The 55,189-nt window shown below is 68.2% G+C and carries 59 protein-coding genes and 1 pseudogene (1 of these 60 cut by a window edge); 11 read left to right on the plus strand and 49 right to left on the minus strand.

Going from position 1 to position 55,189, the window contains the following annotated elements:
- Positions 1-91: pseudogene (locus tag ACIQCS_RS11355) on the plus strand (IS5/IS1182 family transposase); the annotation flags it as partial.
- A 98-nt stretch (positions 92-189) separates the two neighbouring features.
- Here the strand turns inward: ACIQCS_RS11355 and ACIQCS_RS11360 are convergent.
- From ACIQCS_RS11360 to ACIQCS_RS11380, 5 genes are all read right to left on the minus strand, one after another.
- Entirely contained in the window at positions 190-573 is a 384-nt protein-coding gene (locus ACIQCS_RS11360) for a VOC family protein (RefSeq protein WP_345847427.1), read from the minus strand.
- 236 nt (positions 574-809) lie between these two features.
- Positions 810-2,000, minus strand: a complete 1,191-nt coding sequence (locus tag ACIQCS_RS11365) for a M23 family metallopeptidase (RefSeq protein WP_345847429.1) — start codon at positions 1,998-2,000, stop codon at positions 810-812.
- A 122-nt stretch (positions 2,001-2,122) separates the two neighbouring features.
- Complete coding sequence (locus ACIQCS_RS11370) at positions 2,123-2,887, minus strand: ferritin-like domain-containing protein (RefSeq protein WP_345847431.1); 765 nt, start codon at positions 2,885-2,887, stop codon at positions 2,123-2,125.
- A gap of 26 nt (positions 2,888-2,913) precedes the next feature.
- Positions 2,914-3,387, minus strand: a complete 474-nt coding sequence (locus ACIQCS_RS11375; protein ID WP_345847432.1) for a peroxiredoxin — start codon at positions 3,385-3,387, stop codon at positions 2,914-2,916.
- 10 nt (positions 3,388-3,397) lie between these two features.
- Positions 3,398-6,085, minus strand: coding sequence for a bifunctional [glutamine synthetase] adenylyltransferase/[glutamine synthetase]-adenylyl-L-tyrosine phosphorylase (locus ACIQCS_RS11380; RefSeq protein ID WP_345847433.1), 2,688 nt, complete (start codon positions 6,083-6,085; stop codon positions 3,398-3,400).
- 74 nt (positions 6,086-6,159) lie between these two features.
- Here ACIQCS_RS11380 and ACIQCS_RS11385 point away from each other — a divergent pair, with 74 nt between their 5' ends.
- Positions 6,160-6,333: a hypothetical protein gene (locus tag ACIQCS_RS11385; protein ID WP_345847434.1), complete on the plus strand. Its 174-nt coding sequence runs from the start codon at positions 6,160-6,162 to the stop codon at positions 6,331-6,333.
- 75 nt (positions 6,334-6,408) lie between these two features.
- On the opposite strand, the gene ACIQCS_RS11390 is transcribed toward ACIQCS_RS11385, so the two are convergent.
- The 3 genes from ACIQCS_RS11390 to ACIQCS_RS11400 all read right to left on the minus strand — a co-directional run bounded on the left by ACIQCS_RS11390 (position 6,409) and on the right by ACIQCS_RS11400 (position 8,172).
- Complete coding sequence (locus ACIQCS_RS11390) at positions 6,409-7,068, minus strand: sigma-70 family RNA polymerase sigma factor (protein ID WP_401530885.1); 660 nt, start codon at positions 7,066-7,068, stop codon at positions 6,409-6,411.
- 95 nt (positions 7,069-7,163) lie between these two features.
- Positions 7,164-7,301, minus strand: a complete 138-nt coding sequence (locus ACIQCS_RS11395) for a hypothetical protein (protein WP_280279648.1) — start codon at positions 7,299-7,301, stop codon at positions 7,164-7,166.
- Positions 7,302-7,374: 73 nt separating this feature from the next.
- On the minus strand, positions 7,375-8,172 hold the full coding sequence (locus ACIQCS_RS11400) for a response regulator (protein WP_280279649.1): 798 nt from the start codon (positions 8,170-8,172) through the stop codon (positions 7,375-7,377).
- Positions 8,173-8,475: 303 nt separating this feature from the next.
- Between ACIQCS_RS11400 and ACIQCS_RS11405 the strand changes: the two genes are divergently transcribed.
- From ACIQCS_RS11405 to ACIQCS_RS11415, 3 genes are all read left to right on the plus strand, one after another.
- A complete protein-coding gene (locus ACIQCS_RS11405; protein ID WP_167300909.1) occupies positions 8,476-8,622 on the plus strand; it encodes a NepR family anti-sigma factor in 147 nt (48 codons plus the stop codon).
- Positions 8,623-8,632: 10 nt separating this feature from the next.
- Positions 8,633-10,207 (plus strand): histidine kinase dimerization/phosphoacceptor domain -containing protein, encoded by a 1,575-nt coding sequence (locus ACIQCS_RS11410; protein ID WP_345847439.1) that lies wholly within the window; start codon positions 8,633-8,635, stop codon positions 10,205-10,207.
- Between the two features lie 294 nt (positions 10,208-10,501).
- Positions 10,502-10,636 carry an entericidin A/B family lipoprotein gene (locus tag ACIQCS_RS11415; RefSeq protein WP_280279651.1) on the plus strand — a complete coding sequence of 45 codons (135 nt, stop codon included), beginning with the start codon at positions 10,502-10,504 and terminating at the stop codon, positions 10,634-10,636.
- A gap of 52 nt (positions 10,637-10,688) precedes the next feature.
- On the opposite strand, the gene tatC is transcribed toward ACIQCS_RS11415, so the two are convergent.
- From tatC to argS, 9 genes are all read right to left on the minus strand, one after another.
- Positions 10,689-11,480 carry a twin-arginine translocase subunit TatC gene (gene tatC, locus ACIQCS_RS11420; RefSeq protein ID WP_345847440.1) on the minus strand — a complete coding sequence of 264 codons (792 nt, stop codon included), beginning with the start codon at positions 11,478-11,480 and terminating at the stop codon, positions 10,689-10,691.
- Positions 11,477-12,004, minus strand: coding sequence for a Sec-independent protein translocase protein TatB (gene tatB / locus ACIQCS_RS11425; RefSeq protein WP_345847442.1), 528 nt, complete (start codon positions 12,002-12,004; stop codon positions 11,477-11,479). The genes tatC and tatB overlap by 4 nt, the downstream gene beginning before the upstream one ends.
- Before the next feature lie 56 nt (positions 12,005-12,060).
- Complete coding sequence (locus ACIQCS_RS11430) at positions 12,061-12,294, minus strand: twin-arginine translocase TatA/TatE family subunit (RefSeq protein WP_280279654.1); 234 nt, start codon at positions 12,292-12,294, stop codon at positions 12,061-12,063.
- Positions 12,295-12,366: 72 nt separating this feature from the next.
- Positions 12,367-12,972, minus strand: a complete 606-nt coding sequence (gene scpB, locus ACIQCS_RS11435) for an SMC-Scp complex subunit ScpB (RefSeq protein WP_345847444.1) — start codon at positions 12,970-12,972, stop codon at positions 12,367-12,369.
- The gene (locus tag ACIQCS_RS11440) at positions 12,969-13,703 is read right to left on the minus strand and encodes a ScpA family protein (protein ID WP_086130381.1); all 735 of its coding nucleotides are present in this window, start codon (positions 13,701-13,703) and stop codon (positions 12,969-12,971) included. The genes scpB and ACIQCS_RS11440 overlap by 4 nt, the downstream gene beginning before the upstream one ends.
- A 130-nt stretch (positions 13,704-13,833) precedes the next feature.
- On the minus strand, positions 13,834-14,841 hold the full coding sequence (nagZ, locus tag ACIQCS_RS11445; protein WP_345847447.1) for a beta-N-acetylhexosaminidase: 1,008 nt from the start codon (positions 14,839-14,841) through the stop codon (positions 13,834-13,836).
- A gap of 97 nt (positions 14,842-14,938) precedes the next feature.
- Positions 14,939-15,085: a hypothetical protein gene (locus tag ACIQCS_RS11450; protein ID WP_345847450.1), complete on the minus strand. Its 147-nt coding sequence runs from the start codon at positions 15,083-15,085 to the stop codon at positions 14,939-14,941.
- On the minus strand, positions 15,085-15,813 hold the full coding sequence (locus tag ACIQCS_RS11455) for an SPOR domain-containing protein (RefSeq protein WP_345847451.1): 729 nt from the start codon (positions 15,811-15,813) through the stop codon (positions 15,085-15,087). The genes ACIQCS_RS11450 and ACIQCS_RS11455 overlap by 1 nt, the downstream gene beginning before the upstream one ends.
- A 3-nt stretch (positions 15,814-15,816) precedes the next feature.
- Entirely contained in the window at positions 15,817-17,538 is a 1,722-nt protein-coding gene (gene argS / locus ACIQCS_RS11460) for an arginine--tRNA ligase (protein WP_345847453.1), read from the minus strand.
- Between the two features lie 178 nt (positions 17,539-17,716).
- On the opposite strand from argS, the gene ACIQCS_RS11465 reads away from it, so the two are divergent.
- Positions 17,717-18,370, plus strand: coding sequence for a TetR/AcrR family transcriptional regulator (locus tag ACIQCS_RS11465; protein ID WP_345847455.1), 654 nt, complete (start codon positions 17,717-17,719; stop codon positions 18,368-18,370).
- A 4-nt stretch (positions 18,371-18,374) separates the two neighbouring features.
- On the opposite strand, the gene ACIQCS_RS11470 is transcribed toward ACIQCS_RS11465, so the two are convergent.
- From ACIQCS_RS11470 to ACIQCS_RS11495, 6 genes are all read right to left on the minus strand, one after another.
- A complete protein-coding gene (locus tag ACIQCS_RS11470) occupies positions 18,375-18,800 on the minus strand; it encodes a hypothetical protein (RefSeq protein WP_345847456.1) in 426 nt (141 codons plus the stop codon).
- 65 nt (positions 18,801-18,865) lie between these two features.
- Entirely contained in the window at positions 18,866-19,837 is a 972-nt protein-coding gene (locus ACIQCS_RS11475) for a hypothetical protein (RefSeq protein ID WP_345847458.1), read from the minus strand.
- 277 nt (positions 19,838-20,114) lie between these two features.
- Entirely contained in the window at positions 20,115-21,194 is a 1,080-nt protein-coding gene (locus tag ACIQCS_RS11480) for an acyltransferase family protein (protein WP_345847459.1), read from the minus strand.
- A gap of 166 nt (positions 21,195-21,360) precedes the next feature.
- Positions 21,361-22,083, minus strand: a complete 723-nt coding sequence (locus ACIQCS_RS11485) for a GDSL-type esterase/lipase family protein (protein WP_401530892.1) — start codon at positions 22,081-22,083, stop codon at positions 21,361-21,363.
- A gap of 91 nt (positions 22,084-22,174) precedes the next feature.
- On the minus strand, positions 22,175-23,332 hold the full coding sequence (locus ACIQCS_RS11490; protein WP_345847462.1) for a DUF1501 domain-containing protein: 1,158 nt from the start codon (positions 23,330-23,332) through the stop codon (positions 22,175-22,177).
- Between the two features lie 5 nt (positions 23,333-23,337).
- On the minus strand, positions 23,338-24,903 hold the full coding sequence (locus ACIQCS_RS11495) for a DUF1800 domain-containing protein (protein WP_345847463.1): 1,566 nt from the start codon (positions 24,901-24,903) through the stop codon (positions 23,338-23,340).
- Positions 24,904-25,129: 226 nt separating this feature from the next.
- Between ACIQCS_RS11495 and ACIQCS_RS11500 the strand changes: the two genes are divergently transcribed.
- Positions 25,130-25,405, plus strand: coding sequence for a hypothetical protein (locus ACIQCS_RS11500; protein ID WP_345847464.1), 276 nt, complete (start codon positions 25,130-25,132; stop codon positions 25,403-25,405).
- Positions 25,406-25,459: 54 nt separating this feature from the next.
- Here the strand turns inward: ACIQCS_RS11500 and ACIQCS_RS11505 are convergent, their stop codons facing one another.
- The 24 genes from ACIQCS_RS11505 to ACIQCS_RS11620 all read right to left on the minus strand — a co-directional run bounded on the left by ACIQCS_RS11505 (position 25,460) and on the right by ACIQCS_RS11620 (position 51,233).
- Positions 25,460-26,626 (minus strand): deoxyguanosinetriphosphate triphosphohydrolase, encoded by a 1,167-nt coding sequence (locus ACIQCS_RS11505; RefSeq protein WP_345847465.1) that lies wholly within the window; start codon positions 26,624-26,626, stop codon positions 25,460-25,462.
- Between the two features lie 174 nt (positions 26,627-26,800).
- Positions 26,801-28,717 (minus strand): SPOR domain-containing protein, encoded by a 1,917-nt coding sequence (locus tag ACIQCS_RS11510; protein WP_345847467.1) that lies wholly within the window; start codon positions 28,715-28,717, stop codon positions 26,801-26,803.
- A 90-nt stretch (positions 28,718-28,807) separates the two neighbouring features.
- Positions 28,808-30,325 (minus strand): cell division protein FtsZ, encoded by a 1,518-nt coding sequence (gene ftsZ, locus ACIQCS_RS11515; RefSeq protein WP_345847469.1) that lies wholly within the window; start codon positions 30,323-30,325, stop codon positions 28,808-28,810.
- Between the two features lie 114 nt (positions 30,326-30,439).
- The gene (ftsA, locus tag ACIQCS_RS11520; protein ID WP_280279672.1) at positions 30,440-31,699 is read right to left on the minus strand and encodes a cell division protein FtsA; all 1,260 of its coding nucleotides are present in this window, start codon (positions 31,697-31,699) and stop codon (positions 30,440-30,442) included.
- An 81-nt stretch (positions 31,700-31,780) separates the two neighbouring features.
- On the minus strand, positions 31,781-32,674 hold the full coding sequence (locus ACIQCS_RS11525; protein WP_345847470.1) for an FtsQ-type POTRA domain-containing protein: 894 nt from the start codon (positions 32,672-32,674) through the stop codon (positions 31,781-31,783).
- The gene (locus ACIQCS_RS11530; RefSeq protein WP_345847471.1) at positions 32,671-33,606 is read right to left on the minus strand and encodes a D-alanine--D-alanine ligase; all 936 of its coding nucleotides are present in this window, start codon (positions 33,604-33,606) and stop codon (positions 32,671-32,673) included. The genes ACIQCS_RS11525 and ACIQCS_RS11530 overlap by 4 nt, the downstream gene beginning before the upstream one ends.
- Positions 33,603-34,112, minus strand: a complete 510-nt coding sequence (locus ACIQCS_RS11535; RefSeq protein WP_345847472.1) for a DUF4262 domain-containing protein — start codon at positions 34,110-34,112, stop codon at positions 33,603-33,605. Before ACIQCS_RS11535 ends, ACIQCS_RS11530 begins: the two co-directional genes overlap by 4 nt.
- Entirely contained in the window at positions 34,109-35,050 is a 942-nt protein-coding gene (murB, locus tag ACIQCS_RS11540; protein WP_345847474.1) for a UDP-N-acetylmuramate dehydrogenase, read from the minus strand. The genes ACIQCS_RS11535 and murB overlap by 4 nt, the downstream gene beginning before the upstream one ends.
- Entirely contained in the window at positions 35,023-35,217 is a 195-nt protein-coding gene (locus ACIQCS_RS11545; protein ID WP_345847476.1) for a hypothetical protein, read from the minus strand. Before ACIQCS_RS11545 ends, murB begins: the two co-directional genes overlap by 28 nt.
- Complete coding sequence (gene murC, locus ACIQCS_RS11550; protein ID WP_345847478.1) at positions 35,214-36,626, minus strand: UDP-N-acetylmuramate--L-alanine ligase; 1,413 nt, start codon at positions 36,624-36,626, stop codon at positions 35,214-35,216. Before murC ends, ACIQCS_RS11545 begins: the two co-directional genes overlap by 4 nt.
- 13 nt (positions 36,627-36,639) lie before the next feature.
- Positions 36,640-37,791, minus strand: coding sequence for an undecaprenyldiphospho-muramoylpentapeptide beta-N-acetylglucosaminyltransferase (murG, locus tag ACIQCS_RS11555; RefSeq protein ID WP_345847480.1), 1,152 nt, complete (start codon positions 37,789-37,791; stop codon positions 36,640-36,642).
- Positions 37,788-39,020: an FtsW/RodA/SpoVE family cell cycle protein gene (locus ACIQCS_RS11560; protein ID WP_280279680.1), complete on the minus strand. Its 1,233-nt coding sequence runs from the start codon at positions 39,018-39,020 to the stop codon at positions 37,788-37,790. Before ACIQCS_RS11560 ends, murG begins: the two co-directional genes overlap by 4 nt.
- Positions 39,017-40,381, minus strand: a complete 1,365-nt coding sequence (murD, locus tag ACIQCS_RS11565) for a UDP-N-acetylmuramoyl-L-alanine--D-glutamate ligase (RefSeq protein ID WP_345847481.1) — start codon at positions 40,379-40,381, stop codon at positions 39,017-39,019. Before murD ends, ACIQCS_RS11560 begins: the two co-directional genes overlap by 4 nt.
- Positions 40,378-41,448, minus strand: coding sequence for a phospho-N-acetylmuramoyl-pentapeptide-transferase (gene mraY, locus ACIQCS_RS11570; RefSeq protein WP_345847482.1), 1,071 nt, complete (start codon positions 41,446-41,448; stop codon positions 40,378-40,380). The genes murD and mraY overlap by 4 nt, the downstream gene beginning before the upstream one ends.
- Entirely contained in the window at positions 41,448-42,821 is a 1,374-nt protein-coding gene (murF, locus tag ACIQCS_RS11575; RefSeq protein ID WP_345847483.1) for a UDP-N-acetylmuramoyl-tripeptide--D-alanyl-D-alanine ligase, read from the minus strand. The genes mraY and murF overlap by 1 nt, the downstream gene beginning before the upstream one ends.
- Positions 42,818-44,233, minus strand: a complete 1,416-nt coding sequence (locus ACIQCS_RS11580; protein WP_345847484.1) for a UDP-N-acetylmuramoyl-L-alanyl-D-glutamate--2,6-diaminopimelate ligase — start codon at positions 44,231-44,233, stop codon at positions 42,818-42,820. The genes murF and ACIQCS_RS11580 overlap by 4 nt, the downstream gene beginning before the upstream one ends.
- On the minus strand, positions 44,230-45,945 hold the full coding sequence (locus ACIQCS_RS11585; RefSeq protein WP_345847485.1) for a penicillin-binding protein 2: 1,716 nt from the start codon (positions 45,943-45,945) through the stop codon (positions 44,230-44,232). Before ACIQCS_RS11585 ends, ACIQCS_RS11580 begins: the two co-directional genes overlap by 4 nt.
- On the minus strand, positions 45,942-46,526 hold the full coding sequence (locus ACIQCS_RS11590) for a hypothetical protein (protein WP_345847486.1): 585 nt from the start codon (positions 46,524-46,526) through the stop codon (positions 45,942-45,944). Before ACIQCS_RS11590 ends, ACIQCS_RS11585 begins: the two co-directional genes overlap by 4 nt.
- 1 nt (position 46,527) lies before the next feature.
- Entirely contained in the window at positions 46,528-47,481 is a 954-nt protein-coding gene (rsmH, locus tag ACIQCS_RS11595) for a 16S rRNA (cytosine(1402)-N(4))-methyltransferase RsmH (protein ID WP_345847487.1), read from the minus strand.
- Positions 47,478-47,963, minus strand: coding sequence for a division/cell wall cluster transcriptional repressor MraZ (locus ACIQCS_RS11600; RefSeq protein WP_294050633.1), 486 nt, complete (start codon positions 47,961-47,963; stop codon positions 47,478-47,480). The genes rsmH and ACIQCS_RS11600 overlap by 4 nt, the downstream gene beginning before the upstream one ends.
- Before the next feature lie 571 nt (positions 47,964-48,534).
- Entirely contained in the window at positions 48,535-49,062 is a 528-nt protein-coding gene (locus ACIQCS_RS11605; RefSeq protein WP_345847488.1) for an N-acetyltransferase family protein, read from the minus strand.
- A 53-nt stretch (positions 49,063-49,115) separates the two neighbouring features.
- Positions 49,116-49,787: a helix-turn-helix domain-containing protein gene (locus ACIQCS_RS11610; RefSeq protein WP_401530901.1), complete on the minus strand. Its 672-nt coding sequence runs from the start codon at positions 49,785-49,787 to the stop codon at positions 49,116-49,118.
- A gap of 72 nt (positions 49,788-49,859) precedes the next feature.
- The gene (locus tag ACIQCS_RS11615) at positions 49,860-50,183 is read right to left on the minus strand and encodes a hypothetical protein (protein ID WP_280279689.1); all 324 of its coding nucleotides are present in this window, start codon (positions 50,181-50,183) and stop codon (positions 49,860-49,862) included.
- Positions 50,184-50,240: 57 nt separating this feature from the next.
- On the minus strand, positions 50,241-51,233 hold the full coding sequence (locus ACIQCS_RS11620) for a cysteine synthase A (protein WP_345847490.1): 993 nt from the start codon (positions 51,231-51,233) through the stop codon (positions 50,241-50,243).
- A gap of 168 nt (positions 51,234-51,401) precedes the next feature.
- Here ACIQCS_RS11620 and ACIQCS_RS11625 point away from each other — a divergent pair, with 168 nt between their 5' ends.
- Together ACIQCS_RS11625 and ACIQCS_RS11630 are read left to right on the plus strand one after the other, a co-directional pair.
- Positions 51,402-51,605, plus strand: a complete 204-nt coding sequence (locus tag ACIQCS_RS11625; protein WP_280279691.1) for a hypothetical protein — start codon at positions 51,402-51,404, stop codon at positions 51,603-51,605.
- A gap of 145 nt (positions 51,606-51,750) precedes the next feature.
- Entirely contained in the window at positions 51,751-52,218 is a 468-nt protein-coding gene (locus ACIQCS_RS11630) for a hypothetical protein (protein WP_345847492.1), read from the plus strand.
- On the opposite strand, the gene ACIQCS_RS11635 is transcribed toward ACIQCS_RS11630, so the two are convergent.
- Entirely contained in the window at positions 52,215-52,547 is a 333-nt protein-coding gene (locus ACIQCS_RS11635; RefSeq protein ID WP_345847494.1) for a DUF962 domain-containing protein, read from the minus strand. The two genes, ACIQCS_RS11630 and ACIQCS_RS11635, sit on opposite strands and share 4 nt — an antisense overlap.
- A 22-nt stretch (positions 52,548-52,569) precedes the next feature.
- Between ACIQCS_RS11635 and ACIQCS_RS11640 the strand changes: the two genes are divergently transcribed.
- Positions 52,570-53,067: a DNA-deoxyinosine glycosylase gene (locus ACIQCS_RS11640; protein WP_345847496.1), complete on the plus strand. Its 498-nt coding sequence runs from the start codon at positions 52,570-52,572 to the stop codon at positions 53,065-53,067.
- Positions 53,068-53,166: 99 nt separating this feature from the next.
- Positions 53,167-54,768, plus strand: coding sequence for a VWA domain-containing protein (locus ACIQCS_RS11645; protein WP_345847497.1), 1,602 nt, complete (start codon positions 53,167-53,169; stop codon positions 54,766-54,768).
- A gap of 287 nt (positions 54,769-55,055) precedes the next feature.
- On the opposite strand, the gene ACIQCS_RS11650 is transcribed toward ACIQCS_RS11645, so the two are convergent.
- Positions 55,056-55,189, minus strand: partial view of a hypothetical protein gene (locus ACIQCS_RS11650; protein ID WP_345847498.1) — the end only. The gene runs 388 nt beyond the window's last position; the window shows 134 of its 522 coding nt (coding positions 389-522); its start codon lies beyond the right edge, outside the window; the stop codon is at positions 55,056-55,058.

The raw sequence follows: 55,189 nt of genomic DNA on the forward strand, positions 1-55,189 counted from the left end.
GCGACGCATCGCTACCAGATACGACCGGCATGCCACAAACTACCTCGCTGCCATCGCTCTCGTAGCCCTTATCACCGCGTGGCTTAAATGAGTCCCCAACCTAGGTTGAGAACCCAAACAAGTATCAGATTTTCTGCCGTCACCCCGGCGCAAGGCCGGGATGACGAAGCAAGAATATGCGTTCCCAGCCTAACGCTCTTCCCAGGCGAAATCGTAGAAGACGCGGAAGCGGTTGCCGTCGGGATCCGCGGCGAAGAATTCGTAGAGCTTCCAGGGCTCGGCCCGGGGCGGAGCATCGATGGCGACACCCCGTTCCGACCATTCGGCATGGAGCGCATCGACTTCCGCCCGGCCGTTCAGATTGAGCCACAGGACCAGGGGCGGCGCATTGCCGAGATGCGCGCGATAGGCGGCGTTGCTCAGGAACATCCGGCTCGCCCCCCGCGACACGCCGGCAAGACCGAGCGCCTCGTCCGACCAGTCGATCGTGAAGGCCAGGCGCGTGCGATACCAGTCCAGCGCGGCGGCGAGATCGGAAACCGGAATCTCCGGGCAGGCGGCGGGGAAGCTCACCGGCCGCCGGCTTCTCGATAGGCGCGCGCGCCTGGAGCCGGCAACGATATGAGCAGGAATTCCGGCCGGCGCATATGCTCCCCCGATGACGATCCTGCCTGCAGCCTAGACGAAAACCCGCGCACCGTCCAAGCCCGTCCGATCCGCGAACGATTAGCATTAGCGACGGAGGCACATAGGAAAGGGGGCCGCCTACACGGGCAGCCCCTCTCCTCTCCTGACTCTGAAAGCCCGCGTTACTTGCTGGTGGCCGGACCGCCGACGCCGCCCGTCACGCGGTCCTGCACCGAAGCGAGATACTCGCCGGTCTGCAGGAACGGGATCGGGTTCACCGCCTTGCCATCGACGCGCACCTCATAATGGAGGTGGCTGCCGGTCGAACGGCCGGTCGAGCCCATCAGGCCGATCAGCTGGCCGCGCTTCACGCGGGTATTGTCGGCGACGAGGATCTTCGAGAGATGGCCGTAGCGGGTCTCGATGCCGCGGCCATGGTTGATCTGGACGAGATTGCCATAGCCGCCCTGCCGGCCGGCATGGCTGATGACGCCATCGGCCGTGGCATAGATCGGCGTGCCGAGCGCGCCGGGAATGTCGACGCCGGCGTGCATCGCGGCGGTGCCGCGGAACGGATCCGAGCGGACCCCGTAATTCGAAGTGAAGGTGAGCTTGTCGACCGGCTGCATCGACGGGATCGAGATCACCGTCTGCTCGAGCATGTCGAGCTTCTTCCAGGTGACGAACAGCGCGCGGAACTGGGCATCGGCCGCCTCGGCCGAGGCGTCGCTGCCGCTCGCATTGTCGTTGTCGACCGGCTCATAGGGGCCGCCCATCGCCGGCACCTTCACATAGCGCTCGGGCGAAAGGCCGAGGCGGCGAAGCTCGCCCGCGGTCTGCTGATACCGGGCCTCGCCGGCGGCGCGGGCCTTGCCGGCCAGCGCGATCTGGCGCGCCTCGACGCGCTTGAGCGGGGCGAGGACTTCATTGGCGACGGCGCTGGTGCGCTGCGAGGCGCCCGGCAGCGGCTGCTCGATCACCTTGCGATCGCCCTTGCCGGTGAGCGTCGCGCTGATCAGCGCCTGGTGCTGCTCGACGCGCGCGGCCTGGAGGCGCGCAGCCTCCTTGGCGGCGGTGACATCGGCCTGCATCTTCTCGACCTGCTCGCGCATCCGGGCGACCTGCGCCTCCGGCGAAGCGGGCGTGCCGGTCACGCCGCTGATCGCGATCGCGCCCACCGCGGCCTGGGCCACGCCATAGGCCGAGAACAGCACGGTGACAGTGGCGACACCGGCGAGCAGCGCCTGGGTGCGCCCGGCGACGCTGAAACGCTTCAGGTCGCGGCCGTCATGGAAAATAAAATCGCGGGTAGTGAAGAAAGCACGGAACCGCTGAGCTGCGGTAGCGGTTCTGGTGTTCGACGCCTTAGCCATGATTCCCCGGCAGTTTCATGGAAGCCAGCACCGAAACGCGACCCGGCCGCCGTACTTCGAATTATCCCGTGTCGCAGGAAGCAGCCCCTCCGCCTCTGGACGATGGCTTGTGGCCCGAGGAATCAGTCCACGGCAAGAGGTTGGTAATAATCGCGGGACAAACCGGCTGAGTCGCGCGCCGAGTCGTTGAACGGAGGCTTAAGCAAGCCGCGAAAGTGGCGGGTCACCAGCGCCTGCCAGGCCGTTTCGGGGACGAAACCCTTTTCGCGGCAGGCTGATTCGAACCATCGGGTTCCAGCGCGGACATGCCGCACCTCATCGTTCAGAATGCGTGTGAGGATGCGCGCCGTAACTGCATCATCCGCCGCCAGAAATCGCTCGATCGTGGCGGGCGTCACATCTAGTCCCCGCGCCTCCAGCACCATCGGCACCACCGCCAGCCGGGCAAGCGGATCATGCGCGGTCTCGGCTGCAGCATCCCACAACCCGTCATGCGCGGGCATCGCGCCGTAATGGCTGTCCAGCTTCCGCAGCCGCCGGTCGAGCAGGGCGAAATGCATCGCCTCGTCGGCGCCGACCTGCATCCAGTCATCGGTGAAACCGCGCGGGAACTGTCCGCCGAAGCGCCCGGCCGCATCGAAGGCCAGGTCGATCGCAGCGAATTCGATATGCGCGAGCGCATGGATCAGCGCGATCCGCCCGCGCTCGGAGCCGCCCTTGCCGCGCTTGGGCATGCGGTTGGGCGGCAGCAGCTCCGGCCTGTCGGGACGCGCGGGGCGATCGGGCATCGCCACGTCGAACGCAAAGGCCAGCCGCCCCAGCCGCCAGTCGCGCGCGGCGGCGCGGGCCGCCTTGATCTTGTCGGCCGGCGCCGCCGCGGCGAGCACCGCGCGGCAGGCCTCGGCAACGCTTCTCACCGCGCCTGCATTTCCTTGATCGATTCGAGGACGTCCACCGCATGGCCGGGCACGCGCACCCGGCGCCAGGCGCGGAACAGCCTGCCCTGATCGTCGAACAGGAAAGTCGATCGGTCGATGCCCATATAGCGCTTGCCGTAGAGCTGCTTCTCCACCCAGACGCCGAACGCTTCCATTGCCTTGCCCTCGGTATCGGTCGCGAGCGGCACGGTAAGGTCGTATTTGTTGATGAACTTCTGGTGCTTGATCGGCGGATCCTTGGAAACGCCCAGCACCTCGGCGCCCAGCGCCGCGAATTCCGGCAGCAATGCCGAGAAATCCTGCGCCTCGCGCGTGCAGCCCGACGTGTCGTCCTTGGGATAGAAATAGAGGACGAAGGGCTTCCCCGCCTTGTCCGCGAGCGCGATCACCTCTCCCTCGGTCCCGTCGAGATCGACCGCGGGGATCTTGTCGCCTTCCTCGATAGCCATCGTCTTCTCCTCAGGCAGGGCCGCGCACCGCCGCCCAGCAATCGCGGACCTCCTGCCGGGTCCGGTCGAGCTGCGCAACCACCTCGTCCCAGCTGCCGAGCTCGAGCGCACGGGCAATCAGCGCCTGGGTGGCAAAGCCCGGCGGCTGCGCGTCGGGCGCGACCAGCCGCATGGTGACGAGCAGCCGGGTGAGGAAATCATGCGCCGGGCGCATGGCGGGGGGCAACAGCCCCTGCCCCGCCAGCTGGTCGATCGCCGGCCCCAGCCGCGGCTCGAAGCCGGCATGGTGGACGAGCTGCGTCACATGCACCGCGAACTCCAGGTCGACCAGCCCGCCATCGAGCAGCTTGGCGTCGAGCGGCCCCTTGGGCGGCTTGTGCGCCGCCATGTCGGCCCGCATCCTGAGCGCCTCGGCCCGGATATCGCGCTCCGGCCGCGCGCCCTGGAGCACCGCGTCGATGATCGCCTGGACCCTGGCGCGCGCCGATGGCGAGCCGAAGACCGGGCGGGCCCGGGTGAGCGCCATATGCTCCCAGGTCCAGGCATCCTGGCGTTGATATTTCTCGAACCCGTCGAGCGACACGACCAGCGGCCCCTGCGCACCCGAGGGGCGCAGCCGCGTGTCGACTTCGTAGAGCGGCCCGGCGGGCGTCGGCACCGAGAGCGCGGCGGTGACGCGCTGGCCGAGCCGGTTGTAATACATCACCGCGCCGAGCGGCTTGGCGCCGTCGCTCTCCGCCGCATAATCGCCGGTGAAGAGATAGACCAGGTCGAGGTCCGAGGCATGGGTGAGCGCCTGCCCGCCCATCCGGCCGAGCGCGAGGATCACCAGCTCGCTATCGGGCACCACGCCGTGGTTGCGCGAGAATTCACTCACCGTCGCGCTGGCCAATGTCTCGATCGCCGCCTCGGCGACGCGAGCATAGCCCGTCGAGACCTCGAGCGGATCGCTCGCTCCGGCGACGATCTGCGCGCCGAGCGCGAAGCGCTTCTCGTTGACGAAGCGCCGGACGAACTCGAGCTGGAACTGATAGTCCGAGCCCGGCTCCCAGCGGCGCATGCCGGCGGCGAGCGTCTCGATATCGGGAACCGGCGCCAGCGCGGTCGCGTCGATCAGCCCGTCGAGCAGTTCGGCGCGCCGCCCCAGCTGCTCGGCCAGCGTGGGCGCCAGCGCCAGGATCGCGCCGAGCAGCTGGGCGAGCCCGGGCTGCGCTTCGAGCAGGCGGAAGAAATTGATCGCGCTGGGCAGGCGCGAGAGCATCGCGTCGAAGCGGGTGATCGCGTGCACCGTGTCGGGCGCGCGGGAAAAGGCGTCGATCAGGCCGGGCAGCACCGATTCCAGCGCCTCCCGGGCAGCGGGCGTGCGCAGCGCCGGATAGGTGCCCGCCCGCCAGCCCTGGACGATCCGCGCGGCACCGTCCGGCCGCTCGAACCCGGCTGCGCCGAGCTTCGCCTCGAGCGGCGCGCTCTCGCTCGGCAGCCGCTGCTCCTCCTCGCCCGCCAGGCCGTCATAGACCGCGCCGACGCGGGTGACGTGCGGCAGGAGCAGATCGGTGAGCGCGGCGCCGCCTGCCAGGCCGTGCAGCCGGGCGACATTGTCGAGCGAATCCGGGTTTTCGGGCAACTGGTGCGTCTGGCGATCGTCGACCATCTGGAGCCGGTGCTCGATCGTGCGCAGCGCGACATAGGCCCGAGTGAGATCCTGCGCCTCGTCGAGCCCGATCCGCCCCGCCTCGGCCAGCGCGGCGAGCGCGTCGCGCGTGGCGGGCGCGCGCAGCGACGGCTCGCGGCCGCCATGGATGAGCTGGTGGATCTGGGCGAAGAACTCGACCTCGCGGATGCCGCCCCGCCCCCGTTTCAGGTCATAGCCGGGGCCGAACGCCTGGGCCTGCGAATAATGATCGCGGATGCGGCGGCTGATGTCGCGGATCTCGCGGATCGTGCCATAGTCGAGCGCGCGGCGCCACACGAACGGACGGATCGCGTCGAGGAAACAGCCGCCGAGCGCCAGATCGCCGGCACAGGCCCGGGCGCGGATGAAGGCGGCGCGTTCCCAGGGCAGCGCCTGGCTCTCATAATAGGAGATCGCCGCCTCGACCGGCAGCACGATCGGCGTCACTTCTGGCGAGGGGCGCAGGCGCAGGTCGACGCGCAGCACATAGCCGTCGCCGTCGCGCGCCTGGAGCAGCTCGACCACGCGGCGGCCGATCCGCACCGCCGCTTCCTGCACGTCCTCGCGCGGGCGGCAGGGCAGCGTCTCGGGATCGAAAAGCAGGATCGGATCGATGTCCGACGAATAGTTCAGCTCGCGGCTGCCCTGCTTGCCGAGCGCGATCGCGGCGAATCCGCGCGGCTCGGCGTCGGGCGTGCGCTCGAGGATCGCCGCGCGGATCGCCCGGTCCAGCGCTTCGTCGGCGAAATCGGTGAGGAGATGGGTGACGCGCGTGAGGTCGAACCGGCCCGAGAGATCGCCCAGGGCGACGAGGAGCGCGAGCCGGCGGCGCTCGATGCGCAGCCGCGCGCCCTCGCCCATTTCGCCCACGCCGGCCCGTGCGGCCGCGCGGGGGTCCGCAAGGGCGGCGTCGAGATCGGCGACCAGCACAGCCTCGCGCGTGAGCAGGTTGTCGAGGAAGGGCGCATGGGCCCGAACACGTGCGACGGCGTCGGCGAGATCTGCGGGGAGAAGGATTTCAGTCACGGAATCAGCCACCTGCGAAACGGTGCATTGCAAAAAGTCAAGCAACAAAACGAGAATTGAATTGTTCTAGCAACATGAACCAGACGACTTCAGCCCCGGCCAGCGAAGCCCGGCAGCCCGCATATCGGGTCGAAGCGCCGCGCGCCAGCGACGCGATCGGCCTGGCACTGCGCGACGCCTATGCGCGGGACTCGGGGCTGCCGGACGACATGGCGGCGATGCTTCGCCTGCTCAACCGGCCCCGCTGAACCTCGAGCTTTCCCGGCATGGAAAAGGCCGCGCTCCTCCGAGAAGCGCGGCCTGAATTTTGCGTGGGTCCGGGCCTATTTGGCCGAGAGGTCGCCGCGATCGCGGCTGAGATCCTCCACTTCGCCCATGATCGTGTCGAGCGCCGTCTTGCCTTCGGCGGTGCCGGGCTCCAGCCGCCGCGAAGGCAGTTGCCCTTCGCTGAGCAGATGCTCGAGCGCGACTCGCCCGCGCGCCACGCGGCTCTTGATCGTGCCGACGGCGACCTGGCAGATCTCGGCCGCCTCCTCATAGGCGAAGCCCCCGGCCCCGACCAGGATCAGCGCCTCGCGCTGCGGCTGGGGAAGATGGAGCAGCGCGCGCTGCATGTCCGAGAGCTCGACATGCCGATCCTGGCTCGCCGGCGCGGCGAGCAGCCGGTCGGCAACCAGATCGTCCCATTCGCCCTTGAAGCGCGCGCGGCGCATCTGGCTGAGATACAGGTTGCGCAGGATGATGAAGGTCCAGGCGCGCATGTTGGTGCCGGCCTGAAAGCGCTTGCGCGCTGCCCAGGCCTTGAGCAGCGTCTCCTGCACCAGATCGTCGGCCAGGTCGCGGCTGCCCGAAAGCGAGCGGCCAAAGGCGCGCAGATGCGGGATGACCATCGCGAGCTGTTTCTTGAACTCGGGGTCGGAGAGCGAGACATGCTCCTGCGGCGCCTCGGTCCCCTTGTCCTCGGGCTGTTCGGACTGACTCATTCGATCCCGCTTTTTTGCGTGGGCCGCGTGGAAGCGGCCTGTTCCAGAGATAGGCTTGGTGGCCGCGATTGCCAGCATATTCATGCCGTGCGCGGTCAGAAGAGAAGGATCACGGCGAACGCGACGATGACCAGCACCAGGCCATAGCCCAGCACATAGCGCGTCATGTGCGGCGTAGCGCCGGCGCGGGCCCGCTCGCTGTCGATATGGATGGATTCGTCATTCTCAGCCATGCCATCTACAACCCGCGAAGACCGTTTTGGGTCCGTATCATGTGGAACCCGCGCCGGATTTTTCGCGAATGGCTCAGGCCGGGACGGTCGCCTGGTCGAAGAACAGCGCCTGGCTGATCGTCGTCTTCACGGTTTCCCGCTGGAACGGCTTGGTGATCAGGAACGTCGGCTCCGGCCGCTCGCCGGTGAGCAGCCGCTCGGGGAAGGCAGTGATGAAGATCACCGGCACCGAGAATTCGGCAAGGATGTCCTTCACCGCGTCGATGCCCGAGCTGTCGTCGGCGAGCTGGATGTCGGCGAGGACCAGCCCGGGCCGGTCCTCCATCGCCAGCGCGACCGCTTCGTCACGCGTGACGGCGACGCCGGTCACCTCATGGCCCAGGTCGCGCACGATCTGCTCCAGATCCATCGCGATGAGCGGCTCGTCCTCGATGATCATCACCCGCGTGCGCGTCTGGCGCTCGATCTCGGCCACGGCTTCGCCCACCAGCTTCTGCACCTGTCCCGCATCCTCCTCGATCAGATAGCCCGCATCCTCGATGCTGAAGCCCTCGACAGTGGTGAGCAGCAGCGCCTGACGCGACAATGGGGTAAGGCGCGCGAGCCGCTTGCGGGCGATCGCCTCATTCTCGTTGGCGGCATCCGCCACGACATCCTCTTCCTCGAGATGCGTCGACTGCCAGATCGCCTGGAAGGTGCGGTACAGGCCCAGCCGCGGATCGACCTCGCGGGGGAACTGGTCCGGCGCCGCGACGATCGCCTCGAGCGCCGCGCGCACATAACGATCGCCATCGGCCTGGCTGCCGGTGAGCGCGCGCGCATAGCGGCGGAGCAACGGAAGGTGCGGCGCGAGTTGCTGTCCAAGCGACATGGTCGAACTATTCTCCTACGAGTGCGGAACGGGTTGTTTCATCCCCGTTACGAGCTATTGCAATCCTCATTCGTGCCACCCGAAGGAGCCCCTCCCCGGATATTGCATCGCCTGTGGAACAAACGAGGCGCTATTTGGTTTCATGGCAGATGCTGCGTAGTGTTGCCGCTCAGCCGCCGGCCCCATGCGACCGGTGGCTTTCGTTCAATTCCGGAAGTTGCATCCGGAACAGGTCGCTTTTAGTCCGGGCCGTGGGTAACGCTACGGCGCAGGGGGGAATTGGTGCGTTCCGCGGATGAGAAAATGAAAAAGCCGCCCAAATCCGATGGCGGGAAGGAAACCGGTCGCCCCGGTCGCAATGTCGGCGTGGCGCTGCGCCAGGCCTATGACGAGGCCCTGGGCGAAGCCGTTCCCGACGATCTGCTCGACCTGCTGAAGAAGCTCGACTAGTCCGGAGTCCATGGACATCGCAGACGAAGAACCGCGCGCCAGGATCCGTCCGGCCGCGGCGCTGGTGCAATTGCCCACCGGCGCCAAGGTCTTCCTCTACCTGATTCTCTGCCTGCTGCCGCTGGCATTGATCGCCCTGTTCACCACGCTGCAGAGCACGCGAAACGCGGATACCGAAGCCCGCGCCCGGCTGGGCGCCGCCGCCGGCGAGAGCTCGGGCGTGCTGCGCGACATCCTCGTCAACCATGTGAGCCAGCTCGCCGACGCGCTGGCGGCGCTGGAAGCCAATCCACACGACGTTCCGGCCTGCACTCGCCTGGCGGGCACCTTCGCCACCACGGCGGGCGCGCGCTTCTCGATCGCCGACGGCGAGGGCCGCGTCATCTGCGGCCAGCGCTTCCGCGCGGAGGACAGGGCCAGGCTCCAGCACCGCCAGGTGCGGACCACGCTGGAGGCGGACGGCATGACGCTGCGCATCGGCGGCAGAACGGGCAGCACCGCGACCGCCTTCTACTCGAAGACCACGCTCGCCGCGCTGATCCAGCCGAGCGGCTTCGTTCCCGAATATGGCGCGGCGCTGATGCAGAATGGCGAGCGGCTGGTGCTGCGCAGGCTGGAGGGCGCGGGGCCGCTCGATCGCCGCGAGATCATTCCCAGCAATCTGGGCATCGACGGGCTCGAGCTCGAAATGTCGATGCTGGGCACGCCGATCACGTCGCCGATGATCATCAACACGGTGGTGCTGGTGCTGATGTGGCTCGCCGCCGCGGGCATCAGCTGGTTCGTCGTCGATATCCTCCTGATCCGGCCGCTGCGCCGCCTGCGCGCGAGCGTCGGCGCCTACAAGCCGGGCGAAGTGATCGACATCAAGCGCTTCGGCGACATGCCCGCCGCGGAGATCCGCGAACTGGGCGACACGTTCCGCGACATCAGCCGCACCGTGAAGGAACATGAGGCCGACCTGGCCGAGGGGCTGGTGCGCCAGACCAAGCTGACTCGCGAAGTTCATCACCGGGTGAAGAACAATCTTCAGGTGATCGCCAGCCTGATCAACTTCCACGCGCGCAGCGCCCGGAGCGAGGAAGCGAGCGAGGCCTATGCCTCGATCCAGCGCCGGGTGGACGCGCTCGCAGTGGTCCATCGCCACCATTATGCCGAACTGGAAGAGAATCGCGGGCTCGACCTCCGCTCGGTGATCGGCGAGCTTGCCGCCAATATCCGCGCCACCGCTCCCGAGCGCGCCCAGGGGCTGGGCGTGACGCTCGACATCTCGCCGGTGCTGGTCAACCAGGACGTGGCGATCGCCGTCGCCTTCCTGCTCACCGAGATCGTCGAGCTGGCGATGAACTGCAATCCGGCCGCGCAGATCCGCATCTCGATCAAGCCGATCGACGATGACGAGCACCGGGCGCTCCTGCGCGTCACCTCGCCTGCCCTGGTGGAGAGCCCCGCGCTCGAGACGCTGGTGGAGAATCGCTATGGCCGCGTGATCGGCGGCCTTGCCCGGCAATTGCGCACCAAGCTGCATCACGATCCGCTCAGCGGCGCCTATGAAGCCGCCATCGCGATCACCGGCCGCCCCTGAGCAATAACCTGGATAAAAAAAGTTCGAAAAAAATCGAGGGGCGTGGAACCCGGGATCGCATGGACCGTTTTGCTCTTCGGATAGTGACCTTTTGCCCCCCCGCTCTCGCTATCCAAGACATGGGCCCGGAAGCGTCAACCCTCCCCCCCCGGTGACGCTTCCGGGCCTAAAAATTTTCGGGCCCCTCGCACTTTCTTCAGCATTGGCAGGCACTTGCCGAGCAAACGGAACGTTTGCGCGAACCTGCGCATTGGTCCGGTGATCCCGACGGGATCCGGTACGTGGAGAGTGAATATGCGTAAGATCATCGCCTGCGCCGCGCTTGCCGGCGCGATGCTGGTCTCGGCCTGCAACACGATCGAAGGCATGGGCCGGGACGTGTCCTCGGCCGGCGACACGGTCGCCAAGACCGCGAACGACGCCAAATAGGCCAGGCGGAAAGGAAAGCCCCTCCCGCGCACACGGGAAGGGCTTTTTCGCGTCAGGCCTCGGCGGCCTCCGTCTCGTCCTCGTCCTCGGCGTCCTTCGCGGCCGGGCGACGGCGGCGCGTGAACCAGATCGCCGCCAGCGACAGGAAATAGAGGCCGACCAGCGGAATCGCGAGCAGCAGCTGCGAGCCGACGTCCGGCGGCGTCAGCACCGCGGCGATCGCGAAGGCGGCGACCACGGCATAGCGCCAGGCGCCCTTGAGCTGCTCATAGGTGACGATTCCCGCCCGCTCGAGCAGCATCAGCAGCACCGGCAGCAGGAAGGTGATGCCGAAGGCGAAGAGGAACTGCATCACGAAATCGAGATATTTCTCAGCATCGGGCATCGCCACCTGCTTGACGCCGCTGGTGCCGAGTTCGCCCTGATAGCCGAGCAGGAAATGCAGCGCCGTGGGGATGGCGATGAAATAGGCGAGCGAAGCGCCCGCGATGAACAGCACCGGAGTTGCCAGCAGGAAGGGCAGCAGCGCCTTCTTTTCCTGCCGGTAGAGCCCGGGCGCGACGAACTGCCAGAGCTGTGTCGCGATCACCGGGAAGGACAGCATCATCGCCGAGAAGAAGGCGACCTTGAGCTGGACGAAGAACGCCCCGAATATCTGCGTGAAGATCACCTGGTCCTGCCCGGCCACGGCGAGCGGATGGACGAGGAAACCGTAGATTTCCTTCGAGAAATAGAAGGAGGCAAAGAAAGTCACCAACAAGGCCGCCACGCAGTAGAGCAGGCGGCGGCGCAGTTCGATCAGATGCTCGAGCAGGGGCTGCTGGGTATCGTCGATGTCCCTCATTCCGCCGCCTCTGCAGGCGGCACGGCCTTCTTGCGGGTGCGCGGCTTGGCCGCCGGCTCGGCCGAGCTACCGGCTGCCTTGCGCGCGCGCGGCTTGGGCGCGGGCCTGGCGACGGGCTCGGCCACCGGCTCGGCGGCGACGGCGGCCGACTTGCGCGCCCGCTTCGGCTTGGGCGCCGGCGCGGACACGCCCGGCGTCTCGCCCAGGATCGCAGGCTGCTCGACCATCACGGGCGCCGCGTCCTCGCCGACATGGTGCACCTCCGCCTCCGGCGCGGGAAGCGCCGCGGGCGGATGCTCCGACATGATGCGCGCATTCTCGGCCGCCCATTGCTTCTCGAGCTCGGCAAGCTCCGCCTCGCGGACCATGCTGTCGAACCCGGAGCGGAACTGGCGCGCGACGGCGCGCGCCTTGCCGAACCACTTGCCCACGAAGCGCATCGCCTTGGGCAAATCCTTGGGCCCGATCACGATCAGCGCCACAATGGCGACGACCACGAATTCGGGCGCGTTGAAATCAAGCATCGATCAAATCGCCAGAAGCGGCCCCCGGCGCCCTGAGCCGGGAGCGGCGCGGAAGTTCAGAGCTTCTCTTCGCGCGCGGGCTCGGCCTCGCGCTGCACGGTCGGCTCCGGGGCCGCCTTGCCTTCGATGCGGGTCGCCGGCTTGTCCTCATCCTCCTCCGACATGCCCTTCTTGAACTGCTTGATACCCTTGGCGACGTCGCCCATCATGTTCGAGAAGCGACCGCCGCCGAGCAGGAGGATCGCAATCAAGCCCAGCACGAGCCAGTGCCAGATGCTGCCCATACCCATAACAAATCTCCTTGATTCAATCTCTATCTAGGCCTCGCGCGCAGCAGCGGCAATGGCCAACGCGGGAGCGCCCTATTCGTCGTCTGTGACAGTTTCGCTTTCGGGCGCCTCGGCCATGTCGCTTTCGCCCAGCGCCTCCATGGCGAGATCGACCGGATCGAGCAGGCCCGCGGCCTTGAGGTCGTCGATTCCCGGCAGGTCGCGGCGGCTGGAGAGGCCGAAATGCGTGAGGAAGCCGCCCGTGGTGGCATACATCAGCGGCCGCCCGGGCACTTCGCGGCGGCCGGCCGGACGCACCCAGCCGGCTTCCATCAGCACGTCGATCGTGCCCTTGGAGATCTGCACGCCCCGGATCGCTTCGATCTCGGCGCGGGTCACCGGCTCGTGATAGGCGATGATCGCCAGCGTCTCGATGCCCGCACGGCTGAGCTTGCGGCTCTCCTCCCGGTCGCGGCGCAGCAGGTGCGCCAGATCGGCGGCGGTCTGGAAGTGCCAGCGGTCGCCGCGGCGGACCAGCTCGATCCCGCGCCCCGCATACAGGGCCTCCAGCGCGGCCAGCGCGCCGCGCAGGTCGATCTCCGCGCCGACATGCGCGCGGATCTCGTCCAGCGTCATCGGGGCCTCGGAAGCGAACAGCACGGCCTCCACCGCGCGCGAAGCTGCATCTTCGGGAGTCATCCGGCCGCCTTGAGATAGAGCGGCGCGAAGGCCGATTTCTGCCGGAGCTCCACCCGGCCCTGCTTGGCCAGCTCGAGCGCGGCGACAAAGGACGAGGCGAGCGCCGACTTGGCATAGGGCCCGGTCGCGCCTTCGGGCAGGAAGGACTGGAGCGTGCTCCATTCGATCCGCGTGCCGATCAGGGCCGAGACGCGCTCGATCGCCGCCTCCAGCGTCATTACGTCGCGGTGCGCGACGACGTGCATCACCGGTCGGGTACGCGCGCTGATCCGGCCATAGGCGGCGATCAGGTCGTAGATCTCGGCCTCCCAGCGCGCCTTGCGCAGCACGCGGAGCCCCTCGGGCGCGCCGCGGAAGAAATTGTCGCGCCCGGTGCGGTCGCGCGCCATCAGCCGCGCGCCGGCATCGCGCATCGCGTTGAGCCGCTCGAGGCGCAGCTGCAGGCGGAGCGCCAGCTCCTCGGGGCTCGGCGTCTCCTCGGGATTGCGCGGGAGCAGCAGCGCCGACTTCAGATAGGCCAGCCAGGCGGCCATCACGAGATAGTCGGCGGCCAGTTCGAGCCTGAGTTCGCGCGCCTGGTTCACGAAATCGAGATACTGCTCGACCAGCTGGAGGATCGATATCTGCCGCAGGTCCACCTTCTGGTTGCGCGCGAGCGCGAGCAGCAGGTCGAGCGGCCCTTCCCAGCCGTCGATGTCGATCTTCAGCGTGTCGGGTGTCTCGACGTCCATGACCGGAGTTAAGCAGGTCGGAGAGCGACTGTCATCTCTCTCCCGCTCCCCTTTGGGGGAGGGGAAATGCGGTGCGCCATCGACAGGCCCCTCTGCCCGCCCCCTCCCCGCAAGCGGAGAGAGGGAGAACTCACGCCAGCGCCAGCAACGCGTCGCGCCTGGCGATCAGCTCCGCAAAGTCCGCATCGGGCTCGTCGGCGCCCGTCGTCGCCATCGCGCGGTCGAGCCGCTCGATGCATGCGGGCGTCGCGTCGGGCAGCAGGCCGGAGATCTCGATCATCTCCTCCATCCGCGCCCAGCAGTCGAGCACCACGTCGCAGCCCGCCGCCAGCGCCTGCATCGCCTTTTCGCCCGGCGTGCCGGAAAGGGCCTTCATGTCGATGTCATCGGTCATCAACAGGCCGTCAAAGCCGATGCGGCCGCGGATGATCTCGCCGATCACCCGGGGCGACAGCGTGGCGGGCCGCTCGGCGTCCCAGGCTTCGAACACCACATGGCAGGTCATGCCCATCGGCGCATGCCGGAGCGCGTGGAACGGCGCGATGTCCTGCTCCAGCGCCGCCGCATCGACCCGGACGCGCGGCAGCTCGAGATGGCTGTCGACCAGCGCGCGGCCGTGGCCGGGCATGTGCTTGACCACGCCGACCACGCCGCCCCGGCGCAGCCCCTCGACACAGGCCTGCCCCAGCGCCGCGACCCGCATCGGCTCGCCGCCAAAGGCGCGGTCGCCGATCGCCTGAGTCACCTCGGGCGTGACGACATCAAGCAGCGGCGCGCAATCGACGGTGACTCCCACATCGGCCAGCATCATGCCCAGCGCATGGTAATTGGCCCGTGCCGCCTCGATCGCCGAGACGGGCGCGACATCGTAGAGCCGGCCGAACACCTCGCCCGCCGGGAAGGCCGGCCATTCGGGCGGCACCATCCGGCTGACGCGGCCGCCTTCCTGGTCGATCAGGATCGGCAGATCGGCCCGGCCGCTCAATTCGCGCAGGCTCTCGGTGAGCGCGCGCATCTGGTCGCGGCTCTCGCAATTGCGCTTGAACAGGATGTAGCCGAGCGGATCGGCGTCCCGGAAGAAATCGCGCTCCTCGGCCGTGAGCGACAGGCCGGATACACCGAAGATTACAGGCTTCATGGGGGCGTCTTAGCCGAGCGGGAGGCGCCGGATAAGCCCCTCCCCCGATATCGGCCATGCCCGTGCGGCATGGCTTGCCGTCAGCCGGCCCGGCGGTTCAGCGCACGCACCGGCCATCCCGCCACGCACCGCCCGCATCGAGGCAGCGATCCCGCGCAATGAACGGGCCCGCCCATGTCACGGCCACCCCAAGGCCCATCACCAGGACGGCCAGCACGATCGCGAGGTTGCGGCGGCCGGCCATCAATTCGCCACGTAGCAGCTCTCGCCCGCCACCTTGAGCTTGCCGCACAGCTCCTTCGCCTGACCGTTCGAGCCCGCATTGACGCGCAGGCGGAACACCGACTTGCCGTCCTTCTCGCCGCGCTCGACCGACTTGCCGAGCGGCGCCAGATAGGAAAAGCGCTTCGAGAGGCGCGCCCAGGCGGCATTGGCGCCGCCTTCGTCCGGGAAGGCGCCGAGCTGGATCAGCGCACCCGAGCCCCCGGCCTGCGGGGCGATCACCGGCACGCGCCTGGGCTGGACCTCCGGTTTGGCGGCGGCGCTGGACGGGATCGCGACCTTGGCATTCTTCTCGCCCGTCAGCGACGGCGCCTTCTCCGCCACCTTCTTGCCGTCCACCGGCGCCTCGGGCAACGCGCTGGTGTCGATGCTCGAATTGCCGCTGTCGCCCTGGCTGGTGGCGAAGACGGTGTCTCCCTCGCCATCCACCTTCATCCCGCCCGGCTCGTCGGGCTTGACCTTGTAATCGCCTTCCGGCGCCGCGATCAGCTCGCCGTTGCCGGCCAGGCTCTTCTGCTTCTGGTACCAGTAATAGCCGAACGCTCCCGCGCCGAGCACCGCCAGGAGCAGGACGGCGAGCAGCAGTAGGCGACCGAAGGAAGGCCCCTCGCGATAATCGTCCTCCACCGTCTCCAGCCAGGGAAGGCGATCATCATCGCCGAATCCGGCCTCCCCCCCACGCATGTTCATTCCTCACATCTCCTGGACAGCCTCGACGCCCATGATGCGGAGGCCGTTACGTACAATCTGCCCAATCGAACGCGCCAAATAAAGCCGTGCGCATGTCAACGCCGCCTGATCGGGAATCAGGAAGCGGCGGCTCGCATCGTCCTTGCCCAGATTCCACAGGCTGTGGAGCTCAGCCGCCAAATCATAGAGATAAAAGGCAATTCGATGCGGCTCCCGTGCCGATGCCGCCGCTTCGACGATCCGCGGGAACTGTGCGGCGGCCTTAACCAGCCGGAGCTCCTGTGTATCAAGCAGAGACAGATCCACATCGGCGCAGGCGATCCCCGCCTCCGCGGTGCGTCGCTGGAGCGATGCGACGCGGGCATGCGCATATTGGACGTAGAAGACCGGATTGTCCTTCGACGCCTCGACCACCTTGGCGAAATCGAAATCCATCTGCGCGTCGGCCTTGCGAGTCAGCATGGTGAAGCGGACCACGTCCTTGCCCACTTCGTTCACCACGTCGGCCAGCGTAACGAATGTGCCGGCACGCTTCGACATCTTCACCGGATCGCCGTCGCGCAGCAGCCGGACCATCTGGACCAGCTTGACGTCGAACTTGGTCTCGCCGCCGGTCAGCGCCTGCACCGCGGCGACAATGCGCTTGACGGTGCCGGCATGATCGGCGCCCCAGATATCGATCAGCTGGTCCGCCGACTGCGCCTTCTGGAAATGATAGGCGAGATCGGCACCGAAATAGGTCCAGGCGCCGTTCGACTTCTTGATCGGGCGATCCTGATCATCCCCGAATTGCGTCGAGCGGAACAACGGCAGCTCGACCGGCTCCCAATCCTCGGGCGTCTCGCCCTTGGGTGCTTCGAGCACGCCGTCATAGACATAGCCGCGCTCGCGCAGCCACGCTTCGGCCTGCTCGGGCTTGCCGGCGGCCTGCAGCTCGGCCTCGGACGAGAACAGGTCGTGATGGATGCCGAGCAGCGCCAGGTCGGCCCGGATCATGTCCATCATCGCGGCGACGGCGGTCTTGCGGAACTGCACGAGCCATTCGCTCTCCGGCGCGGAGACGTACTTGTCGCCGAACTCCGCCGCGAGCTTCGCGCCGACCGGCTTCAGATACTCGCCCGGATAGAGCCCCTCGGGAATCTCGATCGTCTCGCCCAGCGCTTCCCGGTACCGAAGATGCGCCGAGCGCGCGAGCACGTCGACCTGGCCGCCCGCGTCGTTGACATAATATTCGCGGATCACCTTGTGGCCGGCGAATTCGAGCAGCGAGGCGAGCGCATCGCCCACCACCGCGCCGCGGCAATGGCCCATGTGCATCGGGCCCGTCGGGTTGGCCGAGACATATTCGACGTTCACGGTCGTGCCCGCGCCCATGGCGGAGCGGCCATAATCGTCGCCGGCATCGAGGATCGCCACCAGCTCGCCGCGCCAGGTCGCGTCGGTGAGCGTCAGGTTGATGAAGCCGGGGCCCGCGATCGAGACCGAGGCAACTTCGTCCAGCTTCTCCAGCTCCGCGCCGATCTTCTCGGCCAGTGCGCGCGGATTGGTCCCCGCCGGCTTGGCGAGCACCATCGCGGCGTTGGTGGCCAGGTCCCCGTGCGAGGCGTCGCGCGGCGGCTCGACGGTGACCGCACGTCGCTCCAGCCCCGCAGGCAGGTCACCGGCGAGGACGAGCGCGTCCAGGGCGAGGTTCAGATGCGCGGCGAAGCGTGCGTAGAGCGTCATTCACGGTTCCAGTGGTTGCGGAAGCGCGCGCCTTAGCGGATGCGGCCGAAACTGCACAGCCCCCGGCCGAACTTCGCCATCCCCGCGCCATGGCGTGGCACGTGTTGACGGATCTTGCCGCGACCCGCCAAATGGGTCGCTTTGCCGGAACCGGCGATCGGAAGGGACACAAGACAAGGTGGCGGAGGCAGCTGCGGGCAGGAAGCGTCGGACACAGGCGGAGCGCACCGCCGAAACGCGGGAGGCGCTGCTCGATGCCGCGATCCGGCTGCTCTATCGCAAGGGCTATGCCGGCACCTCGACCGAGGCGATCGCCGAAGAGGCCGGCGTCACCCGCGGCGCGCTGCATCACCATTTCGGCACGCGCGCGCAGCTGATGGCCGATGTGATCGGCAGCGTCTACGAGCGCGAGAGGCGCGCCTATGAGCGGATCGCCGTCGATACCGGTCGCGGCGCGCGCCTCGCCGACTGGCCGGAAATGCTCTGGGAGGTGCTGAGCCGCCCCTCCGGGCTCGCCGTGCTCGAGATACTCCAGGCGTCGCGCAGCGATCCCGAGCTGGCCGCGCTCGTCGCGCCGATGCAGGCGAGAGTGGAGCAGATGTCGCTCGAGACGATCAAGCAGCAGTTCGGCAGCGGCGAGGATAGCGAGATGCTCGCCGGCATCCGCCTGTTCGTCTGGGCCGTGCGCGGGCTGTCGATCGCGCAGGTCCTTGCGCCGAACCCCGCGGACATGCGGCGCTCGGTCGATTTCCTGCGCCTGCTGGTCGAAGGCGCGACGAACGCGGGCGTCATCGACTCCCGCGGGCGCCCGATCATCCCGTCGCCCGGCTGACGGATCAGGGAACCGGCTGCCCTTCCCGGCAGACTGCGGCGATATTGCCGAAGTCCTTCGTCCCGTCATCGGTTGCGAGCATCTTCAGATGCCCGAGCCAAACGAACCGCCGGAACACGGGATCCCGCGCGGTCCGCTTCTCGCCACAGGCGATCTGCGGCGCGTCCCGCCGGACGACGACATCGCGCAATTCGGCATGCGGATCCTCCATCGATGCCAGGATCGCGGTTTCCGCCGCCGATCGCGGCTGCGGCGCGGGCACGGCCGGCGGCACCATGGCCACCGGTGCCGGCGTGGGCGGGGCTTCGGCCGGCCGCACCACGACGGCGCCGGCATCGGCCGCGACGGGCGCGCTTCGTGGCCAGGCGAAAAAGGCGATGGCGGCCGCCGCCACGATCAGCGCCGCGGCGATGCCATAGGTACGGACCATGTTCCTGCCTTTCATGGATAGGGGTTGGCCGCGCGCCGCCCGGACCGCGGCGCGCGACCAGAAGCTCAAGGAATATTGGAGATCCGCCCGGTCCAGGCGTTCGCGGTGAAGAACTCGCCGGTCCCGTTCTTGAACGCGGCGCCGGCGACGGCATCGCCCTTCAGCTGCCAGGCAAGCCAGGCGGTCGGGAAGCCCATATAGCCATAGACCCCGTTCGCGCAGGCCTTGAGGAAGCCGAGCGCACCACAGCCCGGCGTGCCGGTGATGTCATTGTGGTTGGCGCCCTTCAGCAGGCCCTTGGCCTTGAGCATCGTGCCCGGCGTGGCGTTGTAATAGGCCGTTTGCGAGTTGAGCTGGGTACCGCCGCTCTGGGTGTCCGGCGCGATCAGGCTGTCCGCCGTGCCGCTCACATAGAAGATCGATCCCGAGCCGCCGGTCAGCGTCGGCGTGAGCAGGCAATTGTCGGCCGGGTTGCACCAATTCTGGTTCGGCAGCTCGAACGTCACCGTGGTGGTGATCACCCCGTTCGAGTGGAACATCGCATTGGCGGCGCCCGAAGCGCCCTGCGAATGGCCCGCCGCCCCGACATGGGCGAAATCGACGCGGTGATAGAAGGGGCTGGACGGGTTCGCTTCCTCGGCCCGCATATAGGCCAGCGAATCCAGCACGGTGTTGCCATAGCCGGTCTGCTGGTCGCGCGTCGCCACGACGATGAAGCCCCAGCTGGCGAGGTGCTTCAGCCAGTTGGTGTAATTGTCCGGCGTGGAGCCGGTGCCATTGGCCCATACCACCAGCGGCAGGCGAATGTTCAGCGACGCGATGTTGGACGGATAGAAGACATCGCATTGATTGCCCTTGGAATCACAGGCCGCGGCGGAGCGGGTCGTGGTCGTCGCATAGCTGCCATTGGCATAATATTGCGTCTCCACCGGGCCGGTCGGCGCGTTGGGAATGGACTGGGCGCTCGCCGGCAGGGCGGCGGCCAGAGCGACACTGGAAACCAATGTGGTGAAAATCGCCCGAGATACTGTCTTCATCTGCCTCTCCTTGCGCTTATCGATTTTCTCCTTCGAACCGCATCGGTGGCCCCGAATCGATCGAGGCCGGCCGAGCAGTTCGGCCGCGCGGAGTGGCGAGCGGGAAGTCCGGCTGGTTGTCGTGCATGCCGCACCGCGCCCATCGGGCAATCGATGCGCAACTGTTCCTCCCCGATCGCCGGTCTTCGCCGGTAGCGGCAGCCTAGGCGCACATTTACATGCAATCAAGAACGTATGTAAGTTGGACAGACATGCCGCGGGCGCACGGGCAGTCGCTCTATTCGGTTACGGCCGCACGCGGCTTGGCCGGATTGGCGCCGTTGAGCAGCATCGCCGCGAAGGGGAAGCGCGTGACGACCAGGCGATGCACCAGATAGGAGAGCCAGCCCGACAATCCCACGAGCAGCAGATAGGAGACATAGGGATTGAGCCGCAGCGGATCGAGCAGCAGGTCGAGCGCGAGGATGATCGGAAAATGCACCATGTAGATGGTGAAGGCCGCGTCCGATATCCGCCGGAACAGCGGCGGCGTTCCGCGCATCGCGATCGCCGACCGCAGGATCAGCACCGTGACCGCCGGGGGGCACAGGCACGAGGTCACCACGTTCAGCAGGCTGGCCGGCCCGTCGAAAAGGCCCTTCCCGCCCCCCGGCAGCAGCCGCGAGGCCAGGCAGAGCGCGAACACCATCGCCAGCACCGTGAAGGCGGGACCGGTACGCGCGGTCATGTGGCGGAACAGGGCCGGCGAGCCCGCCAGGATCACGCCGAACGCGTAGAGCGGCGCATAGCCCAGGATCTGATGGGCCGCCCAGACCGGCTCGGCGAGCCCGCCTGCCATGCCGGCCAGCCGCGCGACGAGCAGGACGCCCATCGCCGCCGCCACACCCACGGCCAGGATGATCAGCGTCACCGAGGGGCGATCGCGCGCCACCCATCGATCGATGCGGGTGAAGATCGCATGCGCCTGGTCCGCTCGGAAGAGCCAGAAGGTGATCGGAGCATAGGCGAGCAGGTCGACCAGGAACCAGAAATGCCACCAGCCGAGTTCCGGCAGCGCCGGCACCATGGTGCCGAACGCATGCCAACTCATGCAGGCGCTCATCAACGGGGCCAGCACGAACAGCCCGAAGAGCATCGGGATACCGATCTGGAAGCTGCGGCGCGCCAGCCAGGGATCGGCCCCGCGCTTGGCGATGGCGAGCAGGCTGAGCAGCCCGGCAACCGCGAAAAAGGTGCCCATGCGGAAATTTGAGGACGTCTTGGCGATCAGCACGAAGACGGGCCGGTCGATCTCCTGCACGGTCGTGGCGTGCAGGAAGATCCCGGCCAGCATCAGCAGCGCGCGCCAGTTGTCCAAACCGGCAATCCGCTCGCCTCGCAAATTCGCCCCCTGAGCAACTACGGGTGCAGTTGACTGGGATTTAATCTAGATCAAATTGCTTAATCAGCCGTTCCTCGCGGCGGCGAAACGGTATGAATTCTGCCGTAACCTTCCCAGCACCTGCCTCAAGTCATGCGCCCCTCTAAGGCGATTCGGAATGGCATCGTTGCAGGACGTTCCGCGGCAGGTTCTCGTCCAGCGCACGGCGCAGCGCGATCGTCCAGCGCCGATAGCCTTCGTCGTTCAGATGCAGGCCGTCCTCATTGTAGAAGGGTCCCGGCCGGCCCTGCAGAAGCAGCAGCGGCACGATATCGACATAGGTGACGTCCGGCCGCTGCCCGGCGATCGTCCGCGCGACCAGATTGTACCGGTCCTGCTGGTCGCGCCGGTCCCAGCGGGTGGGACTGGGCTTCAGCGAGATGACGAATACCGGCGTCTGGCCGAACAGGCGCGACTTGATGGCGAGGAACTCGCGCAGGTCCGCCACCGTCTCGTCCACCGAACGGCCGAAGGCGAGATCATTGTCGCCGGCATAATAGACGATCGCCTGGGGGGCGTGCCTGGCCTGATCATGCGCGATGTGGAGATTGATCTCCGCCATGGTCGCGCCGCCCATGCCGCGATTCTGCGCGATCCAGGGCTTGAGATCGTCCTGGAGGGAGGACCAGCGGCTCATCGTCGAGCTGCCGACGAACCACAGCACGCACGCACCCTCGCGATTGGAGGCGCCAGGCAGGGGCTGGCGCGCCAGGACCCATTGCCACCCGCCGAAGATCGTCGTGAACACGGCGAGCGCAAGGGCGCATTTGCCGAGCGTGGCAAGCGCGATGCGCACGGGTCCGGGCGATCGGGGCGACAGCGGCACTCTCAGTCCTCAACACGCGACTGCGCACATGCTAGGGAGCGAAGGTTAAGGCCGGGTTGGCGCCGCGCCGCCGCCGCGACGGTCCGTCGGATCAGGCCCGCACCAGATCCTGGATCGGCCGCGCCGCCTGCACGTCGGGGAACAGCTTCTGCACCGTGGCCTGGGGACTGAGATCGAAATGCGCCGAGAGCGTCGAGCCGATCACCGCATCGAGCCCGGTAGTAGGCTTGAGGTCGCGATTCTCGTAGAGCGCCGCGTCGGCGAGGCCCGGCCAGTCGGCGACCACGCGCCCCCCGTTCACCGCGCCTCCCATCAGCATCGCGACCGATCCGGTGCCGTGATCGGTCCCCTGCGTGCCGTTGACCTTCACCGTGCGTCCGAACTCGGTGGCGACAAGCACCACCGTGTTGCTCCACAACGGCCCCAGCCCCTTCTGCAGCGCGCCGATCATCTGATCGAGCCCGTTGAGCTGGCCCGCCAGCCGCCCGCGCTGGCCGGCATGCGTGTCCCAGCCGCCAGTCTCGATCATCGCGATCCGCGAGCCGTTCTCGGCCGCCAGCATCTTGGCGGCGAGATCGCCCGTGGCCGCGGCGTTGCGGCCATTGTCCGATGCGAGATCGCTGGTGAGCATCTTCGTGGCTGTCGCCTGTTCCCAGATGCCGTGGAGCTGCGCGTCGCCCTGATACATCTGGGTGACGCGCATCAGCAGGTCGTCCGAGGCATCGGGCAGCGCCGAAGGGGCATAGCTCGCCACTTCCACCGGTCCGCGCAGCGCCAGCGGCACCGTGGCAGCGAGCGCGATTGCCTTGTCGTCGGCGGGCAGCAGGGTGAGCAGCCGGTTCAGCCAGCCGTCCTTGAGCTGATAGGCCGAGGTGCCGCCGGTCTCGAGCACGTTCTGCCCGTCGAAATGCGAACGGTCGCGATAGGGCGAAGCGACGGCATGCAGGAACAGCGCCTGCTTGGCGCCGTAAAGGCCATAGACGTTCTTCATCGCCGGATGGAGCGCGAACATCGAGTCGAGCTTCGGTGCCGAGGCAAAGTCCTCGGCGAGCTGGCCGCGCTGGCTCGCATAGGCGGGATCGCCCACCGGCGCGACGGTATGCAGCCCGTCGGCGGCACCGCGCTGGATGATGAAGACGAAGCGCCGATCGGTCGCCGCGCGGGCAAAGGCCATGCGAGCGCCGAAGGTGGATGCGAAGACGGCCGAGGCGCCGAGGGCGACGAAGCGGCGACGGGAAAATGCGGTCATCGAGCTTACCTCCGCATGAATTCGGGCGAGACGAGCATCAGGGCGAGGCCCTGGCCCGGGCTTTCGGCGCGCGCGATCGACTGGGCGGTGCCGGTACTCAGCGTGCCGGGGAAGAGCTGAGCAGCGCGCTGCCGCGCATCGATCGTGTCGCGGGCGCGCTGCGCCATGCGCTCGGCCGCCTCGACTCGCCGCATCACCGCATCGGGGCCGGCCCAGGCGCCGGCGACATCGTCCCAGCCCGCCGGCGAGCCCGGCTTCCAGGTCGGCTGGCCGAGCTGGCCCAGCAGCCCGTTGACGGCATTGCCCTGCACCTGCTGCGTGCCGAGCGCACGCAGCGCCGAGATCGACCATTCCCAGGGCGACTTGAACTTGGCCGGCTGGGGCGCCCAGCATTCGGGCGACGCGATCAACGTGCGATAGACGGTCGGCAAGTCGCCGCCCGAGCTCAGGAACGCCTTTTCCAGCCGCGCGACCAGCGGTGCGGGCGGATCGTCGCTGGCGAAATGCCGGGCCAGCTTGGTCGCGATGTGCTTCGCGGTCGCCGGGTGCGTGGCGAGATGATCGAGCACTGCGGCCGCCTGCCGCTCGCCTTCCTGCGCCCATTGCCGGCCCAGGATCGTGCGGGTGCCCGGCTCGTGCAGCCGCGGGGCGAAGACGAAGCTGCCGGGCGCGCCATCGGCGGTGCCGGCATAGCGCGCACCGGCGCCGCGGCCGAGCCCCGCCACGGTGAACCCGGTCATCGCCCGGGCGAACTCGCTCACGTCCGCCTGGGTGTAGACGCTGCGCACGCCCAGCGTGTGGAGCTCCATGATCTCGCGCGCCAGATTCTCGTTGAGCCCGGCGCGCCGCTGGGCCTGGCGGCGGGCGGCGAGCTGGCCGGCGGGGCTGTTCGGGCCGATCGAGACGGCCTGATCGAGATAGAGCAGCATCGCCGGATGGCGCTCGACCGCGTTGAGCATGTCGCCGAACCTGCCCATCACGTGCGGGCGGATCGCCTCGAACTCCATCGTGCCCGCCAGCCCGACCAGTTCGAGCTTGTCGGCCGATACGGCGAAGTGGTTCGCCCAGAAATGCACGAGCCGCTCGGCGAAGGGCGTGGGCGTGGTGATCGCGCTCAACGCGCGGGCGGAAACCATGCCGACATAGATTTGCTGCTGCTGGCGCCGCGCTTCGCGCCGGGCCATCATCGCCGCGTCCTCGCCCTGATAGAGCGGCTTCGCGGCCGGCTGCATGCCCGCCTGCATCGCCGGCGCGGCGGATTGCATGTCCTGCATCGCCCCGCCCTCCGCCATGGGCGGCTGCGCGCCCGCGGGTCTCGCCGGCATGGCGGGCGGCTGCTGCGGCTGCCGGTTGCGCGGTCCCTCGGCCTGGCGGATCTGCCGCTGGCGCTCGTAGAAATCCGCGAGGTCACTCGCCACCCGAGTGCTGGGCACCTGCGCCGCGATCATCTGCGGGCGCGGATCGAAGCCGGCGATCTGCCCGGCGAGCCATTTGCGGGGATCGGCCCCGGCATCCTCGCCCGGCCTGGCACCAAGACCGAAGCGGTTGAGCGCAATACTGGCGTCCGACATGCGACTCCCCTGTCCGTTATATGTCCGGACTACGCGCCAAATGTCGCAGAAGTTTGCCACACTTCGGTTCGACGCCGCGCTTCGTCATTTTCCTCGCATGCATTTCCTGCAACCGGCGCCGGCCACCTTTGCGATTGTCGACCTTGCTGCACCGCAACATAGATCGACGCAATAACAGAACAAACCGGATGCCGGTCTGGCTCCTGATCCATCAAGGAGAAAGATCGTGTCGAAGTTTCTTTTCGCGGCCGCGGCCGCTGCCCTGACCTTTGCCGCCCCGACGGCGATCGCGAGCGAGCGTAGCTTCACCCATGAGGGCGTGACCTATACCTATTCGATCACCACCAGGGACAAGGCCCAGATCCTCGAGGGCCGCACGAGCAAGGGCGGCGAATTCCGCCTGAACGTGAAGAATGGCTGGGTCGAGGGCTATGTGAACGATACCCGCGTCTCGTTCCGCGCGCCCAGGGAGAAGGCGCCAGCGCAGATCGCCGCGCGCTGAACCGGTCCGGAGCAGCGTGGGGCCGGGGCGGCGACGCTCCGGCTCCACGCCGCGTCAGAACCCCTCGGGCAAGTCGATCGTGCCGACCAGTTCCTTGTAGCGCGCGACGGCATAGCGATCGGTCATGCCGGCGATGAAGTCGGCGATATGCCGGCTGCGGGCGGGTTCGCCGACGGGCAGCGACTCGGTCCATTGCGCCGGCATCAGCGACGGATCGGCGCGATATACGTCGAACAGGCCCGCCACCACCGTGCCCGCCGCCTCCGCCGCGGCAAGCTGGCTCGGATGGTGATAGAGATTGGCATACATGAAGCGCTTGAGGCCGCGTTCGGCTTCGCGCATTCCGTCCGAGAAGTGCGCGAGCACCTGGCCCGCGGCGCGGACATCCGCCACCGTTTCCACGCCGCTCTCCGCAATGCGACGGCGCGTGGCACCGATAAGGTCGTTGACCATCGCGCCGATCTGGGCGCGGATCAGCTCGCTGAGCAGGCGGCGACGCTCGCAACCGGGAAATTTCGCCTCCACCTCGCGCCAGCCCTGGGCGATCATCGGCACTTCGAACAGCTGGTCGAGCTGGAGCAGCCCCGCCCGGAGCCCGTCATCGATGTCGTGATTGTCATAAGCGATGTCGTCCGCGATCGCCGCGACCTGGGCCTCGAGCGAGGGCCAGCTCCCAAGCTCCAGCGGGAACGCGGCATCCGCCTCGGCCAGCGCCCATTCGGGATGGTCGATCGGGCCATTGTGCTTGGCGAGGCCCTCCAGCGTGTCCCAGGTGAGATTCAGCCCATCCCAGGCCGGATAGGGGCGCTCGATCACGGTCAGCGTGCGGAGCGTGTTGCCGTTGTGGTCGAACCCGCCCTGCCCGGCCAGCGCCGCGCTCAGCGCCTTTTCCCCGGCATGGCCGAAGGGCGGATGGCCGATGTCATGCGCCAGGCAGAGCGCCTCGGTCAGGTCCTCGTTGAGCCCCAGCGTGCGCGCGATCGCCCGGCCGATCTGCGCGACTTCCAGGCTATGGGTGAGCCGCACCCGGAAATGATCGCCATCGGGCGCCATGAATACCTGGGTCTTGTGACGCAGGCGCCGGAAGCTGATCGAGTGGATGATCCGGTCGCGATCGCGCTGAAAGGCATCGCGCGGCCCCCGCGCGGTACCGCCGGGCTCCGGATGGAGGCGGCCACGGCTGGCTTCGGGCGTGGAGGCCCAGGGAGAGATCGCTTTCACTGGGCGGCTCCTATCAGCCCAATCCCGACCCGTCATCCCACCCTCTTGCGACACCCTCGCGAAAGCGGGGCCATCTCCGGCGCTGGCAGCACAAACCGCCGGTGCGGATTGGGCTAGTCCGGGAGATGGGTCCCCGCTTTCGCGGGAATGACGGCTTGGATCTTTGGCGAAGCGCTACGGCGCCAGCTTGGTCACCTTCTGCCCGGCCTCGCTGGTGAAGACGAAGCCGGAGACGCCCGCCTTGCCCAGCGTATTGACGAACGCCTGTGCCTCCGCGCTGGTCTTGAACGGGCCGGCGAGCACGCGGTTGGTTGCGCGCAGCGGCGTCGTCCAGGCGCTCCTGCCCTTCATCGCCGCCGGCGCCTTCGCGACCACGCCCTTCCAGGCCTTGGCAAGCGAATCCTCATTGGCGCCGCCCGCCACCTGCACCCAGATGCGGCTGGGATCGGTCTTGGCCGGATCGGGCTTCTTGGGCTCCGGCTTCTTCGCCGTCGCCTTGGGATCGGGCTTGCCTTTCTTCGCTTCCTCGGGCGCCGGCTTGGCCTTTGGATCCGGCTTGGCCTTTGGATCGGGCTTGGCCTTTGGATCGGGCTTTGCCTCCGCCGGTTCGGGCTTCGGCTTGGCCGCGACCGGTTCCGGTTTCGGCTTGGACGGCGCGGCAGGCCTGGCCTCCGGGACATGCATCGGCACCGGAGCCGGCACCTCCACCGGCTCGGTCGGCGTCGCGGTGACGGCGGCGAGCTCGTCGGCGGGGATCGTGATACCGCCGACGATCGCGGCGAGCACCGAATCCTCCTGGCCTACCCTGGCCGGGCCCGGGGGCGTCGGCTCGGGTTTCGGCGCGGGGCGCACGGGCTGCACCACCGGCTCGGCGCGGGCCGGCGTGACGGACGCCGGGGCCGGCTCCGCGCGCATGGAAATGGGTGCGGCGACCGAGGCCAGACGCACGGGCGCCGGCGCAGGCGTCGGCGCCGGGCGCACAGGCGCGGGTGCCGGGCGCACGGGGACCGGCGCCGGGCGCTCGGCCGCTTCCGCCGGTTCCTCCTCACGCTTCGGCGCCGGGATGGGCTGCACGATCGGCGTGGGCGGCGGCACGAAGCGCGGCGGTGGCGGGAGGCTGTCGTCGGCCGCAGGCTGCGGCACTGGCGCCGCGGCCGGCCGCACCGCGGCGACGGCCGCAAGCTTCTCGTCACGCTCACGATCCCGGCGCGAGCGGCGATCGCTTCCCTTCGGTGCCGGCGCAGGTGCCGTCACCGGCGGGGCCGCCGCCAGCTGCACCGGCCGCACCGCCGGCACGTAGCGCGGCAGCTCCGGCGCCAGTCGCGCATCGGCGAGCCGCGCCTGGCTGGGCGAGAGCTCGCCGAAATGCACCGCGAAGGCGCGGTCGGCGGGGCCCAGATCGGCAAGACGGCGGAAGAAGGGCGACAGCGCCTGACCCATCGTGCCCGGCATCATGCTGGAGGCGATCTTCTCGGCCCCCGCCGTGTCGCCGTTCATCGCCAGGATGAAGGCGCGCGCGCGCCAGGCAGCGCGATCGCTGCGACGGAGCAACGGGTCGAGCGTGCGCATCGCCTCGTCCTTGTCGCCGGTGATGCCGAGCGAAAGAGCATAGCGGCGGAGCGTCTCGGCATCGTCGCGATTGCTCGACAGGGCGAGCTTATAGTCACGCTGGGCAAGGCTCGGCTGGCCGAGCAGGTCATAGGCGAAGGCGCGATCGCCGGCATATTCGCGCGGGTCGAGCCCGCGCGCCTCGGCCGCCTGGAAGAGCCGGAGCGCCTCGCCGGGACGTTCCAGGCGCACCAGCACCATCGCCCGACCCGCCGAAATGCGCGGATCGCCAGGGCTGAGCGTTTCCGCGCGCTGGAAGAAGGCAAGCGCCGCCGACGTATCTCCCAGCCGTGCGCTGGTCATCCCCGCATCAAGCAGCGTGCGCAGGTCGCGCGGATCGCTGGCGAGCATGCGAATATCATTGGCCAGCCGGTCCGCATCGGGATTGGGCTGGGCGACGACTTCGGTCTGGGCAAGGGCGGGCACGGCCTGGGCCGCGACCAGCGCGAGTGCCGCAGCACCGATGAAGCGAATCCGGTCCATGTCCCCGCCAGCCTGCGCTGTATCGCGCTGAACCGCCGATTACGGCGCCGGCGCGGCTCGCCAAAGCGAGGCCGGCCGGCGACGAATGGCCTATTGGTTGTTCTGGCTGCGCAGGAAGCGCGGAATGTCGAGCGGATCCTTGTCGTCGTCATCGTCCGACTTGGAGGCGCCGCGCGACGCCATCGCCATGCGCTCGAACAGGGTGCCGCCGCTCTTCTTCGGCTTCTCGGCCGGGATCGAGGGCGCGGCCTCTTCCTCGTCGCCGCCGGTCAGCCAGCGGCGGCGCGTGGCCGGCGCGGGCGCCGGCTCGTCGACGGGTGCGCGCGGCGCTTCGGGCACCAGGCTCTCGGCGCCGAGCACCAGCTCGTCCTCGTCGCTGTCCTTGCCGTCGTCGACCCAGCTCGACTGCACCGGCGCGGCCGGCTGCGGCTCGGGTTCATAGGCCTGGGAAATCGGCGGCGAGAGCGGCACCGGCTCGGCGGCCACTTCCGGCGTATAGGCCTCGGGCACCGGCGGTTCGAGCGGCGCTTCCTCCGCCACCGGCTCGATCGGAGCCGGCTCGGCGGCCGCGGTGCGCCGCGGCGTGGAGAAGGAGAAGACGCGCGGCTGCTCGGCGGCACGCGGCGCGGCCATCGGCTGCGCATCGGCGTCGATCCCGGTCGCCACGACCGAGACGCGGATCTTGCCCTCGAGCTCCGGATTGAAGGCCGAGCCCCAGATGATGTTCGCGTCCGGATCGACCAGCTCGCGGATATGGTTCGCCGCCTCGTCGACTTCGAGCAGGCGCATGTCCTCGCCGCCGGTGATCGAGACGATCACGCCCTTGGCGCCGTTCATGCTCACGCCGTCGAGCAGCGGGTTGGCGATCGCCTTCTGCGCGGCGATGAGCGCGCGGTCGTCGCCCTCGGCCTCGCCGGTGCCCATCATCGCCTTGCCCATCTCCTGCATCACCGAGCGGACGTCGGCGAAGTCGAGGTTGATGAGGCCGGGCATGACCATCAGGTCGGTGATGCCGCGCACGCCCTGCTGCAGCACTTCGTCGGCCATCTCGAACGCTTCCTTGAAGGTCGTGTTCGCATTGGCGATCAGGAACAGGTTCTGGTTCGGAATGACGATGAGGGTATCGACGTACTTCTGCAGTTCGTTGATGCCCGCCTCGGCCGAAGCCGCACGGCGCTTGCCCTCGAAGGCGAACGGCCGGGTGACCACGCCCACCGTCAGGATGCCCATGTCGCGCGCGGCCTTGGCGATGACGGGCGCCGCGCCGGTGCCGGTGCCGCCACCCATGCCGGCGGCGATGAACACCATGTGCGCGCCCTCGAGCGCCTTCTGGACGTTGTCGATCGTCTCCTCGGCGGCGGCGCGGCCGATCTCGGGCCGCGAGCCCGCGCCCAGGCCCTGGGTGATCTTGGCGCCGAGCTGGATGCGATGGCCGGCGCTCGACTGCTTGAGCGCCTGCGCATCGGTGTTGGCGACGATGAAGTCGACGCCCTGCACATCCGCGCGGATCATGTTCGCGATCGCGTTGCCGCCCGCGCCGCCCACACCGACTACGGTGATCTTCGGGGTCAGCTCGTCCACATCGGGCGGAAGGAAATCGATACTCATCGCCTTGGTCTCCCTGCGCCCGGGTGGCTGTCACAGGCGCGTAATCTGGCCCCCGTTCTGCACGAACGCAGAGGGCGACTCTAGAGGGAACGCGAAGTTACCAACGCATTTCTTCTAATAATTTGCCCGGAATGCCGCGATCAGCCGCTGGATCAGGGCTCCGGGGTTCGTCCTGGTCACCATCTGGTGGTTCGGCTCGAGCGCGCGCAGGTCGATCGGATTGGCCGCGGCGAAGCGCGCCAGGCCCGCCAAAGTGGCGAATGCCGGGCCCGCATGCGCCTCGGGCAGCGCCACCAGCCCCTTGGGCCGGCCGACGCGCACCGCGCTGCCGAGGAACTGCTGGGCATAGTCCGCCACGCCCTTCAGCTCGGCGCCGCCGCCGGTGAGGACGATCTGGCGGCCCGCGGGATCCTCGAACGAGAGCTTCTTCAGCTCCTTCTGGATCTCGCCCATCAGCCGCTCCAGCCGCTTGCGGATGATCGCGTTGAGCTGCGCCTTGGTGATGCGCGGCCCCTCGGTGCCGTCATCCGGGATCGCCGGCACCACGTCGATCATCTCGTGATTGTCGCGCGGAGACAGGTTCGCCGAGCCGTGGAAGCACTTGGTCCGCTCCGCCCAGGCGCGGGCGGTGCCGAAGGAGGAGGCGATGTCGTCGGTGATGTCGGCCGAGCCCATCGGGATCGAGGCCAGGCCCGACAGCACGCCCTGCGAGAAGACGCTGACATTGGTCACGCCCGCGCCGATCTCGACCAGCGCGACGCCCAGCTCGCGCTCCTCGTCGGTCAGGCAGGCCAGCCCGGTGGCGACCGGCGCGGCGATGATCGAGCGCACCTCCAGATGCGCCGAGCGGACGCAGTGATCCAGGTTGCGCACCGGCGCGCCGTCGGTGGCGACGACATGGATGTCGACGCCCAGGCGCTCCGCATGGAGCCCGAGCGGGCGCCGCACGCCGGCCAGCCCATCGACGGTGTAGCGGGTCGGCTGGGCATGGAGCACCATCTTGCCCTGCGGATCGATCGCATCGCGGCCGGCGCGGAGCAGCTCGTCCACGTCGTTCTGCTCGATGCGGTGGCCGCCCAGGTCGGACTCCAGCCGGACGATGTCGGAGATCAGCCCGCCGGCGGAGAAGCTCACCCAGACGTCCTCGATATTCTGTCCGGCGATGCGCTCGGCCTGCTCCACCGCCTCGCGGATCGCCAGTTCGGTCGCGTGCATGTCGGCGACATAGCCGCGCTTGACGCCGCGGCTCTCGCGCTGGCCGGTGCCGAGCACCACCAGCGAGCCGTCATCCGCCTTTTGCGCGATCAGCGCCGAGACCTTGGACGAACCCACGTCCAGCGCCGTGATCAGTCCTTCCGGTGCAGCCTTCGCCATTTGCCCCTCATTCCAAAAACGCTCAACTCCCGATTCAGCTTATGAATCAGTATTTTCCCCGGATGGCAACTCCGGTGTTCATCATAGCCCCGTCGCTGCCGGCGCGCCGATCGCCGCCGGACGCCGGATCACGAGATTATCGGGATCGCGCATGTCGAACCCCAGATTGCCGCGGCCGAGCAGGCGATAGGCGCCGTCCTTCTCGGCGAAGGTCTTGAGCGCGTCCCTGGCTTCCTTCTCGCCCTCGGGCAGCTGCAGCTTCTCGCCGGTGTCGAAGATGATGTCCCAGCGCCGGTTGCCCACCCAGGTCGCCGCGCGGACGAGCGGCTTCAGCGCGGGTGCGCTGTCCATCAGGTCGCGGCGCGCCGGTTCCTGGGCATTGGCTCCGTCCCCGATCAGCAGCGGCAGATCGGGCATCGCCTCACGCGAGACCGGCTCCAACGGCACGCCCGTGGGGTCGATCAGCATCAGCTGGCCGTGATTCTGCCAGATTGCCGCGGGCTCGCGCTCGACGATGTCGATCAGCAGCTTGTCGGGCAGGCGGCGGGAGACGCGTGCGTCCTTGATCCAGGGATAGGCGAGCAACCGGGTGCGCACATCGGCCAGGTCGACCAGCGGCATGGCGCGCGCATTCTGGTCGAGCACCTGCTGGTACACGGTCATGCGGTTCATCCGCTTGAGCCCGTTAATCTGGATCGTGTCGACGCGCAGCCCCGCCTCGCCCACCGCCTGGGCCGCGCCCACGCCGATCACCTGCGGCACCCCGAACCAGGTCGCGACCGTGATCAGCCCGACCGAGAACAAGGCGACGATGCCCCAGGTGGCGATGCGCGTGAGCGTCGCCTGGCTGAACGGCAGCGCGGCCAGCGCCTGGTCCATCAGCCCCGGCTGCTTCTTGCGCGCGACCTGCTTGCGCTTCTGCGCCGGCTTCCCGCCGCGCCGGGTGGCCGCTCGCCTGGCAGGAGAGCGACTCATCCCGCGCAGCCCCCGCCCATCGCCTCGTCGACGATGCGCTGGCACAGCTGCGGATAGGAGATGCCGAGGTGCCGCGCCTGCTCGGGCACCAGGCTGAGCGGCGTCATGCCGGGCTGGGTGTTCACTTCGAGCAGGAACAAGCCCCCGACGCCCTGGCTGTCGTCCCAGCGGAAATCGGAGCGCGACGTGCCCCTGCAGCCCAGCAGCTTGTGCGCCTCGAGCGCGATGCGCCGGCACGCCTCGGTGATCTCGTCCGGGATCTGCGCCGGATAGACATGCTCGGTGAGCCCGTCAGTATATTTGGCGTCGTAATCGTAGAAGCCGCTCTTGGGCTTCAATTCGGTCACGCCCAGCGCCTCGCCCGCCAGCACCGCGGTGGTCAGCTCGCGGCCGCGGATGAAGGGCTCGGCGAGCAGTTCGTCGAACTCCTGCCACGGGCCGATCGCGTCGGCCGAGATCGGGTTGCCGTAATTGCCTTCCTTGGTGACGATGGCGACGCCCACCGACGAGCCTTCGTTGACCGGCTTGAGCACATAGGGGCGCGGCAGCGGATCGGCCTGATGCAGCTCCTCGGTCTTCACCATCCGCCCGCCGGGCATCGGGATGCCGTGCGGCACCAGCGCCTGCTTGGTCAGCTGCTTGTCGATCGCGATCACCGAGGTGACCAGGCCGGAATGAGTGTATTTCACGCCCATCAGGTCGAGCATGCCCTGCACCGTGCCGTCCTCCCCCGGCGTGCCATGCAGCGCATTGAACACCACGTCCGGCCGCGCCTCGGCGATCCTCAGCGCGACGTCGCGGTCCATGTCGATGCGCGTCACGCGGTGGCCCAGGCTCTCCAGCGCCTCCGCGATGCCCGCGCCGGACATCAGCGAGACCTCACGCTCGGCCGACCAGCCACCCATCAGAACGGCGATGTGGAGGGGCGTCACGAATTCATGCTCCGTTCGTAAAGTGCCGGCTGAAGATCGCGCACATCCTGGCTGCAATCTTCATCCCAGGGAAAGAGTCCGTCCACCGCGCCCGGCCAGACAAGCTGCACGGCGCGATCCAGCGCGCGGCCAGTGCGACGTTCCTCGTACCAGATCGCCGAGTTGAAATATTCGTGGACGATGCGGCTCGGATCGATCGCCCTGGCGATCACTCGATGCCCTTGCAACAACCCTTCGATTTCCGCTCCGTCAGCAAGCGCCAGACCCTCGCGGCACATGCGGAGCAGATCGTTCACCATCGCCCCGCAAAGCGTGCCCGGCAGGCCCAGCACGATCACCTCGGGCTGGTTCACCGTCTCCAGGAAGCCGGTCGAATAGCTGAAGGGCGGCTCCCATTCCTCATCATCCGCAGAGGCGACGGAGGTGATGTGGCAGCCATGGCCGCGCACGTTCGCGATGATCTTGCGCTCATAGTCGGTGAGGCGGCGCAGCTTGTCGAAGATCATTCCGCCACCCCTACCCGCTGAATTTCCCATTCCAGCTCGATGCCCGACTGCGCCTTCACCCTGGCGCGGACTTCCTCGCCCAGCGCTTCGATGTCGGCCGAGGAAGCATTGCCCAGATTGAGCAGGAAATTGCAGTGTTTTTCGCTGACCTGCGCATCGCCGCGCACAAGGCCACGGCAGCCGGCCGCATCGATCAGCGCCCAGGCCTTGCCGCCGTCCGGATTCTTGAAGGTCGAGCCGCCGGTCCGCGATCTAAGTGGCTGCGAAGCCTCGCGTTCGGCCGCGATCCTGTCCATCTCGGCGCCGATCTCGGCCTTGTCGCCGGGCGTGCCCTCGAACAGCGCCTCGACCACCACGGCTCCTGCGGGCAGCTCCGAATGGCGATAAGTATAGCCCAGTTTCGCCGCCGGCCAGGTCTCGACCGTCCCGTTTCGAGTCACGAGAGTCAGCTCGACCAGGATATCGCTGGCATCGCGGCCATAGGCGCCCGCATTCATCCGCACCGCGCCGCCGACCGTGCCCGGGATGCCCCGCAGGAACTCCAGCCCGGCAATGCCGGCATCGCGCGCGGCACTCGCCACCGTGATCCCCATCGCCGCTCCGCCGGCGCGCACGCGCCAAGAACCTTCCTCGGCGCCCGGCTCGATCGACACCCTGGCCATCGCCTTGGGCAGCCGCACCACCACGCCCGGCACGCCGCCGTCCCGAACGATCAGGTTCGAGCCGACGCCCACCGGCAACACCGGCACCTCCGGATCCAGCGCCGCCAGGAACGCCGCCAGGCTCTCCACGTCATCGGGGCGCACCAGCCACTCGGCCGGCCCGCCGGTGCGGAACCAGATGAAGTCGGCGAGGCTACCCCGATGCTCGACCGTCCCGCGCAGCGGTGGCAGCGCGGTGCAGACCGGGCTCACTTCCATCCCCACATGCTCGACCATTGCTTCCAGGCCGCGAGATTGGCCTCGGCCGCCCTCTGCCCCGCCTGCTGCAGCTTCATCACGTCGCGCCCGGCATCGAGCATCTTCCGCGCGGCATCCATCTGTGCCTGCTGCGCCTTGATCAGGTCGCGCTGCATCTCGATGCCCAGGGTCAGCCAGTCCTTCATGCGACTGCCTTCGCTTCCTCGATCGCTCCCGCCAGGTTCGCGGCCCATTTGGTGATGTCGCCCGCGCCGAGGCAGATGACCATGTCCTTCGGCTGGACCACCCCGGCGAGCGCGCGCGCCAGCGCGTCCTCGCCTTCGATCGACGCCACCGCGCGATGGCCGCGCCGCTGGATGTTCTCGACCAGCGCCTCCGCGCTCACGCCCTCGAGCGGCAGCTCGCCCGCCGCATAGACCGGCGTGACATAGACCATGTCGGCATCGTTGAAGGCCTGGGCGAACTCGTCCATCAGGTTCTTCAGGCGCGTGAAGCGGTGCGGCTGGACGACCGCGATCACCCTGCCCTCGGCGCTCTCCCGCGCCGCCGCCAGCACCGCGCGGATCTCGACCGGGTGATGGCCGTAATCGTCGATGATCGTCACGCCGCCGGTCTCGCCGACCTTGGTGAAGCGCCGCTTGACCCCCCCGAACTTGGCGAAGCCCTGCTGGATCGTCGCATCCGGAATGCCCAGCTCGAGCGCCACGCCGATCGCGGCGAGCGCGTTCTGGACATTGTGGCGGCCCGGCATCGGCAGCTCGATGCCCTCGATCGAGCGGGTGGTGCCGTCGCGGTGGCGGATGATCGCCTCGAAGCGGTTGCCGCCATGATGCGGCACCACATTCACGCCGCGCACGTCCGCGCTGGCAGCGAAGCCATAGGTCACGATCCGGCGATCGCGCACGCGCGGGATGATCGCCTGCACCTCGGGATGATCGAGGCACAGCAGCGCCGCGCCATAGAAGGGCACATTCTCGACGAACTCGACGAACGCGTCCTTCACCGCATCGAACGAGCCATAATGGTCGAGATGCTCGGGATCGATATTGGTGACGATGGCATAGGTGCCGTCGAGCCGCAGGAAGCTGCCATCGCTCTCATCGGCCTCGACCACCATCCACTCGCTGTCGCCGAGGCGCGCGTTCGAGCCGTACTGGTTGATGATGCCGCCGTTGATCACGGTCGGATCCACCCCGCCCGCATCGAGCAGGGCGGCGACCATGGACGTGGTCGTGGTCTTGCCGTGCGTGCCGGCCACCGCGACGGTCGACTTCAGCCGCATCAGCTCGGCAAGCATCTCGGCACGCCGCACCACGGGGATGCGGCGCTGATAGGCCGCCTCGACCTCGGGATTGGTGCGCACGATCGCGGTGGAGACCACCACCACCGCCGCATCGCCCAGATTCTCGGCATCATGGCCGATGGTGACGGGAATGCCGCGGCTGCGCAGGCCCTGCACGACATAGCCTTCGGCCACGTCCGAACCCTGCACCTTGTAGCCGAGATTGTGCATCACCTCGGCGATGCCGGACATGCCGATGCCGCCGATGCCGACGAAATGGATGATGCCGATGTCGGTTGCGACGCCCTTCATGCGCCAAACTCACTCATGCGAACGCTGGCCTTCCCTGCATTGCGGCGCGGCGGATGCCGATCGGGGCCTCCGGCGCATGGATGGATTCGACGAGATCGGCGAGATCGCGCGTGGCGCCCGGACGGCCCACGCTGCGCGCCCGCGCCGCGGCGTTCTCGAGCCCCACCGTGTCGAGCCCGAGCTTCTGGATCTGCTTGGCCAGTTCCGCCGCGGTGAAGGCGCGCTGCTGGATCGTCCGCGCGCCGCCGGCCGCAGTGATCTCGCGCGCATTGGCGGTCTGGTGATCGTCGGTGGCGCTGGGCAGCGGCACGAGGATCGCCGGCCGGCCGGCCGCGGTCAGCTCGGCGATGGTCGAAGCGCCCGCGCGCGCGATCACGATGTGCGACCAGGCCAGCACATCGGCCATGTCGGTGATATAGGTGGAGACATCGGCCGGAATGCCATGGTTCTGGTACTTCGCCCGCACCGTCTCGATATCCTCGACGCGTGCCTGGTGCGTCACCTGCAGGCGGCGGCGGAAATGCACCGGGAGCAGCGCCAGCCCGTCCGGCACCACCTGGCTCAGCACGGTCGCGCCCTGGCTGCCGCCGGTGACGAGCACGCGGAAGATGCCGTCCTCCTCCAGCAGCGGATAGGGGCGATTGCGCAGGTTCAGCACCGCCTCGCGCACCGGGTTGCCGACGAGATGGGCCTTGGCCTGCCAGCCGGGCTTCAGCCGGTCGACCTGGTCATAGGAAGTGGCGATGGCGTCGACCCGGCCCGCGACGAAGCGGTTGACCCGGCCCAGCACGGCATTCTGCTCGTGGATCACCGTGGGCACGCCGGCGCGGAAGGCCGCGAGCAGCGCCGGCAGCGCCGGATAGCCGCCGAACCCGATCACCGCGGCGGGCTGGATTTCCTTGTAGAGCCGCAGCGCCATCGAGCGGCCCGCCATGATCCTGCCGGCCGCACGGACATAGCCGAGCGGGCCGCCGCCCAGCCGCCCCGCGGGGAGGACGTGCGTCTCCACCCCTTCGAACAGGCCCGGGAAGCGAACGCCCCGATCGTCGCTCACCAGCGCGACATGATGACCCCGCTCGGTCAGCTCCGCCGCCAGCGCGGCCGCGGGCACCATGTGCCCGCCGGTGCCGCCGGCGGCGAGAACATAGCTTCGGGACTGAGTCATGCGTTGGTGCTCCAGCGGCCGGTATAGGGCGAGCGCTTCAAATACGGGTTTCGCCGCGTGAAGGCGAGCAGCAACCCATAGCCGATCGCCAGCGCGATCATCGACGATCCGCCATAGGAAATGAAGGGCAGCGTCATGCCCTTGGACGGGGCGATGCCGGTGTTCACCGCCATGTTGATCAGCGACTGGACACCGAACTGCGCGGCGAGGCCGGCTGCGGCGAGCAGGCGGAAGGCGTCCTCCTCGTCCAGCAGCTTCATCAGCACGCGGATCACGATGGCGAGATAGAGCGTGACGATCACCGCACAGGCGATCAGCCCGAACTCCTCGCCGATCACCGAGAAGATATAGTCGGTATGCCCCTCGGGCAGCTTGAACTTCATCATGCCGTTGCCCGGCCCCCGCCCGAGCAGGCCGCCGGCGGTAAGCGTCTCGTGCGCCATCTCCACCTGATAGCGTTCGGCAAGCGCGGCATCCTTGGTGGGGAACAGGAAATTGTCGATGCGGGTGCGGGCGGTGCCGTAGAACAGATAGGCCGCGATCACGCCCGCCACCGCCGTGCCGAACAGGCCGGCGATCGCCGCGGGCGAGATGCCCGAGATCATCAGCAGGATGATCCACACGCTGCCGAACACGATCGTCTGGCCGAAATCGGGCTGGAGCATCAGCAGCACGCCGATCAGCGCGGTGAGCGCGCCCGTGACGAACAGCACCGGCAGCTGCGGATCCTTGGCGCGGAAGCTGAGCATCCACGCGGTGGAGACGATGAACAGCGGCTTGAGGAACTCGGACGGCTGGAATTCCGCGAGCCCGACTCCGATCCAGCGCTTGGCGCCGTTCACTTCGTGCCCGATCACCGGCACCAGCGCGAGGCAGATCAGGAATATCCCTGCTCCGATCAGCGCCAGCCGGCGTGCCACCGTGACCGGCAGCATCGAGACCGCGATCAGCACGGGCACGCTGATGCACACCCAGATCAGCTGGCGCCAGAAATAATACATCGGCGCCATGATATGGGTGGCGTCGGAATAGCGGCGCGCGGTAGCGGGCGAGGCGGCGGCCACCGCGACCAGCCCGATCGCGATCAGCAGCAGCGCCAGCGTGAGCAGCACCCGATCGACTTCCCAGAACCACATGCCGGCACGCGTCTTGCTCGCACGGCCGAGCTGTTGCTGGACGCGGCGGCGAACCTCGCTTCCAGCTTCCGGCACCTCGACGGTTTCGTTCATCCCAGCGCCTCCACCGCGTCGCGGAAGGCCTGGCCCCGGGCTTCGTAATCCGTGAACTGGTCGAACGAGGCACAGGCGGGGGACAGCAGCACCGTCTCCCCTTCCTTCGCCCGCGCCGCCGCGCTCTGCACCGCGGCTTCGAGCGTGCCCGATCGCTCGACCGGCATCTCGCCTTCGAGCAGCCGGGCGAACATCTCGCCGGCCTCGCCGATCGTGTAGGCCCACACCACATGGGGAAAGCCCGGGCGGCAGGCATCGAGATCCTTCGCCTTGGCCTTGCCGCCCAGGATCCAGTGGATCTTCGGATACGCGGAGAGCGCCGGGGCGGCGGAGTCCGCGTTGGTCGCCTTGCTGTCGTTGACGAACAGCACGCCCCGGCGCGTGGCGACCCGCTCCATCCGGTGCGGCAGGCCGGGGAAAGTCTCCAACCCCTTGTCGATCGCATCCTGCGCGATGCCGAGCGCCTTGCACGCGGCAATCGCGGCGAGCGCGTTCTGGGCATTGTGCAGACCCTGCAGCGCGGGCCAGCGCGACTGGTCGAGGCAGGCGCCCGGGGCGATCCGGGTGAGATCCTCGCTCCGGCCCGATGCGGCGACCTGGCGCGCGATCTCCGCCGAAGGCGCATCGCCGATGCCGATCACCGCGGCCTGTCCTGGCGCCTGCATCGCGAACAGCCGGGCCTTTGACGCGGCATAGGCCTCGAACCCGGCATAGCGGTCGAGATGATCGGGCGTGAGGTTGAGCAGCACCGCGACGTCGCAGTCGAGGCTTTGGGTCAGGTCGATCTGGTAGCTGGAGAGCTCCAGCACATAGACGCCGCCCTCGGGCAGCGGGTCCTGCCCCAGGATCGGCAGCCCGATATTGCCGCCGAGCCGCGCGGGGATGCCGGCGGTCTCGACGATGTGGTGGATCAGCGCCGTGGTGGTCGACTTGCCGTTGGTGCCGGTAATGCCGATCACGCGGTGCGCGGGCATCTCGGCGCGCGCCTCCGCGAACAGCTCGATATCGCCGATGATGGGCACGCCGGCAGCGGCGGCATGGGTTGCGATCGGATGGGTATTGAGCGGTACGCCGGGGGATACGACCACGGCCGCGAAGCCGGCCAAGTCGATCTCGACGGGATCGGCGAGAGTCAACTCCCTCGCCCCTTCAAGGGAGAGGGGCGCATGCGATGCACCATCGACGCCCCCCTCTCCCCGCAAACGGAGAGAGGGAGAAAGAGCGTCACGCGCTTTCTCGTTGGCATCCCACGCCACGGCTTCGGCACCCGCGGCCATCAGCGCGCGCACGGTCGCCACGCCCGAGCGCGCCAGCCCGAGCACCGCATAGCGTTTGCCGCGCCAGGCCGTGCTCGTGATCACCGCAGCTTGAGCGTCGCCAGCCCCGCCAGCGCCAGCACGAAGGCAATGATCCAGAAGCGGATCACTACCGTCGGCTCCGACCAGCCGAGCTGCTCGAAATGGTGGTGGATCGGCGCCATCTTGAAGACGCGCTTGCCGGTGCGCTTGAAGAAGAAGACCTGGATGATGACGCTCAGCGCCTCCATCACGAACAGGCCGCCGATGATGCCGAGCACCAGCTCATGGTGCGTGGTGACGGCGATGGTGCCGAGCGCGCCACCGAGCGCGAGGCTGCCGGTATCGCCCATGAACACCGCCGCCGGGGGCGCGTTGAACCACAGAAAGGCAAGCCCGGCCCCCACCATCGCGCCGCAGAAGATCGCCAGGTCGCCCGCACCCGGCACATGCGGGATGCCCAGATAGATCGCATAGATCTTGTTGCCGGCCAGATAGGCGATCAGCATGAACGCCATGCTGGCGATCACCACCGGCATGGTCGCCAGCCCGTCCAGCCCGTCGGTGAGGTTCACCGCATTGCCGAACGCCACGATCACGAAGGCGGCGAAGGCGATGTAGAACCAGCCGATGTCCGGGTGGATCCAGCTGAAGAAGGGCACGTAGAGCTGGGTGCCGTTCTGCGAGCAGATGATCCAGGCGGCGACGCCCGCGATCAGGAACTCGCCCAGCAGCCGCACCTTGCCCGATACGCCCGCGGTCTTCTGCTTCCGCACCTTGTCGTAATCGTCGAGGAAGCCGATCATCCCGAAGCCGAAGGTGACGAACATGCAGGCCCAGACATAGGGGTTGCGCAGGTCCATCCACAGCAGCAGCGAGAGCATCAGGCTGGTCAGAATCATCAGCCCGCCCATCGTCGGCGTGCCGCGCTTGGCGAGGTGGCTCTGCGGCCCGTCGTCGCGGATCGGCTGCCCCTTGCCCTGGCGGATGCGCAGCCAGCCGATGAACCGCGGCCCGATCACCAGCCCGATCAGCAGCGCCGTCGCCACCGCGCCGCCAGTGCGGAAGGAGAGATAGCGGAAGAGGTTGAAGACGCCGGGAAAGCCCAGCAGATCCGCAATCCAGTACAACATCAGGCAGGTGCCCTTTCCGCCAATGCCGCGACCACCGACCCAAGCCGCACGCCGTTCGACCCTTTTATGAGAACCGCGTCCCCCGCCTGGAGCATGTCGTCGAGCCTGCCCAGCGCGGTCACCGCGTCGGGCACATGGACGAAATCGACGCGCCCCTCAAGCGCCTCTGCGAGCGGAAGCATCGCTTCGCCGACGAGAATGGCATAATCGACGCCCGCCGCCTCGATCGGGCCCGAAAGCCCGGCATGGAAGGCCGCCGAATGCACGCCAAGCTCGCGCATCTCGCCGAGCACCGCCAGCTTGCGGCCCTTCTCGTGCGCCAGCACTTCCAGCGTCGCGCGCATCGATGCGGGGTTGGCGTTGTAGCTCTCGTCGATCACCAGCGCCTCGCCGCCGGCCGCCGGCACCATGAGACGCGCGCCCCGCCCCGCCAGCCCGCCCAGCTCGGCGAGCGCGAGGCCGGCCAGCTCGAGGTCGCCGCCCACGGCGTCGACGGCGGCGAGGATCGCCATCGCGTTCGACACCCAGTGTGCGCCCGGCTGGGACAAGGTGAAGCTCAGCTCGCGCTGGCCGAAGCGGGCCGTGACGAAGGTGGCACCGGTGCGCGTGCGCATCGTCTCGACGGCGCGATAGTCGGCACCCCCCTTCAGGCCGAAGGTGACGATCTTCCCGGCATATGGCCTCGCGGCTTCGATCAGCCGGTCGCGATGCGGGCTGTCGAACGGGACGATCGCGGTGCCGCCCGGCTCCAGCCCCTGGAAGATCTCGCCCTTGGCATCGGCGATGGCCTCCTCGCTCGCGAAGAAGCCCAGATGCGCCGGAGCGACGGTGGTGACGATCGCGACATGCGGACGCACCAGCCGGGTGAGCGCGGCCAACTCGCCGGCATGGTTCATGCCCATCTCGAACACGCCATAGCGTGCCGTGCGCGGCATGCGCGCCAGGCTGAGCGGCACGCCGGTATGGTTATTGTAGCTCTTGACCGAGCGGTGCGCCTCGCCGGGCGCATTGCGGTCGAGCGCCGCGAACAGCGCTTCCTTGGTGCCGGTCTTGCCGGCCGAGCCGGTGACTCCGATCACCTGGCCCCGCATCCGCCCGCGCGCCGCGGCGCCCAGCGCGTCGAGCGCCGCAATCGTGTCCGCCACCGCCACGTGCGGGTGCGGCGTGGATTCGGAAACCAGCGCGCCGGCCGCGCCCTGCGCAAATGCCTGGTCGAGATAGCGATGGCCGTCGGTGGCCTCGCCCCTCAGCGCCAGGAACAGGTCGCCCTGCCCCACTTCGCGGGAATCGAAGGTGACGCCCGAGACCTCGAACGCGGCCGAGGCGGTGCCGCCGGTCGCCGCGGCGATCTCGTCTGCGGTCCACAGCCTCACGCCGCGCACTCCCGCGCCACGGCGACATCGTCGAAAGGCAGCACCATGTCGCCGACGATCTGGCCCTGCTCATGGCCCTTGCCGGCGACGAGCACGATGTCCTCGCTCCCGGCCATGTCGATCGCCGCGCGGATCGCCTCGCGCCGGCCGCCGATCTCGATCGCCTCGGGCGCCCCCTCCAGCACCTGGGCGCGGATCGCCGCCGGATCCTCGGAGCGCGGATTGTCGTCGGTCACGATCACCACGTCCGCGCCGGCCGCCGCGGCCTGGCCCATCGGCGCGCGCTTGCCGGTGTCACGGTCGCCGCCCGCGCCGAACACGATGATCAGCCGCCCCCCGGTATGCGGCTTGAGCGCCGCGATCGCCGCCTCCAGCGCGTCCGGCGTGTGCGCATAGTCGACATAGACCGGCGCGCCCAGCTTGGTGATCACCGCCCGCTCCAGCCGCCCCCGCACCGGCTGCAGCCGACTGAGATCGCCCAGCGTCTGGACGATATCGCCGCCGGTCGCGATCACCAATCCCGCCGCGACCAGCGCATTGGCGGCCTGATAGGCGCCGATCAGCGGCAGGTTCACCCGATAAGTCTCGCCCCCCGCCTCGATCGTCAGCCCCTGGCCGAGCAGCGTCGGATCGCGCGCGACCAGCTTGAGCGTCTCGCCATGCTCGCCCACGGTGACGAGCCGGTTGCCGCGCATCCGCGCCAGCTCCTCCACCCGCGGGCTGTGCGGATCGTCCGCCCACACCACCGCCACGCCGTCCGGATCGAGCACATCGGCGAACAGGCGGAGCTTGGCGTGGAAATAGGTGGCCATGTCGCCATGATAGTCGAGATGGTCGCGGCTGAGATTGGTGAACGCCGCCGCGCGCACCGGCAGGCCCTCGGTGCGATATTGCGACAGGCCGTGCGACGACGCCTCGAACGCGACATGGCTCACGCCCTCGCGCGCCAGCCCGGCGACATTGGAGAGGAACGTGACGATGTCGGGCGTGGTCAGCCCGGTGCTCACGGTATCGTCGGCGGTAGTGACGCCGAGCGTGCCGATCGAGGCGGCATGGAACCCGCGCATCCGCCACAGCTGGCGCGTCATCTCCACGGTGGATGTCTTGCCGTTGGTGCCCGTCACCGCCACCGCGGTCGCCGGGAAGGGCGCGAAGAACCGTGCCGCCAGCCGGGCGAATTTCTCGCGCGGGTTGGCGTCGGCGATGTGCACCGCGCCCTCGACCCTGGCTCCGGGCCGCGCAACGATGGCGACGGCGCCGGCCTTCACGGCGTCGGGAATGAAATCCTCGCCATTGAAGCGCGCGCCTTCGAACGCGCCGAATATGGTGCCGGGCGCCACCTTGCGGTGATCGATGGCAAATCCGGTGACGACGGCGTCCCCCCCGCCTTCCGTCAGCGCGCCCAGTTTCATTCGGGATCCTTCTTGTCGGCGTTCGGCCCCGCCCAGATCAGCGGCAGCAGCTCGCGCTCGTCGATGTCGCGATTGGCATCGGGCACCACGCCGAGCAGCGAGCCGGTGCGGCTCACCACCCGCGCGACCACCGGCGCCACCGTCCAGGCGGCGGTCGTGCGATAGACGCCGATCGAGGGGTTGGCTTTGGGCGAATCGAGCATGGCGATCATCACATAGCGCGGTGCGTCGATGGGGAAAGCCGCTGCGAAGGTCGAAACGTTGCGATGCTTGTCGTAACCACCTTCGCTCGCCGCCTCGGCAGTGCCGGTCTTGCCGGCGATGCGGAAGCCGGCCGCCTCGCCCTTGCGGCCGGTGCCCTTGAGCACGATCAGGCGGAGCAGCTGGCGCATCCGGTCGCTCGTCGCCTGCTGGAGCACGCGCTTGCCCTCGGGCGGGCGCGCGGGATCGACCCTGCGCAGCGTCGCGGGGCGCAGGATTCCGCCATTGACCATCGCGGCATAAGCAGTGGCGAGGTGCAGCGGCGTCACCGCGATGCCATGGCCATAGGCCGTGGTCATCACCGTGATCCGCCCCCAGCTCGATGGCCAGAGCGGCTTGGCGCTGGCATCGAGCTCGATCTCGGGCTTCCGGTCGAAGCCGAAGCGCCGGAAGATCTCCTGCATCTTCTCCGCGCCCAGTTCGTCGGCGATGCGCGCGGTGGCGATGTTGGAGGAATAGATCAGCGTCTCGGGGATGTTGAGCCAGCGGAACTGCTCGTCGCCCGGATCGTCATGGATCTTGAAGCGTCCCACCTGCAGCGGCACGGTCGCGTCGAAGCGGCGCGACATCGACGTGATCGTGCCGGTGTCGATCGCGGCGGCGACGGCGATCGGCTTGAAGGTCGATCCCAGCTCATAGACGCTCTGCGTCACATTGTTGCGCGGCGGCGGCCCGGTGATCGCATTGGGGTTGAAGGCGGGCAGCGAAGTCATCGCGATCACTTCGCCGGTCTGCACGTCGAGGATCACGCCGGCGGCACCGCGCGCCTGGAGCTGTGTCATCGCCGTGCCCAGCTCGTTCTCCAGCGCCGCCTGCACTCGCAGGTCGAGCGACAGCGCCACCGGCTCGCCGCGGCGCGCGGGATCGCTGAGCTGCGCGTCGAGCACCCGCTCCATGCCGTAGCGGCCATGGCCGGTGCTATCGATATAGCCGAGCACGTGCGCGGCCAGCGTCGACTGCGGATAGAGCCGGTCGTTCTCGCGCTGGAACTCGATCGCCGGCTGACCCAGCGCATTCACCGCGCCCACCAGCTCCGGCATGGCCCGGCGCTTCAGATAGGCAAAGCTGCCCCCCGACTTGAGCAGCGCGAAATAGCGTTCGGCGCTCTGATCGGGGATCAGCTCGGCCAGCCGATGCGCCAGCTCGGCCTTGTCGCCGATCACCTGGTTGGGATGGATGGCGATCGTCCAGGAATCGATCGAGCGGGCGAGCGGCGCGCCGCGCCGGTCGGTGATGTCGCCGCGCGGCGGCACCAGGGTGGTGGCGATGTCGCGCGCGGTCGCCGGCTCCGCCCACAGCGCGAGCAGCGCCAGCTTGCCGATCACCACCAGCATGCCGAACCCGAACAGGATCGACAGGATCATCAGCCGCACCTGGGCGGTGGCGACAAGCGCCTGACGGGCATCGCCCGTACGGCCCTTGCGGGCCGGCGGGGCGACGACGACGATCAACGGAGCGCCAGCTTCTCGCGCTGCGCCAGCTTCTTCAGGTCGTCGATGGTCGAGGTGCTGAGCACGCCCTTGTCCACCATCGCCACCGCGCGCCTGTCGGCCTTCTTCATGAGGTCGTGAAGTTCCCTGTCCTGCTGCGCCACGCTCTTGCCCGACGGCGCCGGGGCGGAGCCCGGCCGCAGCGCCGGGGCCGCCTGCACCGGTGCTGCCGCCGCCGTCGCCACTGCTGCGACGGAGTGAGCCGCCGGCGCGCCGGCCGGAACGATCAGCGAAGCATTCTGGATCTGCGCGGGCTGGTCGAGGCTGGCCAGTGCCGTCTCGCTCGCCAGATACTGGCCGGGCGCCGGCGCGGCAAGCGCCAGCACATCGCCGTTCCAGCGTTCGATCTGGGCCAGGTTGGCACGCGTCTGGAACTCGGTCTCCAGCCCGCGAATATCCTTCCGCGCCTGCAGGATCGCGCCCTTCATCGCGTTGAGCTTGGCCTGTTCGGCCGCGCCGTGCGAATTGACCATGTAGCACGCCGGCGCCACCACAACGGCGCAGAGGAGCCACCCCAGTCCCTTGAAGCTCTGAACCGCCATCTCACGCTACTCCTTCACTGGGCCACGGCGCCGCCGCGGTCCGCCGCGCCACGCGCAGCGTCGCCGAACGGGCACGCGGATTACGGGCAACCTCGTCATCGCCCGGCCGCACGGCCTTGGCGGGAGGCTCGAAACTGGGCTCGGCGCGCGGGCCGATCGCCGGGCGGTGGCGCGAGCCGGCGGGCTCGCTGCCGCTGCGCTCGCGCAGGAAGCGCTTCACCAGGCGATCCTCGAGGCTGTGGAAAGTCACCACCGCTAGGCGGCCGCCGGGCTTGAGCACCCGCTCGGCCGCGGCCAGCCCTTCCGCCAGCTCGTCGAGCTCGCGGTTGATGAAGATGCGCACTGCCTGGAACGTCCGGGTCGAGGGGTCCTTCTTGTCGTGCGGCTTGTGACCGAGCGCGCGGCGGACGACATTGGCGAGATCGGTGGTCGTCTCGAGCGGCCGGGCGCGCACGATCGCGCTTGCGACGCGGCGGGCACGCGGCTCCTCGCCATATTGGTAGAGTATGTCGGCGATCTCGTTCTCGTCGGCCGAGTTGAGCCACTCCGCCGCGGTCATCCCCTCGCCCGCCATGCGCATGTCGAGCGGCCCCTCCTGCTGGAAGGAGAAGCCGCGCTCGGCCTGGTCGAGCTGCATCGACGAGACGCCGATGTCCATCGTCACGCCGTCGACGGGCACCAGGCCGCGGCGCGCGAGCTCGCTCTCCAGCTGACTGAACGGCGCCTCGATCAGGATCAGCCGGCCATCCGCATGGGAGACGAGAGTTTGGCCGCCCTCGATCGCACGGGGGTCGCGATCGAAGGCGGCCACCTCGGCACCCCGCTCGAGGATGGCGTTGGTGTAGCCGCCGGCACCGAACGTGCAGTCGACATGGCGCTCGCCGGGCACAGGGGCGAGGCCGTCGACCACTTCGTCGAGCAGCACGGGGATATGCGGCTGGGTCGGGGAGCTCACAGCGTCACTCCCTTGGCCTGGCACAGATATTCGCAGATCTCGCGCAGCATGGGGTCTGCCTGCGCGTCGTTCATCAGGCGCTCCGGCGCCCAGATGTCGAAGGTCTCGCCGCTGCCGTAGAACAGCGCCCATTTCTGGATGCCCGCCTTCATGCGGAAGAAGGGCGGGATCACGAAGCGGCCGCTATCGTCGTACGGCGCCTTCTCGACCTGGCCGAAGGCGCGGCGCTTGGCCCGGTAATCGGCTTCCTCGCCGCGATCGGCGGCCTGCTGCTCCTTGCGGTCGATCCGCTCGTACTTCTCCTTGGACCAGGAGAGGTCGTGCGCCGACAGGCACGGGTCATAGGGATGCAGGCCCACGACGATCTGGCGGATGTCGGAATTGCGCTCGGCGGCGTTGCGCAGGTCGGCGGGGATGGCGACGCGGCCCTTCTGGTCCACCGCCTGGAGCGCAAATCCCTCGAAGAGCTCCCTGTCCGCCACGCCAATACCCCAATGGGCACAGCTTTCCCGTCTCCGGAATCAGCCCCACGGCCGGGCCCGGCGCTTAAAATGACGGTGGAAAGGGTGTGCCCCCTTTAAGCATCTCGTTTTACCAACAAGCGCCCGGGGATACAACGGGAGAATTGGGGATAGAGCGGGAATTTGCCCCACCAAGCCCCAATTTCAGGACATGTTTTACTTAGAATCTGCTTTTGTTCTTTATTTGTTTCGATGATGCCTCCGTAAATGAACCCAATCGCTACGGATAATTCCGGAAAGTGGGGCGCCATCCCGCCCGATCCCGGGAAATCGCCAAGTGACGCGATTTCCTCGCTTTTCCTGTTCCGCACCTAGCAGGGCCCCGTTTGCCCGGCCAGAACCACGCCTGCAAGAAATCGCAGAAATCCTGCGAGTCGCCGCGAAAACCGGCGTGCGTCAATCAGTTTCCTCGGGATTCAAGGCGTTTCAGGCAGGGCTTGCAAGGAAATTGTGGATAGCCAGCTGCCAGGCCTGGTGGAGAACGGCACATCGAGGAAAGCCGCAAGGGGCCGGGAGTGCTGGCAGCCAGCTCTCAATCGCCAAGCGGGACGTCGGGGCCGGCGCGCCGGTCCAGCGTGAGTTGAAGGAAGGCAAGATCGAGCCACGCGCCGAATTTGGCGCCCACCTGCCGAAAGACGCCGACCGATTGGAAGCCCAGCCTCTCGTGAAGGCGGATCGACCCCTTGTTCCGAGCCTCGATGCCCGCAACCATCACATGCTTGCCGATCGACCTGGCCCGGCCGATCAGGCCGAGCATCAAAGCCTTGCCGATGCCCTTCCCGCGCTGGTCGGCTCGGACATAGACCGAATGCTCGACAGTGTGCCGATAGCCATCCCAGGCCCGCCAATCTCCGAACGAGGCATAGCCGAGCACCATCCCGTCCGCATCGACCGCCACGAGCACGGGGTAGCCGGCACGCTCCCGATCGGCGAGCCAGGCCCGGCGATCGGCGGGATCGATCGTCCCTTCGTTCCAGATCGCCGTCGTGCGCACCACGGCATCGTTGTAGATGGCGACAATGCCCTCGATATCGGCTTCGCCTGCATCGCGAATGAACAAGACGCGCTCCCCGGAATGAAGCTAGAGAGGCAGGAATAGTCTATTATAATAGACTAACTCAATATGCCGCGCCCCTCATGCGTGCGGAGAAGCGCGACGACATAGACACATGGGTCCGCGCTCTCGTTGCCGAAGCCGCACTCCGCGGGAGGACCGAGCTCAAGGCAATCGCCAGCCCGCAGCACATGCCGCACTCCCCCTTCGACGAAAATGAGTTCTCCTTCGAGCACCCAGATGACCTGGCGGAGAAAAGCATAGGCGGAAGCCGGCATTTCCACGCGCGCGCCCGCGGGCAGGGTCACATGCACGAGATCGAACGGCATGTCGGAGGCCGGAGAAACCTGCCGCCTAACATAGCCGCTTTCGGGATCGACCCACACGGGCTGATCGGCCCATCTGACGAGCCGGCCCTGCCCGGACTCCGCCCGGGACATCAGGGTGGAGATGGTGAGGCCGAACGCGCCGGACAGCTTTCCGAGCAGGTTGGCCGTGGGGCTGCTTTGCCCGGCTTCGACCTTGGCAACCATCGCCCGGGAGATCGCGGCACGTTCCGCCAACTCGTTGAGCGACCATCCGCGATTCTTCCGCTCGATGCGGATACGGGCCCCAAGTTGGGCATCGATATCGATCACGCGCTGCACGATGCAACTATAGTGGACTTCGCCTGGCCCGCAAGCCAATTGCACGCCGATGTCGGAACCGGCATTTCCGCCGGAACGATCCATCCCGCACCTTGGCTTGCCGGAGCAGTTCGAGGCCGGCCGCGAATCCCACGGATGCGACGGGCCGCGGCTTTGTCAGCGCGCCTCGCCGTTCTGCTGGGCTTCCTGCTGCCGGCGCGCGATCGCGGCGGCGTCGACCTTCTCGGTCGAGGTGGTGCTGGGCGCGGCGCCCAGCTCGGCGAGCGGCTCTTCCTTGGTCTTCTCGCCCAGCGAGTTGCCCGGGGCAGTCATGTTGGCGACGACGGCCGAGTTGGAAGCGCCCACCGCGGAGACCGGCATGTCGTTCGCACGCCACGCGACGACCGCGCTCGCCAGCACGATCAGCACCGTAACCACGGCGAGCCCGGTCAGACCAACGTAGATACGTTGCATCGTCTGGGCGGTATCAGGCGAACCCACGCTCATATCTGTTGCATAAATGTAACGCCGAACTGCCCCGTTGCCAAGATGGGGCGTTTACTCCTGTGCGAGCCACTCCGGGACCGGCAATCCCTTGGATGCGAGCCACTCCGCATTGTAGAGCGTTGATAGATAACGAAAACCCGTGTCGCACAGGATCGTCGCGATGCGCTTGCCCGGCCCCAGCTCGCGCGCCAGCCGCACCGCGCCGGCCACATTTATTCCCGAGGACAGGCCCAAACAGAGCCCCTCTTCCTTGAGCAGCCGCTCCACCCATTCCAGCCCCTCCTCGTCGGAGATGCGGAACTGCGCGTCGATCGGCGCGCCCTCAAGATTGCCGGTGATCCGCCCTTGGCCGATCCCCTCGGCGACCGAGCTGCCCTCGGCCTTCAGCTCGCCGCATGCATAATAGCTGTAGAGCGCCGCGCCGTGCGGGTCGCTGAGCGCGATGCAGACATTCTCGTCCCTGGCCTTGAGCCCCAGCCCCACGCCGGCGATCGTGCCGCCGGTGCCCGCCGCGCAGGTGAAACCGTCGATCCGCCCGTCCATCTGCGCCCAGATCTCTTCGGCGGTGCCGACGATATGGGCCTTGCGGTTGGCGGTATTGTCGAACTGGTTGGCCCAGATCGCGTTGGGCGTCTCCTCGGCGATCCGCCGGGACGTGTGGACGAAATGGCCCGGGTTCGAATAAGGCGCTGCCGGCACCAGCACCAGCTCGGCGCCGAGCGCGCGCAGCGTGTCCATCTTCTCGCGGCTCTGGGTCTCGGGCATCACGATGATCGTGCGATAGCCCTTGGCGTTGGCGACCAGCGCCAGGCCGATGCCGGTATTGCCCGCCGTCCCCTCGACAATGCAGCCGCCGGGCCCGATCAGGCCGCGCTCCTCGGCGTCCTTGACGATGAACAGCGCTGCCCGGTCCTTCACCGACGCGCCGGGATTCGCGAACTCGCACTTGCCGTAGATCTCGCAGCCCGTGACTTCGCTCGGCCCCTTCAGGCGCACCAGGGGCGTGTTGCCGATCAGTGCCAGCGTATCGGATGTCGAATGCATGGCCGCTAGATGGAGCGCTTTCCGCCGCACCGCAAGCAAGCGCTGGCAGGGCGCGGCGAAGCCGGGCTTTCCGCCTTTACGGAACCCTTATGCCCGCGCCCAAAATCCGTCTCGAAGCTTAACGGGCAAGCCCCCTATCCCCCTCTCCGTTCCACTCGGGGAGTGCATATGGTTTCCCATTCCGAACATGTCCTGCGCGTCGGCCAGGACAGCCAGGGCCATTGGGTCGTGCAGGAAGAAGGCGGGCTGCTCGAAGGCCTGTTCCGCTCGCGCGAGGCGGCGGTTCGCTTCGCCCTGTCCGAATGCAGGGCCTTTCCCGGCGCGCGCATGGTGCTCGCCACCGCGCCGCTCCGCTCGATCCTGTCGCACTGATGCCCGGCCATGACCGCGCTCCTCGCGCGCACGCTCGCCCCGATCGCGCCGCTCCGCCTGCCGTGCGGCGAGGCGCCCCACCCCATCGCCGGATTTCGGGATCCCTGTCACTGAGGATCCGGCCCACCAGCCAGGAGAAGGATCGATGATCGCCACGCAATTCTCGCTCGGCGGCCTGTTGCGCCGCGCCGGCCTGTCGACCGAGCCGGAGGGACCGCGGCGCGGCCCCTGCGACGCGCGCATCGCCCGCGCGCTCGCCGAGTTCCGCAACCATGGCCACCGCGCGGTGCGCATGCTCGATCTCGACTGCGCCGATGGCAGCCGCCTGCTCCGCGCCGCCGCAAGGGCCCGCGAGTTCGGCTTCGTCGCGATCGAGGGGCGCGGCGTATCGCTGTGGACTGCCGGCATCCGCCACGCCCGCTGGCAGGCCGAGGTCCAGGCGCACCCGTCCACCAGCCTCGTCTTCGAGATCGCCGAGCCGATCGCTGCGCTCGCCGCGGAGCATGACGGCGCCGCCGACCTGATCTTCCTGTCGGAACCGATGCCCTATCCCTGCAGCCCGCTCGGCGCGGCGCTCGCCCGGCTGGGCGGCCGGGTGCTCGCCAATGGCTAGGCCGGCACGCCCGCCCGCTGGAGATGCGCGTCCAGCTTCCCCGCGAACCACAGGAAGAACATCCGATAGTCCGAGAGCAGCGACCAGAGCGGATAGGTGAAGGTCGCCGGCCGGTTCTTCTCGACGCCGAAATGCGCGGCCCAGGCAAAGCCATAGCCCGCCAGCGGGATCGCCGCGAACCACCACAGCCCGGCACCGCCCAGCGCCAGCAACAGGAACCAGAGCGTCAGGATCGTGCCCACATAATGGAGCGCCCGCGTGCTCGGCTTCGCATGCTCGCGAAGATAGAAGGGCCAGAAGTCGCGATAGGTGGTGATGGTGCCTGCCATGGCGAGAGGCTAACGCCGCTTGATGGATCCACGCAAGCACAGCTTTCCGCCGGTGGTCGACGCCCAGGTCCGCCTGCTCGTCCTCGGCTCGCTCCCGGGGGAGCGCTCGCTCGCCGAGCAGCGCTATTACGCGCATCCGCAGAACCAGTTCTGGCGCCTGGTCTCGCCCGCCGCCGGCCGCGATCTTGCCGCGCTCGACTATGCGGCGCGCCTCGCCGCCCTGCTCGATGCGCATATCGGCCTGTGGGACGTGGTCGCCAGCGCGCGGCGCACCGGCAGCACCGACGCGGCGCTGCGCGACGTCGAAGGGCATGACATCGCCGCGCTCGCCGCGACTCTGCCCGATCTGCGCGCGATCGCCTTCAACGGCGGCACCGCCTTCCGCACCGGCGCGCGGCAACTGGCCGGCACCGCCCGGCGCTACGCGACCATCGCCCTGCCCTCGTCGAGCCCGCTCCACACCATCGGCTTCGAGAAGAAGCTCCCGCAATGGGAGGCGCTGCGCGCACTGCTCGAATAATCCCATCGAAATGCTGTGAATTTTCCGCTTGCCGGTTTCGCCACAATCATGCCACATTTACGGCAAGATTAGGGCAACATTCGGGCAAGGAGAGAATGCATGCGTGCCAGTTTCCTGATTTCCGTCGCCATTCCCGCGGTCCTGCTGGCCGGCTGCAACAGCCAGCAGGGCAGCTCGACCAGCTACCAGTCCGCCCCCCAGGAAATGGCGGAAGCCGACCAGGCCGCTGCGCCCGAGAATGCGGAGCGCTATGCGCGGAACGATGTGGCCGCAGTCCGCGCGGTCGCGCAGGAACCGGTCTCCACCTTCGCCGTCGATGTCGACACCGCTGCCTATGCCAATGTCCGGCGCTTCCTCACCCAGGGCCAGCTCCCGCCGAAGGACGCCGTTCGCACCGAGGAGCTGATCAACTATTTCCGCTATGACTATCCCCTGCCCCAGGATCGGTCCGCGCCGTTCAGCATCACCACCGATGTCGCGCAGACGCCGTGGAACCCCGCGACGCGGCTGCTGCGCATCGGCCTGCGCGGCTATGATCTGAGCCGCGCCCAGCGCCCGCCGGCCAATCTCGTCTTCCTCGTCGACGTCTCGGGATCGATGGACGAGCCGGACAAGCTGCCGCTGGTGAAGCGCGCACTCGGCATGGTCGCCGACAATATGAAGGCCGGCGATCACGTCTCGATCGTCGTCTATGCCGGGGCGGCCGGTGTAGTGCTCGAGCCGACCTCCAGCCCCGCCGCGGTCCGGGCGGCGCTGAACGATCTCAGCGCGGGCGGCTCCACGGCGGGCGGCGAAGGGATTGCACTCGCCTATGCGATGGCGCGGCGTAACTTCCGCGAGGATGGGGTCAATCGCGTGATCCTTGCCAGCGACGGCGATTTCAACGTCGGCGTCACCGACCAGACCCAGCTCGAGCAGTTGATCGAGAAGAACCGTGACGACGGCATCACGCTCACCGTGCTCGGCTTCGGCCAGGGCAATCTCAACGATGCGATGATGGAGTCGATCGCCGACAAGGGGAACGGCAACTATGCCTATGTCGACGGGATCGACGAGGCGCGGAAAGTACTCGACACCGAACTGGCCTCCGCCCTCTTCACCATCGCGAAGGACGTGAAGGTCCAGGTGGAGTTCAACCCTGCCGCAGTGAGCCAGTATCGCCTGATCGGCTATGAGAATCGCGCGCTGCGCGAGCAGGATTTCCAGAACGACAAGGTGGATGCGGGCGATATCGGCGCGGGGCACCAGGTGACCGCGATCTACGAGATCGTTCCCGCCGGCGCCAAGGGCTGGCTGCCCGACCGCCATTTCGCCGCCAATCGCCGGCCGGAGGGCGAAGGCGCGGGCGGCGGCACGGCGCGCGGCGAACTCGCCCAGATCCGGTTGCGCTACAAGCTGCCCGAGGGCGGCGCTTCGCGTCTGATCACCCGGCCGATCGACGCCGGCCAGTTGCGGAACGCGCCGATGCCGCGCGGCGACCTAGCCTTTGCGGTGGCGGTGGCGGGCTTTGCGCAGAAGCTGCGCGGCGACGACCTGCTCGGCGACTGGGGCTATGCCGACGTCAAGCGCCTCGCCGGCACGCAATGGGGCTTCAGCCAGCAGGCCTGGTGGCGGAGCGAGTTCCTGCGTCTGGTCGACCGCGCGGACGCCCAGACGCGCACCGCTTCGGCGGAGCACCGCGGGGAAGACCGGGCGCTTTAGCCCTCGCATCCGGCGGCGATCCAGGGCGCCGCCGGCCGCCGCGACCCGGCCTTTCATCCCCTGAAGGCCGGGCCGCGGCTCCCGTTCACTTCATATGAGCAAGTCGTCATCCCCTCCATTTTCCCCCGTCATCCCCGCGAAGGCGGGGATCCAGGGCCAAGGGCGGATTGCGCGCGGTCAAGTCCCGCGCGCTCCGGAGAGCGCTCGCTTGGTGGCTCCTTTGCCCCACGCTACCCTGGATCCCCGCCTTCGCGAGGATGACGGGGTTTGCCGATTGCGCGGCGACCCTAGCGGCGGTTCACCGCCGCATCGTCCGCCACGGCCGCATTGTCGGCGACGTTCCCTCCCGCCACCGGCGGTTGCGAGTTCAATCCGTCCGCCGGTCGCGCGCCCGCGCAGCCATGGAGCGGCTTGTCGCCGA

This window comes from Sphingomonas sp. NPDC092440, assembly GCF_044754985.1.
Lineage (GTDB): Bacteria > Pseudomonadota > Alphaproteobacteria > Sphingomonadales > Sphingomonadaceae > Sphingomonas.

Coding starts and splice junctions, on each gene's coding strand:
- ACIQCS_RS11365 (WP_345847429.1), bottom strand. CDS start 2,000: ATGGCTAAGGCGTCGAACACCAGAACCGCTACCGCAGCTCAGCGGTTC.
- ACIQCS_RS11375 (WP_345847432.1), bottom strand. CDS start 3,387: ATGGCTATCGAGGAAGGCGACAAGATCCCCGCGGTCGATCTCGACGGG.
- ACIQCS_RS11385 (WP_345847434.1), top strand. CDS start 6,160: ATGAACCAGACGACTTCAGCCCCGGCCAGCGAAGCCCGGCAGCCCGCA.
- ACIQCS_RS11390 (WP_401530885.1), bottom strand. CDS start 7,068: ATGAGTCAGTCCGAACAGCCCGAGGACAAGGGGACCGAGGCGCCGCAG.
- ACIQCS_RS11395 (WP_280279648.1), bottom strand. CDS start 7,301: ATGGCTGAGAATGACGAATCCATCCATATCGACAGCGAGCGGGCCCGC.
- ACIQCS_RS11400 (WP_280279649.1), bottom strand. CDS start 8,172: ATGTCGCTTGGACAGCAACTCGCGCCGCACCTTCCGTTGCTCCGCCGC.
- ACIQCS_RS11405 (WP_167300909.1), top strand. CDS start 8,476: ATGAAAAAGCCGCCCAAATCCGATGGCGGGAAGGAAACCGGTCGCCCC.
- ACIQCS_RS11410 (WP_345847439.1), top strand. CDS start 8,633: ATGGACATCGCAGACGAAGAACCGCGCGCCAGGATCCGTCCGGCCGCG.
- ACIQCS_RS11415 (WP_280279651.1), top strand. CDS start 10,502: ATGCGTAAGATCATCGCCTGCGCCGCGCTTGCCGGCGCGATGCTGGTC.
- tatC (WP_345847440.1), bottom strand. CDS start 11,480: ATGAGGGACATCGACGATACCCAGCAGCCCCTGCTCGAGCATCTGATC.
- tatB (WP_345847442.1), bottom strand. CDS start 12,004: ATGCTTGATTTCAACGCGCCCGAATTCGTGGTCGTCGCCATTGTGGCG.
- ACIQCS_RS11430 (WP_280279654.1), bottom strand. CDS start 12,294: ATGGGTATGGGCAGCATCTGGCACTGGCTCGTGCTGGGCTTGATTGCG.
- scpB (WP_345847444.1), bottom strand. CDS start 12,972: ATGACTCCCGAAGATGCAGCTTCGCGCGCGGTGGAGGCCGTGCTGTTC.
- ACIQCS_RS11440 (WP_086130381.1), bottom strand. CDS start 13,703: ATGGACGTCGAGACACCCGACACGCTGAAGATCGACATCGACGGCTGG.
- nagZ (WP_345847447.1), bottom strand. CDS start 14,841: ATGAAGCCTGTAATCTTCGGTGTATCCGGCCTGTCGCTCACGGCCGAG.
- ACIQCS_RS11450 (WP_345847450.1), bottom strand. CDS start 15,085: ATGGCCGGCCGCCGCAACCTCGCGATCGTGCTGGCCGTCCTGGTGATG.
- ACIQCS_RS11455 (WP_345847451.1), bottom strand. CDS start 15,813: ATGAACATGCGTGGGGGGGAGGCCGGATTCGGCGATGATGATCGCCTT.
- argS (WP_345847453.1), bottom strand. CDS start 17,538: ATGACGCTCTACGCACGCTTCGCCGCGCATCTGAACCTCGCCCTGGAC.
- ACIQCS_RS11470 (WP_345847456.1), bottom strand. CDS start 18,800: ATGGTCCGTACCTATGGCATCGCCGCGGCGCTGATCGTGGCGGCGGCC.
- ACIQCS_RS11475 (WP_345847458.1), bottom strand. CDS start 19,837: ATGAAGACAGTATCTCGGGCGATTTTCACCACATTGGTTTCCAGTGTC.
- ACIQCS_RS11490 (WP_345847462.1), bottom strand. CDS start 23,332: ATGACCGCATTTTCCCGTCGCCGCTTCGTCGCCCTCGGCGCCTCGGCC.
- ACIQCS_RS11495 (WP_345847463.1), bottom strand. CDS start 24,903: ATGTCGGACGCCAGTATTGCGCTCAACCGCTTCGGTCTTGGTGCCAGG.
- ACIQCS_RS11510 (WP_345847467.1), bottom strand. CDS start 28,717: ATGGACCGGATTCGCTTCATCGGTGCTGCGGCACTCGCGCTGGTCGCG.
- ftsZ (WP_345847469.1), bottom strand. CDS start 30,325: ATGAGTATCGATTTCCTTCCGCCCGATGTGGACGAGCTGACCCCGAAG.
- ftsA (WP_280279672.1), bottom strand. CDS start 31,699: ATGGCGAAGGCTGCACCGGAAGGACTGATCACGGCGCTGGACGTGGGT.
- ACIQCS_RS11525 (WP_345847470.1), bottom strand. CDS start 32,674: ATGAGTCGCTCTCCTGCCAGGCGAGCGGCCACCCGGCGCGGCGGGAAG.
- ACIQCS_RS11535 (WP_345847472.1), bottom strand. CDS start 34,112: ATGATCTTCGACAAGCTGCGCCGCCTCACCGACTATGAGCGCAAGATC.
- murB (WP_345847474.1), bottom strand. CDS start 35,050: ATGGTCGAGCATGTGGGGATGGAAGTGAGCCCGGTCTGCACCGCGCTG.
- ACIQCS_RS11545 (WP_345847476.1), bottom strand. CDS start 35,217: ATGAAGGACTGGCTGACCCTGGGCATCGAGATGCAGCGCGACCTGATC.
- murC (WP_345847478.1), bottom strand. CDS start 36,626: ATGAAGGGCGTCGCAACCGACATCGGCATCATCCATTTCGTCGGCATC.
- murG (WP_345847480.1), bottom strand. CDS start 37,791: ATGACTCAGTCCCGAAGCTATGTTCTCGCCGCCGGCGGCACCGGCGGG.
- ACIQCS_RS11560 (WP_280279680.1), bottom strand. CDS start 39,020: ATGAACGAAACCGTCGAGGTGCCGGAAGCTGGAAGCGAGGTTCGCCGC.
- mraY (WP_345847482.1), bottom strand. CDS start 41,448: ATGTTGTACTGGATTGCGGATCTGCTGGGCTTTCCCGGCGTCTTCAAC.
- ACIQCS_RS11580 (WP_345847484.1), bottom strand. CDS start 44,233: ATGAAACTGGGCGCGCTGACGGAAGGCGGGGGGGACGCCGTCGTCACC.
- ACIQCS_RS11590 (WP_345847486.1), bottom strand. CDS start 46,526: ATGGCGGTTCAGAGCTTCAAGGGACTGGGGTGGCTCCTCTGCGCCGTT.
- ACIQCS_RS11610 (WP_401530901.1), bottom strand. CDS start 49,787: ATGGATCGTTCCGGCGGAAATGCCGGTTCCGACATCGGCGTGCAATTG.
- ACIQCS_RS11620 (WP_345847490.1), bottom strand. CDS start 51,233: ATGCATTCGACATCCGATACGCTGGCACTGATCGGCAACACGCCCCTG.
- ACIQCS_RS11625 (WP_280279691.1), top strand. CDS start 51,402: ATGGTTTCCCATTCCGAACATGTCCTGCGCGTCGGCCAGGACAGCCAG.
- ACIQCS_RS11630 (WP_345847492.1), top strand. CDS start 51,751: ATGATCGCCACGCAATTCTCGCTCGGCGGCCTGTTGCGCCGCGCCGGC.
- ACIQCS_RS11635 (WP_345847494.1), bottom strand. CDS start 52,547: ATGGCAGGCACCATCACCACCTATCGCGACTTCTGGCCCTTCTATCTT.
- ACIQCS_RS11640 (WP_345847496.1), top strand. CDS start 52,570: ATGGATCCACGCAAGCACAGCTTTCCGCCGGTGGTCGACGCCCAGGTC.
- ACIQCS_RS11645 (WP_345847497.1), top strand. CDS start 53,167: ATGCGTGCCAGTTTCCTGATTTCCGTCGCCATTCCCGCGGTCCTGCTG.